Source organism: Streptomyces spinoverrucosus, assembly GCF_015712165.1.
GTDB classification, from domain to species: Bacteria; Actinomycetota; Actinomycetes; order Streptomycetales; family Streptomycetaceae; genus Streptomyces; species Streptomyces spinoverrucosus_A.
This window is the reverse complement of record NZ_JADPZX010000001.1, coordinates 7602437-7660107: the sequence shown is the minus strand read 5'-3', so window position 1 is coordinate 7660107 and position 57671 is coordinate 7602437. Positions and strand designations below refer to the sequence as shown.

At 68.8% G+C, this 57671-nt stretch carries 36 protein-coding genes, 3 rRNA genes, 7 pseudogenes and 1 riboswitch (1 of these 47 cut by a window edge); of the genes and pseudogenes, 16 read left to right on the top strand and 30 right to left on the bottom strand.

Annotation, left to right across the window (positions count from 1 at the left end; translation table 11 throughout):
• Positions 1 to 246: 246 nt before the first annotated feature.
• Positions 247 to 453 carry a DUF5999 family protein gene (locus I2W78_RS34760; protein ID WP_141311624.1) on the top strand — a complete coding sequence of 69 codons (207 nt, stop codon included), beginning with the start codon at positions 247 to 249 and terminating at the stop codon, positions 451 to 453.
• A gap of 234 nt (positions 454 to 687) precedes the next feature.
• Here the strand turns inward: I2W78_RS34760 and I2W78_RS41775 are convergent.
• From I2W78_RS41775 to I2W78_RS34720, 9 genes and pseudogenes are all read right to left on the bottom strand, one after another.
• Positions 688 to 732, bottom strand: a pseudogene (locus I2W78_RS41775) (hypothetical protein); the annotation flags it as partial.
• Between the two features lie 45 nt (positions 733 to 777).
• On the bottom strand, positions 778 to 1401 hold the full coding sequence (locus I2W78_RS34755) for a hypothetical protein (protein ID WP_374222736.1): 624 nt from the start codon (positions 1399 to 1401) through the stop codon (positions 778 to 780).
• 242 nt (positions 1402 to 1643) lie between these two features.
• Complete coding sequence (locus I2W78_RS34750; RefSeq protein WP_230885689.1) at positions 1644 to 4208, bottom strand: sensor histidine kinase; 2565 nt, start codon at positions 4206 to 4208, stop codon at positions 1644 to 1646.
• Positions 4209 to 4210: 2 nt separating this feature from the next.
• A complete protein-coding gene (locus I2W78_RS34745) occupies positions 4211 to 4894 on the bottom strand; it encodes a response regulator (protein ID WP_196464203.1) in 684 nt (227 codons plus the stop codon).
• A 46-nt stretch (positions 4895 to 4940) separates the two neighbouring features.
• Positions 4941 to 5576, bottom strand: a complete 636-nt coding sequence (locus I2W78_RS34740; protein ID WP_196464202.1) for a potassium-transporting ATPase subunit C — start codon at positions 5574 to 5576, stop codon at positions 4941 to 4943.
• Positions 5577 to 5582: 6 nt separating this feature from the next.
• Positions 5583 to 7706: a potassium-transporting ATPase subunit KdpB gene (kdpB, locus tag I2W78_RS34735; protein WP_196464201.1), complete on the bottom strand. Its 2124-nt coding sequence runs from the start codon at positions 7704 to 7706 to the stop codon at positions 5583 to 5585.
• On the bottom strand, positions 7703 to 9367 hold the full coding sequence (gene kdpA / locus I2W78_RS34730) for a potassium-transporting ATPase subunit KdpA (protein ID WP_196464200.1): 1665 nt from the start codon (positions 9365 to 9367) through the stop codon (positions 7703 to 7705). Before kdpA ends, kdpB begins: the two co-directional genes overlap by 4 nt.
• Positions 9368 to 9374: 7 nt before the next feature.
• Complete coding sequence (kdpF, locus tag I2W78_RS34725) at positions 9375 to 9464, bottom strand: K(+)-transporting ATPase subunit F (protein WP_009326374.1); 90 nt, start codon at positions 9462 to 9464, stop codon at positions 9375 to 9377.
• Positions 9465 to 9685: 221 nt separating this feature from the next.
• Positions 9686 to 11527: an APC family permease gene (locus I2W78_RS34720; RefSeq protein WP_196464199.1), complete on the bottom strand. Its 1842-nt coding sequence runs from the start codon at positions 11525 to 11527 to the stop codon at positions 9686 to 9688.
• A 304-nt stretch (positions 11528 to 11831) separates the two neighbouring features.
• Here I2W78_RS34720 and I2W78_RS34715 point away from each other — a divergent pair, with 304 nt between their 5' ends.
• Positions 11832 to 12371, top strand: a complete 540-nt coding sequence (locus I2W78_RS34715; RefSeq protein WP_307783911.1) for a hypothetical protein — start codon at positions 11832 to 11834, stop codon at positions 12369 to 12371.
• Positions 12372 to 12611: 240 nt separating this feature from the next.
• Entirely contained in the window at positions 12612 to 14567 is a 1956-nt protein-coding gene (locus I2W78_RS34710; protein WP_196464198.1) for an APC family permease, read from the top strand.
• Positions 14568 to 14997: 430 nt separating this feature from the next.
• Here I2W78_RS34710 and I2W78_RS34705 read toward each other — a convergent pair whose 3' ends face one another.
• Positions 14998 to 15591 (bottom strand): DUF1707 SHOCT-like domain-containing protein, encoded by a 594-nt coding sequence (locus I2W78_RS34705; RefSeq protein ID WP_230885688.1) that lies wholly within the window; start codon positions 15589 to 15591, stop codon positions 14998 to 15000.
• A gap of 96 nt (positions 15592 to 15687) precedes the next feature.
• Here I2W78_RS34705 and I2W78_RS34700 point away from each other — a divergent pair, with 96 nt between their 5' ends.
• From I2W78_RS34700 to I2W78_RS34685, 4 genes and pseudogenes are all read left to right on the top strand, one after another.
• Complete coding sequence (locus I2W78_RS34700; RefSeq protein ID WP_171118493.1) at positions 15688 to 16083, top strand: TOBE domain-containing protein; 396 nt, start codon at positions 15688 to 15690, stop codon at positions 16081 to 16083.
• 239 nt (positions 16084 to 16322) lie between these two features.
• Positions 16323 to 17165 (top strand): molybdate ABC transporter substrate-binding protein, encoded by an 843-nt coding sequence (gene modA / locus I2W78_RS34695; RefSeq protein ID WP_196464197.1) that lies wholly within the window; start codon positions 16323 to 16325, stop codon positions 17163 to 17165.
• Positions 17162 to 17989: an ABC transporter permease gene (locus I2W78_RS34690; RefSeq protein WP_196464196.1), complete on the top strand. Its 828-nt coding sequence runs from the start codon at positions 17162 to 17164 to the stop codon at positions 17987 to 17989. The genes modA and I2W78_RS34690 overlap by 4 nt, the downstream gene beginning before the upstream one ends.
• A 520-nt stretch (positions 17990 to 18509) precedes the next feature.
• Positions 18510 to 19597 (top strand): annotated as a pseudogene (locus I2W78_RS34685) (ABC transporter ATP-binding protein).
• Between the two features lie 62 nt (positions 19598 to 19659).
• Here I2W78_RS34685 and gcvP read toward each other — a convergent pair.
• Positions 19660 to 22545 carry an aminomethyl-transferring glycine dehydrogenase gene (gene gcvP / locus I2W78_RS34680; RefSeq protein ID WP_196464195.1) on the bottom strand — a complete coding sequence of 962 codons (2886 nt, stop codon included), beginning with the start codon at positions 22543 to 22545 and terminating at the stop codon, positions 19660 to 19662.
• Positions 22546 to 22720: 175 nt separating this feature from the next.
• Positions 22721 to 22816: riboswitch (glycine riboswitch) on the bottom strand.
• A 113-nt stretch (positions 22817 to 22929) separates the two neighbouring features.
• On the opposite strand from gcvP, the gene I2W78_RS34675 reads away from it, so the two are divergent.
• The gene (locus tag I2W78_RS34675) at positions 22930 to 23301 is read left to right on the top strand and encodes a PRC-barrel domain-containing protein (protein ID WP_196464194.1); all 372 of its coding nucleotides are present in this window, start codon (positions 22930 to 22932) and stop codon (positions 23299 to 23301) included.
• Here the strand turns inward: I2W78_RS34675 and I2W78_RS34670 are convergent.
• The 13 genes and pseudogenes from I2W78_RS34670 to I2W78_RS34610 form a co-directional block, all read right to left on the bottom strand.
• Positions 23223 to 24661: pseudogene (locus I2W78_RS34670) on the bottom strand (DNA polymerase IV). The gene I2W78_RS34675 and the pseudogene I2W78_RS34670 sit on opposite strands and share 79 nt — an antisense overlap.
• Before the next feature lie 66 nt (positions 24662 to 24727).
• Positions 24728 to 25411 carry a MerR family transcriptional regulator gene (locus I2W78_RS34665; RefSeq protein WP_196464192.1) on the bottom strand — a complete coding sequence of 228 codons (684 nt, stop codon included), beginning with the start codon at positions 25409 to 25411 and terminating at the stop codon, positions 24728 to 24730.
• Between the two features lie 261 nt (positions 25412 to 25672).
• A pseudogene (locus I2W78_RS34660) lies at positions 25673 to 26145 on the bottom strand (bifunctional nuclease family protein).
• Between the two features lie 296 nt (positions 26146 to 26441).
• Positions 26442 to 27185 (bottom strand): transcriptional regulator FtsR, encoded by a 744-nt coding sequence (ftsR, locus tag I2W78_RS34655; RefSeq protein WP_196464191.1) that lies wholly within the window; start codon positions 27183 to 27185, stop codon positions 26442 to 26444.
• 43 nt (positions 27186 to 27228) lie between these two features.
• Positions 27229 to 28187, bottom strand: a pseudogene (locus I2W78_RS41505) (FHA domain-containing protein).
• A 61-nt stretch (positions 28188 to 28248) separates the two neighbouring features.
• Positions 28249 to 29169, bottom strand: a complete 921-nt coding sequence (locus I2W78_RS34645; RefSeq protein ID WP_196464189.1) for a DUF881 domain-containing protein — start codon at positions 29167 to 29169, stop codon at positions 28249 to 28251.
• A gap of 5 nt (positions 29170 to 29174) precedes the next feature.
• Positions 29175 to 29507 carry a small basic family protein gene (locus tag I2W78_RS34640; protein ID WP_030808725.1) on the bottom strand — a complete coding sequence of 111 codons (333 nt, stop codon included), beginning with the start codon at positions 29505 to 29507 and terminating at the stop codon, positions 29175 to 29177.
• On the bottom strand, positions 29504 to 30421 hold the full coding sequence (locus I2W78_RS34635) for a DUF881 domain-containing protein (RefSeq protein ID WP_230885685.1): 918 nt from the start codon (positions 30419 to 30421) through the stop codon (positions 29504 to 29506). Before I2W78_RS34635 ends, I2W78_RS34640 begins: the two co-directional genes overlap by 4 nt.
• Before the next feature lie 106 nt (positions 30422 to 30527).
• Positions 30528 to 33023, bottom strand: coding sequence for a mannose-1-phosphate guanyltransferase (locus I2W78_RS34630; RefSeq protein WP_196464187.1), 2496 nt, complete (start codon positions 33021 to 33023; stop codon positions 30528 to 30530).
• Between the two features lie 115 nt (positions 33024 to 33138).
• A complete protein-coding gene (locus I2W78_RS34625; RefSeq protein WP_196464186.1) occupies positions 33139 to 33747 on the bottom strand; it encodes a CDP-alcohol phosphatidyltransferase family protein in 609 nt (202 codons plus the stop codon).
• Positions 33748 to 33856: 109 nt separating this feature from the next.
• Positions 33857 to 33973 (bottom strand): 5S ribosomal RNA (gene rrf / locus I2W78_RS34620).
• Between the two features lie 70 nt (positions 33974 to 34043).
• A 23S ribosomal RNA gene (locus tag I2W78_RS34615) occupies positions 34044 to 37163 on the bottom strand.
• Positions 37164 to 37469: 306 nt separating this feature from the next.
• A 16S ribosomal RNA gene (locus I2W78_RS34610) occupies positions 37470 to 38994 on the bottom strand.
• Together the 16S, 23S and 5S rRNA genes form the textbook arrangement of a ribosomal RNA operon.
• Positions 38995 to 39560: 566 nt before the next feature.
• Here I2W78_RS34610 and I2W78_RS34605 point away from each other — a divergent pair.
• Positions 39561 to 40010, top strand: coding sequence for a PTS sugar transporter subunit IIA (locus I2W78_RS34605; protein ID WP_196464185.1), 450 nt, complete (start codon positions 39561 to 39563; stop codon positions 40008 to 40010).
• A gap of 78 nt (positions 40011 to 40088) precedes the next feature.
• Positions 40089 to 41759: a phosphoenolpyruvate--protein phosphotransferase gene (ptsP, locus tag I2W78_RS34600; protein WP_196464184.1), complete on the top strand. Its 1671-nt coding sequence runs from the start codon at positions 40089 to 40091 to the stop codon at positions 41757 to 41759.
• 82 nt (positions 41760 to 41841) lie between these two features.
• On the opposite strand, the gene I2W78_RS34595 is transcribed toward ptsP, so the two are convergent.
• The gene (locus I2W78_RS34595; RefSeq protein WP_196464183.1) at positions 41842 to 42768 is read right to left on the bottom strand and encodes a hypothetical protein; all 927 of its coding nucleotides are present in this window, start codon (positions 42766 to 42768) and stop codon (positions 41842 to 41844) included.
• 115 nt (positions 42769 to 42883) lie between these two features.
• On the bottom strand, positions 42884 to 44851 hold the full coding sequence (locus tag I2W78_RS34590; protein WP_196464182.1) for an acetoacetate--CoA ligase: 1968 nt from the start codon (positions 44849 to 44851) through the stop codon (positions 42884 to 42886).
• Between the two features lie 212 nt (positions 44852 to 45063).
• On the opposite strand from I2W78_RS34590, the pseudogene I2W78_RS34585 reads away from it, so the two are divergent.
• Positions 45064 to 47420 (top strand): annotated as a pseudogene (locus tag I2W78_RS34585) (glycoside hydrolase family 31 protein).
• Between the two features lies 1 nt (position 47421).
• On the opposite strand, the gene I2W78_RS34580 reads toward I2W78_RS34585, so the two are convergent.
• Together I2W78_RS34580 and I2W78_RS34575 are read right to left on the bottom strand one after the other, a co-directional pair.
• A complete protein-coding gene (locus I2W78_RS34580; RefSeq protein ID WP_196464181.1) occupies positions 47422 to 47958 on the bottom strand; it encodes an NUDIX domain-containing protein in 537 nt (178 codons plus the stop codon).
• Positions 47959 to 48008: 50 nt separating this feature from the next.
• Positions 48009 to 48815: a M15 family metallopeptidase gene (locus tag I2W78_RS34575; RefSeq protein WP_196464180.1), complete on the bottom strand. Its 807-nt coding sequence runs from the start codon at positions 48813 to 48815 to the stop codon at positions 48009 to 48011.
• Positions 48816 to 48964: 149 nt separating this feature from the next.
• Between I2W78_RS34575 and I2W78_RS34570 the strand changes: the two genes are divergently transcribed.
• The 5 genes and pseudogenes from I2W78_RS34570 (at position 48965) to glpK (ending at position 54979) form a co-directional block, all read left to right on the top strand.
• Entirely contained in the window at positions 48965 to 49390 is a 426-nt protein-coding gene (locus tag I2W78_RS34570; protein WP_196464820.1) for a Zn-ribbon domain-containing OB-fold protein, read from the top strand.
• Positions 49387 to 50577 carry a lipid-transfer protein gene (locus I2W78_RS34565; RefSeq protein ID WP_196464179.1) on the top strand — a complete coding sequence of 397 codons (1191 nt, stop codon included), beginning with the start codon at positions 49387 to 49389 and terminating at the stop codon, positions 50575 to 50577. The genes I2W78_RS34570 and I2W78_RS34565 overlap by 4 nt, the downstream gene beginning before the upstream one ends.
• A 210-nt stretch (positions 50578 to 50787) precedes the next feature.
• Positions 50788 to 52449: a GGDEF domain-containing protein gene (locus I2W78_RS34560; RefSeq protein ID WP_196464178.1), complete on the top strand. Its 1662-nt coding sequence runs from the start codon at positions 50788 to 50790 to the stop codon at positions 52447 to 52449.
• Positions 52450 to 52850: 401 nt separating this feature from the next.
• Positions 52851 to 53438 (top strand): annotated as a pseudogene (locus tag I2W78_RS34555) (MIP/aquaporin family protein).
• Positions 53439 to 53458: 20 nt separating this feature from the next.
• Entirely contained in the window at positions 53459 to 54979 is a 1521-nt protein-coding gene (glpK, locus tag I2W78_RS34550) for a glycerol kinase GlpK (protein ID WP_196464177.1), read from the top strand.
• A gap of 84 nt (positions 54980 to 55063) precedes the next feature.
• Here the strand turns inward: glpK and I2W78_RS34545 are convergent, their stop codons facing one another.
• Together I2W78_RS34545 and I2W78_RS34540 are read right to left on the bottom strand one after the other, a co-directional pair.
• The gene (locus I2W78_RS34545) at positions 55064 to 55669 is read right to left on the bottom strand and encodes a GTP-binding protein (protein ID WP_196464176.1); all 606 of its coding nucleotides are present in this window, start codon (positions 55667 to 55669) and stop codon (positions 55064 to 55066) included.
• A protein-coding gene (locus tag I2W78_RS34540; RefSeq protein ID WP_196464175.1) for a hydantoinase B/oxoprolinase family protein crosses the window boundary here: on the bottom strand, positions 55650 to 57671 show its 3' portion. It continues 1662 nt past the right edge of the window; 2022 of the gene's 3684 nt are visible here — the last part of the coding sequence; the start codon falls outside the window, past its right edge — the gene reads right to left on this strand; its stop codon occupies positions 55650 to 55652. Before I2W78_RS34540 ends, I2W78_RS34545 begins: the two co-directional genes overlap by 20 nt.

Sequence of the window (57671 nt, the reverse complement as noted above, 5' to 3'; positions counted from 1 at the left end):
TCGCTCGTAGGAGCCGGAAAACGCGTTCCGCCCCGTCCGGACTAGCCCCATCCGGCCACCCCGAACCACCCGAAGGGACAGTGGAGTTGGGATGAACCGTCCGCGCGGGTGATGCGTCATCAACCTGTGAAGAAGCGGTGCAGCGAAATCCCTGCGGAATGTCGTCCGTGGGGCAACACTGGGTTCGACCGACTTATCGCAACGGGGGCGGCCATGAACGACACAACAGAGCGAGAGATCCCTTCCATGTGCCAGCACCAGCCACCGTGCCCGACCGCCGACTCCGCCGACCGGGAATCCGCCCGACTCGTGGCGCACCACCCGGAGCAGGGTTGGAGCCTGCTGTGCAACGGCGTCGTGCTCTTCGAGGACACCGGTGAGCTCCTGCCGGACGGCCAGATCATCGCCCCGCACCGGCTGCCGGCCGGCAGCCAGGTGATGACCGCCGCCTGAGCACCACCAGGGCGGCGCCCAGCGCACCGCCCGGACCATCTGGGGCCGGACGCGAACTCCACCGCGCACCGGCCCCGACGCGTGTCCGGATCCCGTCACTCCCCGTGGTCGCCCGCATCCGGCGAGGGAGACCCGAGGTTGTAGCCGGAGGCCATGGACAGGGGGTAGGCGCCGGCCACGTGGGACGGCGAGCAGATCTCCGGGGGGTGTGTCGGCGGGGACTTCGACGTCGGCGGCCAGGAGGTCGCCCGCCTCGCAGTGCCGGCCGACGACGGTCATCCGGGCCGTGGGTGCCGTGCTGGGGCGGCCGACGAGCCGCGGGGCTTACAGCACGCCGTACAGGGCGGGCCGGGAGTTGTCGCTCATACCGCCGTCGACGGCGACGAACAGGTGCGGGCCGGTGCGCTTGACGGCCAGGACGTGGTGCAGGGCGATGCCCGCGGGGCCCGCGATCGCCCGGCCCGGATCGACGAGCAGGCGCGGCACGGAAAGCCCCGCCGCCGTGCACGCCTCGGCCGGCACCGCGCGGATCCGGCGGGCCAAAGCCGCGAGATCCAGGGCCGGTTCGCCCCGTCGGTAGGCGATGGCGTGGCCGCCGCCGAGGTCGAGCTCGGACGGGATCAGACCGTGCTGGTCGTGCAGGCGAGCCATCAGGCCGACCATGCGGCGTACGGCGGCCAGGTACGGCTTGACGCTGGTGATCTGCGAGCCCAGGTGGCAGTGCAGGCCGGTCAGTTCGAGCTGCGGCTGGCCCACGAAGCGGGCGATGGCGTGCTGGGCGTAGCCGTCGCAGAGGGAGAGGCCGACCTTCTGGTCGCCGGTGCCGGTTCGGATCTTGTCGTGGCCGCCGGCGCCGATGCCGGGCGCCACACGGACCATGACCTTCTGGTGGCCGTCGGTCCCACCGCCGCCGGCCGGGCGATCTCCGAAAGGGCTGTCGATGACGATCCGGCCGACGCCGAGGCGCAGCGCGGTCGAAAGGTCGTGCGGCGACTTGGCGTTGCCGTGGCTCGGTGGTGGAGGCGGGCCACACCGACAGGTCGGCGGGTTCGTACAGGGTCGTCATCGCGCGGTCCCTGCTGCCGGGGCGTGATGGCCCCGGACGCGGGGAGGCGGGCCGGGGCTCGTCTTCGACGCTGTGCCCGGCAAGTGGGGCACCGGGCCACTTTGATACGTGATGCTGACGCCGGTCAGGCCGACGTTGACGGCGCGTTGACGCCATCGGTACGCCCCTGGGCCACCACAGCCGCGCCCCGGCCGGGCGCCATCCGCAGACTCAGCACCATCGTGAGCCCACCGCCGGGGGTGTCCTCGGCGTTGAGGGTGCCGCCCATGGCCTCGGCGAAGCCGCGGGCGACCGCCAGGCCGAGGCCGACTCCGGCACCGCGCGGGGCGTCGCCGTACCGCTGGAACGGCTCGAAGATCCGCTCCTTCGCCTCGTCGGGCACCCCCGGTCCCCGGTCCACGACCCGCACCTCGACGCGGTCGGCGATGGCGCTGGCGGCGACCAGCACGGGCGTACCGTCCGGGCTGTACTTGACCGCGTTCTCCACGACGTTGGCCACCGCCCGCTCCAGCAGGCCCTTGTCGACATGGACCATCGGCAGGGTCTCGGGGATGTCCAGCTCGACGCTGTCCTCGGGGACCCCGCCGAGCGCCATGGGCACGACCTCGTCGAGGTCGACCTCACGGATGATCGGCGTGACCGTGCCGGTCTGCAGGCGGGACATGTCGAGCAGGTTGCCGACCAGATGGTCGAGCCGGTCGGCGCCCTCCTCGATCGCCTCCAGGAGGTCGGCCCGGTCCTGCTCGGACCACTCGACGTCGTCCGAACGCAGCGAGGTGACCGACGCCTTGATACCGGCGAGCGGCGTACGGAGGTCATGGCTGACGGCGGCCAGCAGGGCCGTACGGATGCGGTTGCCCTCGGCCAGAGTGCGGGCCTGGTCGGCCTCCTCCTGGAGGCGGCGGCGGTCCAGTACGACCGCGGCCTGGGCGGCGAACGCGGCCAGCACCCGGCGGTCCTCGGCGGGCAGCACCCGGCCCGTCAGGGCCAGCGTCATGCGGTCGCTGACCGGCATGTCGACCTCCGCGTCCTCGGGGCACCCGGCCGGACGCGGGCCCACGCTGCCCGCGCACGTCCACGGCGCCACGTCGCTCTCGCGCTCCAGCAGCGCCACCGACTCCATGCCGAACGTCTCGCGCACCCGCTCCAGCAGGGCCTCCAGACTGGTCTCGCCGCGCAGCACGTTACCCGCGAGGAAGGACAGGATCTCGGCCTCGGCCCGCAGCCGGGCCGCCTGGTGGGTGCGCCGGGCGGCGACGTCGACCACCGACGCCACGGACACCGCGACGCCGATGAAGATCGCGATGGCGACGATGTTCTTGGGGTCGGCGATGGTCAGGGTGTGCACGGGCGGGGTGAAGTACCAGTTCAGCAGCAGTGAGCCGACGACCGCCGAGGCCAGCGCCGGAAGCAGCCCGCCGAGCAGGGCGGCTGCCACGGTCAGCGTCAGGAACAGCAGCATGTCGTTGGCGAGGCCGACGCCGGGAGCGACGCTCGTCAGCAGGAAGGTGAACAGGACGGGGCCGAGCACGCCGACGAGCCAGCCCCACACCAGGCGCAGTCCACCGAGGCGCGTGCCCCGGGCGACGGGCAGGCCCCGCCCCTTGCCCGCCTCGTCGTGCGTGATGAGGTGGACGTCGAGGTCGGGTCCCGACTCGCGGGCCACCGTCGCGCCGACGCCGGGCCCGAAGACGTACTGCCAGGTCTTGCGGCGGGAGACGCCGAGGACTATCTGGGTGGCGTTCACACCGCGCGCGAAGTCCAGCAGCGCGGCCGGTATGTCGTCGCCGATGACGTGGTGGAAGGTGCCGCCGAGGTCCTCGACCAGGGTGCGCTGGACGGCGAGTTCCTTCGGGGAGGCGGCGGTCAGTCCGTCACTGCGCGCTATGTAGACGGCGAGCACCTCACCACCGGCGCCCTTCTCCGCCAGGCGGGCCGCACGCCGGATCAGGGTGCGGCCCTCCGGGCCGCCGGTCAGACCCACCACGATCCGCTCCCGCGAGCCCCAGATCTTCGACACCCGGTGCTCGCTGCGGTACTGCTTCAGATACTCGTCGACCCGGTCGGCCACCCACAGCAGCGCCAACTCGCGCAGGGCGGTCAGGTTTCCCGGCCGGAAGTAGTTCGACAGGGCGGCATCCACCTTGTCCGGCTTGTAGATGTTGCCGTGCGCCATACGACGGCGCAGCGCCTCCGGCGACATGTCGACAAGCTCGATCTGGTCCGCCCGCCGGACGACTTCGTCCGGCACGGTCTCCCGCTGCCGGACCCCCGTGATCGACTCCACGACATCCCCCAGCGACTCCAGGTGCTGGATGTTGACGGTGGAGATCACGTCGATCCCGGCCGCCAGCAGTTCCTCGACGTCCTGCCAGCGCTTGGCGTTGCGCGAGCCGGGGACGTTGGTGTGGGCGAGTTCGTCGACGAGCGCGACCTTCGGCCGGCGGGCGAGCACCGCGTCGACGTCCATCTCCGTGAACGCCGTGTCGCGGTAGCGCAGTTCCCGGCGCGGGACCTGTTCCAGGCCGTGCAGCATCACCTCGGTGCGCGGCCGTGCGTGGTGTTCGACGAAGGCCACCACGCAGTCCGTGCCGCGCTCGATGCGCCGGTGCGCCTCGGACAACATCGCGTACGTCTTGCCCACGCCCGGCGCCGCGCCGAGGTAGATCCGCAGCTTGCCGCGTGCCATGTTCACCCTTCGAAGCGGTAACCCATGCCGGGTTCGGTGATGAGATAACGGGGGTGCGCGGGGTCCGCTTCCAGTTTGCGGCGCAGTTGGGCCATGTAGACCCGCAGGTAGTTGGTCTTGTTGCTCCGGGAGACTCCCCAGACCTCCTGGAGCAGGTGCTGCTGCGCGATCAGCCGGCCGGGGTTGGTGACCAGGATCTCCAGCAGATGCCATTCGGTCGGGGTGAGCCGTACGTCGTGCCCGTCCCGGACGACCTTCTTGGCGAGCAGGTCGATGGTGAACTCGTCCGTCTCCACCAGTGTGGTCTCGGGGGCGAGCGGGATCTCCTCGGTGCGGCGTACGGCGGCCCGGAGACGGGCCATCAACTCGTCCATGCTGAACGGTTTGGTGACGTAGTCGTCCGCGCCCGCGTCCAGCGCGGCGACCTTCTCGTCGGACCCCTGACGGGCCGACAGCACCAGGATCGGCACGCGGGTCCAGCCCCGTAGCGCCTTGATGACGTCGACGCCGTTCATGTCGGGCAGCCCGAGGTCGAGCATCACGACGTCGGGCCGGCGGGCGGCCGCCAGCCGCAGGGCGGTGGCGCCGTCGGGGGCGGCATCCACTCCGTACCGGCGGGCCTGCATGTTGATCACGAGGGCCCGGACGAGCTGCGGGTCGTCCTCCACCACGAGCACCCGGGTCATAATGCGCCTTTCCAGTCGTAGGAGCCGCCGGAGCCGGACAACGTCATCAGCCGCTCTTCGCCACGAGTTCCTTGAGCGCGATGTTGAGTTCGAGGACGTTCACCCGGGGCTCGCCGACGAAGCCGAGGGTGCGGCCCTGGATGTGCTCGTCGACCAGCTTCCGCACCTCGGCGACGGGGAGGCCGTTGCGCTCCGCGACCCGGTGGACCTGGAGGTCGGCGTACTGCGGGGAGATGTCCGGGTCCAGTCCGGACGCGGACGAAAGGACCGCGTCGGCGGGGACGTCGGACGGCTTCACCTTGTAGTCGGCCGTCGAGTTGTCCTTGATGACCTTGGCCTTGGCCTCCTTGACCCACTGGATGAGTTCGGCGTTGTCACCGGAGCGGTTCGTCGCGCCCGACAGGATCAGCTTGTACTGGGTGTTGACGCTGTTCTCACCCAGTCCGTTGGCGGGGCGGGACTGGAAGTAGTCCAGGCTGTAGCCCTGTTGGCCGATCAGGGAGGAGCCGACGACCCGGCCGTCCGCCCTGACCTCCGAGCCGTTCGCCTTGTTGTTGAACAGCGCCTGGGCCACGCCTGTGACGGCCAGCGGATAGAGGATGCCGGTGAGCACGGTCAACACGAGCAGCGCCCGCAGACCCGCCCCGAGCAACCGGCCGGTGTTCACAAAGGAGTTGTTCATGGTCCTTCACCCGATCCCGGGAATCAGCGAGATGAGCATGTCGATGATCTTGATGCCGATGAACGGGGCTATCAGCCCGCCCAGGCCGTAGATCCCGAGATTGCGGCGGAGCATCCGGTCGGCGCTGACCGGCCGGTACTGCACGCCCCTCAGGGCCAGCGGCACCAGCGCCACGATGATCAGCGCGTTGAAGATGACGGCCGAGAGGATCGCGGAGTCCGGCGAGGACAGCTGCATGATGTTCAGCTTGTCCAGGCCCGGGTAGACGGCCGCGAACAGCGCCGGGATGATCGCGAAGTACTTCGCGACGTCGTTGGCGATGGAGAACGTGGTCAGCGCACCGCGTGTGATCAGCAACTGCTTGCCGATCTCGACGATCTCGATGAGCTTGGTCGGGTTGGAGTCGAGGTCGACCATGTTGCCGGCCTCCTTGGCGGCCGACGTGCCCGTGTTCATCGCCACGCCGACGTCCGCCTGCGCCAGCGCGGGGGCGTCGTTCGTGCCGTCGCCGGTCATCGCGACCAGCTTGCCGCCGGCCTGCTCCCGCTTGATCAGCGCCATCTTGTCCTCGGGAGTCGCCTCCGCGAGGAAGTCGTCGACGCCGGCCTCCTCGGCGATCGCCTTGGCGGTGAGCGGGTTGTCGCCGGTGATCATGACGGTCTTGATGCCCATGCGGCGCAGCTCGTCGAACCGTTCGCGCATGCCGTCCTTGACGACGTCCTTCAGGTGGATGACGCCCAGGATCCGGGCCCCGGCGCCGTCCTCGACGGCGACCAGGAGCGGCGTACCGCCCGCCTCGGAGATCCGGTTGGCGAGCCGGTCCGCGTCCTCGGCGATCTCGCCGCCGCGCTCCTCGACCCAGGCGATCACGGAACCGGCCGCGCCCTTGCGGATCCGTCGTCCGTCGACGTCCACGCCCGACATCCGGGTCTGGGCGGTGAACTCGATCCACTCGGCGCCCGTGAGCTCGCCCTGGTGCCGCTCGCGCAGTCCGTACTTCTCCTTCGCCAGTACGACGACGGAGCGGCCCTCGGGCGTCTCGTCGGCCAGCGACGACAGCTGGGCGGCGTCCGCGACCTCGGCCTCGGTGGTGCCGCGCACCGGCACGAACTCCGACGCCTGCCGGTTGCCCAGCGTGATGGTGCCGGTCTTGTCGAGCAGCAGCGTGGAGACGTCACCGGCGGCCTCGACCGCGCGGCCCGACATGGCGAGCACGTTGCGCTGCACCAGCCGGTCCATGCCGGCGATGCCGATCGCGGAGAGCAGGGCGCCGATGGTGGTCGGGATGAGGCAGACCAGCAGGGCGACCAGCACGACCATCGTCAGGTGGGTGCCCGCGTAGTCCGCGAACGGCGGCAGGGTCGCCACCGCGAGCAGGAAGACGATCGTCAGCGAGGCGAGCAGGATGTTCAGCGCGATCTCGTTCGGCGTCTTCTGCCGTGCCGCGCCCTCGACCAGGCCGATCATCCGGTCGATGAAGGTCTCGCCCGGCTTCGTCGTGATCTTGATGACGATCCGGTCGGAGAGCACCTTCGTACCGCCGGTGACCGCGCTGCGGTCGCCGCCGGACTCACGGATGACCGGCGCCGACTCGCCGGTGATGGCCGACTCGTCGACCGAGGCGACACCCTCGACGACGTCACCGTCACCGGGGATGACGTCCCCGGCCTCGCAGACGACCAGGTCGCCGATCTTCAGCTCGGTGCCCGGCACCACGGTCCCGTCGACCTTGCGCGCCACGGAGTCCGTCTTGGCCTTGCGCAGGGTGTCCGCCTGCGCCTTGCCGCGGCCCTCGGCGACCGCCTCCGCCAGATTGGCGAAGATCACGGTCAGCCAGAGCCAGGCGCTGATCGTCCAGCCGAACCAGTCGGTCGGGTCCGTGAAGGCGAACACGGTGGTCAGCACGGACCCGACCAGCACGACGAACATCACGGGCGACTTGACCATCACCCGCGGGTCCAGCTTGCGAAACGCGTCCGGCAACGACCTGACCAGCTGCTTGGGATCGAACAGGCCCGCGCCGACTCGGCTTTCGGGGGTCTTGTGCCCGGTGGGTACGTCGCTGTGCGGCGCCCGGGTCGGAGTGGCTGTGGACATGGAGTCCTCTTGGTTCGCGGTACGAGTGGTCATGACGCCAGCCCTTCGGCCAGCGGCCCGAGCGCGAGCGCCGGGAAGTACGTCAGACCGGTGATGATCAGGATGGCGCCCACCAGCAGTCCGGTGAACAGCGGCTTCTCGGTGCGCAGGGTGCCCGCGGTGACCGGCACCGGCTTCTGCTCGCCGAGCGAGCCGGCCAGCGCCAGCACGAACACCATCGGCACGAACCGGCCGAGCAGCATCGCGATGCCGAGGGTGCTGTTGAACCACTGCGTGTCCGCGTTCAGGCCGGCGAAGGCCGAGCCGTTGTTGTTCGAGGCGGAGGTGTAGGCGTAAAGGATCTCGGAGAACCCGTGCGCCCCGCTGTTGGTCATGGAGTTCGCCGGGGTCGGCAGCGCCATCGCGAAGGCGGTGAGGACGAGGACCAGGGCCGGGGTGACGAGGATGTAGCAGGCCGCCAGTTTGATCTCGCGGGTGCCGATCTTCTTGCCCAGGTACTCGGGCGTCCGGCCGACCATCAGACCGGCGATGAACACCGCGATGATCGCCATGATCAGGATGCCGTAGAGGCCGGAGCCGACACCGCCGGGCGCGATCTCGCCCAGCATCATGCCGAGCATGGTGATGCCGCCGCCGAGGCCGGTGTAGGAGGAGTGGAAGGAGTCCACGGCTCCGGTGGAGGTCAGGGTGGTCGACACCGCGAAGATCGACGAGGCGCCGATGCCGAAGCGGACCTCCTTGCCCTCCATCGAGGCCCCGGCGATCTCATAGGCCGGGGCGCGGTGCGCGAACTCGGTCCACCACATCAGGCCGATGAAGGCGACCCAGATGGTGGCCATGGTCGCGAGGATCGCGTAGCCCTGCTTCACCGAGCCGACCATCACACCGAAGGTGCGGGTCAGCGAGAACGGAATCACCAGAAGCAGGAAGATCTCGAACAGGTTGGTGAACGGCGTCGGGTTCTCGAAGGGGTGGGAGGAGTTGGCGTTGAAGTAGCCGCCACCGTTGGTGCCCAGCTCCTTGATGGCCTCCTGCGAGGCGACCGCACCGCCGTTCCACTGCTGCGAACCGCCCATGAACTGACCGACCTCGTGGATGCCGGAGAAGTTCTGGATGGCGCCGGCGGAGACCAGCACGATCGCGGCGACGAACGCCAAGGGCAGCAGGACACGGGTGACACCGCGGACCATGTCCGCCCAGAAGTTGCCCAGTTCGCCGCTGCGGGACCGGGCGAACCCCCGTACGAGCGCGACCGCGACCGCCATGCCGACGGCGGCGGAGACGAAGTTCTGCACCGCCAGACCGGCCGTCTGCACGATGTGGCCCATGGCCTGCTCGCCGTAGTACGACTGCCAGTTGGTGTTGGTGACGAAGGACACGGCGGTGTTGAACGCCTGGTCCGGGTCGATCGAGGCGAAGCCGAGCGAGCCGGGCAGCACGCCCTGGAGCCGCTGGAGCAGGTAGAGGAAGAGGACGCCGACCGCCGAGAAGGCGAGGACGCCGCGCAGATACGCGGTCCAGCGCATCTCGGTGTCGGGGTTGGCGCCGATGCCCTTGTAGATCCACCGCTCGACACGCCAGTGCCGTTCGGAGGAGTAGACCTTGGCCATGTAGTTGCCAAGGGGGACGTAGGCGATCGCCAGCGCGCCCATGAGGGCGATCAGCTGGAGGACGCCTGCCAGTACGGGACCCATGCTGTGCTCAGAACCTCTCCGGGAAGATCAGGGCGAGGACGAGATAGCCCAGCAGGGCGACGGCCACGACCAGGCCGACGACGTTTTCGGCGGTCACAGCTTCGTCACCCCCTTGGCGACGAGGGCCACCAGCGCGAAGAGCGCGATCGTGGTGACGACGAAGGCCAGATCGGCCATCGTGAGCTCCTGGAGTCGAGGTTCGGTTGGACAAGGACGGTTAGAGGAAACCGCGTCTGTGGCCGGATTCGACCGTCGTTGACGGCTCCCTTACGGGGCACTGCGCGGCTTTGACGGGTCTCTTACGGCGACCCTCGGACGTCAGCTCAGTCGGAACCGCAGGCGGCAGATCACCGCGTCGGTCTGCCGCCGCACGGCGTGCGCGACGACGGCACCCCGCTGGTTCTGCAGCAGCCGCTGCCAGAGCCGCTCCGGTTCGGCCTCCGGGATGAGCACGGTGATCTGCGTGCCCGGCTCCGCGGCCGTGACCCGGCGGACGTACGCGGCGATCGGACGGCCCAGCGTGCGGCGCTCGGAGGTCAGCGTGACCAGCGGCACCCCGGGGTCCCACTCGGCCCAGGCGCGCTCCAGGGCGTGCAGCTGGGCCCGGTCCTCGGGATCGGGGTAGCAGACGGTGACCGCGCGGACCTCGTCGCCGAGGGAGGTTGCGGCCGTCAGCGCCTGGGAGGTGAGCCGGGACAGGGAGGAGACCGGCACGATCACGACCGAGCGGTCGCGGTGCGGTGCCTCGGGTACGCGGCCGAGGCCGAGCCGCTCGCCGATCCGGACGTAGGCGCGGTGCACGGTCCGGAACGCCACGACCAGCAGCGGCAGGGCGACCACGATCAGCCAGGCGCCCTCTTCGAACTTGGTCGCGGTGACCACGACGGCCGAGACGCCGGTCAGCACTCCGCCGAAGCCGTTGAGCACCGCCTTGGACCGCCGGCGAGGAGCCTTTGAGAGCCGCCAGTGCCTGACCATGCCGACCTGGGCGATGGTGAAGCCGACGCAGACACCGATCGCGAACAGCGGCACGAGCGTGTTGGTTTCACCGCCGGAGAAGACCAGCAGCGCGGCGGAGACCAGGGCGAGGGCGAGGACGCCGTGCCGGTGGACCTGGCGGTCGGCCTTGAGGGCGAAGACGTGCGGCAGGTAGTCGTCGCGGGCGAGCAGCTTCAGCAGGACGGGAAGGCCGCCGAAGGAGGTGTTCGCGGAGAGGGCCAGCAGGATCATCGTCGCGAACTGGATGACGTAGAACGCCCAGTTGTGGCCGAGGGACGCGTCCGCGAGCTGGGCGAGGACGGTGACGCCGTCGACCGGCTGGAGGTGGAAGCGGGAGATCAGCACCGACAGGCCGATCAGCATCACACCGAGCACGGCGCCCAGGGCGACCTCGGCGCGCTGGGCGCGCCTGACGCGCGGGACCCGGAAGGAGGGGACGGCGTTGGCGATGGCCTCGACACCGGTCAGCGCGCTGCATCCGGAGGCGAAGGCCTTGAGGAGCAGTAGGGCGCCCACGGTGGTGGCGTTGTCGGCCAGCACCGAGACGTGGCCCTGCGCGGTCACCGTGCTCACCGGCTCGGACCGGAACAGGCCCACGCCGATCAGCACGAAGATCGACCCGACGAACACGACGGTCGGCACGATGAACGCCTTCGCCGACTCCACGATCCCGCGCAGGTTCACCGCCGTGATCAGCACGAGCACGGCCAGACACAGCCACAACCGGTCGTCGTAGAGCGCGGGGAAGGCGGAGGTCAGGGCGGCGACACCGGCGGTGACGGCGACGGCGACGTTGAGGACGTAGTCCAGGACGAGGGAGGCCGCGGCCACCAGGCTGGTGCGCGCGCCCAGGTGCCGCTTGGCGACGGCGTACGAACCACCGCCGTCCGGGAAGGCCGCGATCACCTGGCGGTACGAGGCGACCAGCACCGCCAGCAGACCCGCGATGGCCAGCGTGACCGGCAGGGTGAAGCCGAGGTCGTGCGCACCGGCGGCGGCCAGGACGAGCACGATCGCCTCGGGCCCGTACGCCACCGACGCCATCGCGTCCAGCGACAGCGCGGCCAGGCCGGTGACGGCGGTGAGGCGATGCCGCTCACCGGTATCGGGCGGCTCCTCACCGGAGGGTGCGGCACCCGGTTCGGCGGTCAGTACGGACATGGGTGGGCGCTCCTTCGTACGGTGTGACAGGCCGCGTGGGGCGGGGCCCACGCGGTGCACCCTGGTTGTGTCCGGATCCGGCCGTCCTCGACGGTTCCTTGCGCCTTCTTCGCACGGAACCGGCCGGTCCTGGCGCGGTTTTGAGGCGGGTACGGCGCTTTTGAGGCGGGTTGCGAAGGACACCTCCGGGCCGCCGTGCTGTGCGTGCGTCAAGAAACAACCGAGCGCTCGTATGGGTCCCGTCAAGCGGGGTCGTCCCCCCTCGGTCCGTCCCTAGCGTCGACGGCATGGAACCCCCGACGACGTGCGACACGGACTCTCCCGCGCACCCGAACGGCACTTCGACACCGAGGCGTACGACCGCCGCTGGGCACGGGACCTGTACAGCGCGGTCCGCTGCGCGGCCGTACTCCTCGCCCTGCTCCTCGTCATCGACTGGGCCGCCGGCACGCTCGCGCCGTGGCGGGCCGGCCTCTGGTGCACCCTCGCGGCGCTGCTCTTCGCGGTGCTCAGCCCGCCCCGCGTCTCGGCGGGCACGGGCTGGCTGGAGTCGCGCTCGCTGCTGCGCACCCGGACCGTGCGCACCGACCTGCTCGTCTCGGTGCGCTGCCTGGACGGCGTCGCCCAACGGCTGGTGTTGCGCGACGCGTTCGGCGAGCGCGTCGAGATCGACCCACGGGTCCTCATCGACAACCCCGCACTGTGGCACCGTCTCGACGAGGACGCCCACCGCTCGGAGGCGTGCGGGTCACTGCTGTGCGGGGCGACCGCGCTACGGCGCGTGTCGAAGCGGATCGACTGCGAGACGGCACGGACGGTGTTCAAGGTGTCGGGGCTGGAGTAGGCAGACCATGGAGCGGGCGGCTCCGCTTCCCTGATCCCCATACAGCCCATCTGCGTCGGAGTCGATCCGGCAACTGCGCTCTCGATGCGCGGCCCACGTTTCACCGGCCACTCTTAACGCAAGCTTGACGCCGCACGCCCCCGCGACCGCGGGCCCAAGCGTCACTCTCCGCTTACGCTGAGGGCTCCGTCCGCGTGATGGCCGGAAACGCACGCCGATCCGTACATCAGGAGCACGCCGATGGCCCCGACCGAACAGTCCGCGCCCAGTCGCCTGCGCGCCTGGATGCTGGAGGGGCTGTCCGACATGGGCAAGGCCGGCGGCCTCCCTGGGCCGCACGCCGCACCGGCGCCCGCACATCAGGGCCAGCCCTGGTACCGCGTGATGTGCCTGACCGGCGTCGACTACTTCTCCACCCTCGGCTACCAGCCCGGCATCGCCGCCCTCGCCGCCGGTCTGCTCTCGCCCGTCGCGACCGTCGTGCTCGTGATCGTCACCCTGGCGGGCGCCCTGCCCGTCTACCGCAGAGTCGCCGAGGAGAGCCCGCACGGCCAGGGCTCGATCGCGATGCTGGAACGTTTGCTCACCTTCTGGAAGGGCAAGCTGTTCGTCCTCACCCTGCTCGGCTTCGCCGCCACCGACTTCCTCATCACCATCACGCTCTCGGCCGCGGACGCCTCCACCCACCTGGTCGAGAACCCGCACCTGAACGAGGCCCTGCACGACCAGCAACTGCTGATCACCATGGTGCTCATCGCCCTGCTCGGCGCGGTGTTCCTCAAGGGCTTCCTGGAGGCGATCGGCGTCGCGGTGGCCCTCGTGGCGAGCTACCTCGCCCTGAACGCCGTAGTGGTCGCGGTCGGCCTCTGGCACATCGCCACCGAGGGCCACGTCGTCACCGACTGGTCCCACGCCCTGACCACCGACCACGGCAACATCTTCGTGATGATCGGCGTGGCCCTGATCGTGTTTCCGAAACTCGCCCTCGGCCTCTCCGGCTTCGAGACCGGCGTCGCCGTGATGCCCCACGTCAAGGGAGAGCTCGGTGACACCGAGGAGCACCCCAAGGGCCGGATCCTCGGCGCCAAGAAGCTGCTCACCACCGCGGCCCTGATCATGAGCTGCTTCCTGATCAGCACCAGCTTCATCACCACCCTGCTCATCCCGGCGGACGAGTTCGAGGAGGGCGGCCAGGCCAACGGCCGCGCGCTGGCGTATCTGGCGCACGAGTACCTCGGCAACGCCTTCGGCACGGTGTACGACGTCTCGACCATCGCCATCCTGTGGTTCGCCGGCGCCTCCGCGATGGCGGGCCTGCTCAACCTGATGCCCCGATACCTGCCGCGCTACGGCATGGCCCCGCACTGGGCGCGGGCGGTCCGCCCGATGGTCGTCGTCTTCACCCTGGTCGCCTTCCTGGTCACCTGGATCTTCGACGCCGACGTCAACGCGCAGGGCGGCGCGTACGCCACCGGTGTGCTGGTGCTGATCAGCTCCGCCGCGATCGCGGTGACCATCGCCGCGCGCAAGGCCGGACAGCGGAACTGGACCGTCGCCTTCGGGGTGATCTCGGCGGTCTTCGTCTACACCACGGTCGCGAACGTCATCGAGCGCCCCGACGGTGTGAAGATCGGCGCCTGCTTCATCGCGGGCATCATGATCCTCTCCCTGGCGTCCCGGCTGGCGCGCGCCTTCGAACTCCGGGTCACCAGCGTGACGCTGGACCCCATGGCGGAACGGTTCGTCCGGGACATCGCCAGCCGCAAGATCCGGTTCATCGCGAACGAGCCCGACAGCCGCGACATCGCCGAGTACCGCGACAAGATCGAGCAGATCCGCCAGGACAATGAGGTCGCCGGCTCGGAGGACTTCGTGTTCGTCGAGGTGACGGTGACCGACCCGTCCGAGTTCGAGGCCGGCGTGACGGTCCACGGCGAGGTCCTGCACAACCGCTACCGCGTCCTGACCCTGGAGTCCTCCTCGATCCCCAACGCCCTGGCCGCCCTGCTCCTGCACGTCCGCGACACCACCGACCGCATTCCGCACATCTACTTCGAGTGGACCGAGGGCGACCCCTTCGCCAACTTCCTGCGCTTCTTCCTCTTCGGCCAGGGCGAGATCGCCCCGGTCACCCGAGAGGTGCTCCGCTCGGCCGAACCTGACGTGACCCGCCGGCCGCGGGTGCACACGGGGTGAGGTCGACGCCCAGGACTGACGGGGTACGTCACCGCCGTATGCCCTGTCGCGCAGCCCGACGGTGCACGTCAGCGCCCTATGCCCCGCGGCGCAGCCCGACGGTGCACGTCAGCGCCCTATGCCCCGCCGCGCAGCCCGACGGTGCACGTCAGCGCCCCATGCCCCGCCGCGCAGCCCGACGGTGCACGTCAGCGCCCCATGCCCCGCCCCGCAGCCCGACGGTGCACGTCAGCGCCCCATGCCCCGCCCCGCAGCCCGACGGTGCACGTCAGCGCCCCATGCCCCGCCCCGCAGCCCGACGGTGCACGTCAGCGCCCCATGCCCCGCCCCGCAGCCCGACGGTGCACGTCAGCGCCCCATGCCCCGCCCCGCAGCCCGACAGTCCACGCCACCGCCCCATGCCCCCGCCGCCGCAGCCCGACGGTGCACGTCACCGCCGCATGCCCCGCCGCGGAGCCCGCGTCAGCACCCGACCGAAGCTGAGCCGGCCGCCCACCTCCACTCGCAGCCGCACCGGGGTGTCGGGCTCCCCCGAACCGCGTGTCTTGACCTTGGCGTAGTCGGTGGCCAGGGAGTCCGTGTCCACCACGACCCCCGGCCGGGTCACCAGCCGCAGCGTGCCGCCTTGCATGTCGAGGTCGACGCGCAGAGTGTCGTACGAGATCACCGCCCGCGTGAAGTCGAGCGTCACGTCACCCCACGACGACTCGATCCGCAGCCGCCGCGGCACGGCCCATTCGCCTTCCCGCACGACCGAACCACCCTGCTGTTCGATGCGAACGACGTCCTTCGCCTGGGCCGCGACGGGCAGATCGCCGGTCAGCGCGGCCAGCTCCCCCATCGTCCGCGCGGTCAACGCGGCCTCCACCCGCTCATCGAGCTCGTCGGCGGTCAGCCGCCCGTCCCCGGCGGCAGCGGTCAGCATCTCCACCACCCGGTCCCGATCCGCATGCGAGGCCCTCAACGCGGACGACGTACCCTCACGCACCAGCTCGGCCGACACGCCCTCACCCCGATCACCCATCAGCCACCACCCGTCAGGAACTAACGCTATATCGCGTTATACCCAACGGCCAACCACACGTCCACCACCACCCGTTGCCGCCCTATCGTGACCGGCATGCACTCCTACACGATCGGCCAGGCCGCACGACTGCTCGGCGTGAGCCCCGACACCGCACGTCGCTGGGCGGACGCGGGCCGGGTGGCCACCCACCGCGACGAGAGCGGGAGGCGGCTCATCGACGGCCGGGACCTGGCGGCGTTCTCCGTCGAACTCGCCAGGACGGGCAGCGGCGAGGAGGAGCCTCCGTACACCTCGGCCCGCAACGCCTTCCCCGGCATCGTGACCGCGATCAAGCTCGGCGATGTCGCGGCCCAGGTCGAGATTCAGGCCGGCCCGCACCGCCTGGTCTCCCTCCTGACCCGCGAGGCCGTCGAGGAACTGGGCCTGGAGGTCGGCATGGAGGCCACGGCCCGAGTGAAGTCGACGAACGTACACATCGACCGCGTCTGACAACCGCCAGGCTCGCACATACAATCATCCACCCCTCCCATGCCCCGCTCATGCGATGCCACAGCAGACTTCCGGCTGGCATCTGCGTCAGTATGATCGACGCACTGGAAGAGCCCGAGCGGCCACTTCGGCCGCTTGCTCCGCAAGGCCGTCCGACCGCCTCCCCGCGAGGCCGTTCGGGCTCCTCCCCGAGTTTCGGGCTCGTCCCCGAGCAGCGAGTAGACGAGGAGTCGATCGTGATGACCCGATCCGCACGCCGGACCCACAACCCCCTTCGGGCGGCCGGCGCAGGAGCCGCGCTGCTCCTCGCCCTGACCGCCTGCTCCTCCTCGTCCGACACGTCCGCCACGTCCGCCACGGAGTCCTCCGCGCAGTCCGGCTCCTCCGCCTCGGCCGCCTCGAAGGTCTCCGGCACGGTCACCGTCTTCGCCGCCGCCTCCCTCAAGGAGAGCTTCACGAAGCTGGGCGACCAGTTCGAGCAGCAGCACCCGGGCACCGAGGTCACCTTCAGCTTCGGCGGCAGCGACTCCCTCGCCGCGAGCATCACGGGCGGGGCTCCGGCGGACGTCTTCGCGGCGGCCAGCCCCAGGACGATGAAGATCGTCACCGACGCCGGCGGCACGTCCGGCGCTCCGACCACCTTCGTCCGCAACCAGCTGGAGATCGCCACCCTGCCGGGCAACCCCGACAAGATCACCTCCCTCAAGGACCTCACCAAGTCCGGTCTGAAGGTCGTCCTCTGCGACGAGTCCGTGCCGTGCGGCGCCGCCGCGAAGAAGGCGCTGGACGCGAGCGAGCTCAAGCTCACGCCGGTGTCGTACGAGCAGGACGTGAAGAGCGCCCTGACGAAGGTCGAGCTGCAGGAGGCCGACGCCGCGGTCGTCTACAAGACCGATGTGCGGGCCGCCGGTGACAAGGTGGCGGGCGTGGACTTCCCCGAGTCGGCCGACGCCATCAACGACTACCCGATCGCCGTGCTCAAGGACGCACCCAACGCCGAGGCGGCGCAGGCCTTCATCGACCTGGTGAAGTCGGCCGACGGCCAGAAGGTGCTGACCGAGGCCGGGTTCCTGAACCCGTGAGCAGGCCTGCCGACACCTTGAAGGGCGGGCGCACGGGTCCGCGCCCACGCACGGTACCGCTGCCGTTGCTGCTCCCCGCCCTGCTGGGCCTGGCGTTCCTGCTCCTCCCGCTCATAGCCCTGCTCATTCGCACGCCGTGGAGCACCCTGCCCGACCAGCTCACGAGCCCGGGGGTCTGGCAGGCCCTCCGGCTCTCGCTGGTCTGCGCCACGGCGGCGACGGCGCTGAGCCTGGTCATCGGCGTCCCGCTGGCCTGGCTGCTGGCCCGCACGGACTTCCCCGGACGCGGCCTGGTCCGCGCCTTGGTCACCCTGCCGCTGGTCCTGCCGCCGGTGGTCGGCGGCGTGGCCCTGCTCCTCGCGTTCGGCCGCAACGGGGTGGTCGGGCAGTGGCTGGACTCGTGGTTCGGCGTCACCCTGCCGTTCACCACGACGGGCGTCGTGATCGCGGAGACGTTCGTGGCGATGCCGTTCCTCGTCATCAGCGTCGAGGGCACGCTGCGCGCCGCCGACCCCCGCTACGAGGAGGCGGCGACCACCTTGGGCGCCTCCCGCTTCACGGCGTTCCGCCGCGTCACCCTCCCGCTGATCGCCCCCGGCATCGCAGCGGGCTCGGTCCTGGCCTGGGCCCGCGCCCTCGGCGAATTCGGCGCGACGATCACCTTCGCGGGCAACTTCCCCGACCGCACCCAAACCATGCCCCTGGCGGTCTACCTGGCCCTCCAGAACGACCCAGCGGCGGCGATCGCCCTGAGCCTGGTCCTCCTCACGGTCTCGATCGCAGTCCTGGCAGCCCTACGAGACCGCTGGATGACCGCGTCATGACCCCCGATCGCAGGTGCGGGCAGTCCTGGTACCGCTGCAGCGGCAGGGGTGGGCGCAGCCACCACACCCCCGCAGCCGCGGGCAATCATCCCGCTGCGGCAACACAGACGGCCGCACCGGCACCCCGCCAACGCGGCGCCCCCACCACCCAGCCCCAGCCCCAGCCCCAGCCCCAGCCACCCCACCTGCCCCAGCCCGGAGCCGCCGCACCACGCAGCCGCAGGCAATCGTCCCGCTGCGGCAGCAGGGACGGACGCACCAGCGCCCCGGCGGCACGGCCAAGCCCCAACCGCCCAGCACCACCCCACAGCCGCCCGCGCTCGCCTCAACCACCCCACAGCCACCACACCCACGCAGCCGCGGCCAGTCGTCCCGCTACGGCAACACGGACGCACGCACCAGCACCCCGCCAACACGGCCAAGCGCCCCAACCCGCCGTCAGCACCACCCCCGGCCCACCCCCAAACCGGCCTCAGCACCACCGGCCCCACCCCACGCCCACCCCCAGGACACCCACCCCATGACCAACGTCGACGCCTCAACGCCCCCGCACCCCACCCGCCCCCACCCCGAAGGCCTGCACGCCCACCTGGTCGTCGACCACACTCCCTTCCGCCTGGACATCACCCTCACCGCCACCCCCGGCGAAGTAGTCGCCCTCCTGGGCCCCAATGGCGCAGGCAAAACCACCGCCCTCCGCGCCCTCGCCGGCCTCACCCCCCTCACCGCCGGCCACCTCCACCTCGACGGCACCGACCTGCACCACACACCCCCCGAATCCCGCCCCGTAGGCGTCGTGTTCCAGGACTACCTCCTCTTCCCCCACCTCACCGCCCTGGACAACGTCGCCTTCGGCCCCCGCTGCCACGGCGCCACCAAGCCCCAGGCCCGCGCCCAGGCAGCCGAGTGGCTGGCCCGCATGGGCCTGACCGACCACGCCACCGCCAAACCCCGCCAACTCTCCGGCGGACAGGCCCAACGCGTAGCCCTGGCGCGTGCCCTGGCCACCCATCCCCGCCTCCTCCTCCTGGACGAGCCACTCGCCGCCCTCGACGCCCGCACCCGCCTGGAGGTCCGCGCCCAACTCCGCCGCCACCTGGCCGACTTCGAGGCGGTGGCCGTACTCGTCACCCACGACCCCCTGGACGCCATGGTCCTGGCCGACCGCCTGGTCGTCATCGAGCACGGCAGCGTCGTCCAGGAAGGCACCCCCGCCGAGATCGCCCGCCGCCCCCGCACCGACTACGTGGCCCAACTCGTCGGCCTCAACCTCTACAAGGGCACCGCCGAAGGCCACACCGTCCACCTCGAAGCCGGCCCCGCCCTCACCACCACCGAGGACCTCAAAGGCCCGGTCTTCGTCGCCTTCCCCCGAGCGCGGTCACCCTCTACCGCGACCGCCCCACCACCTCCAGCGCACGCAACCTCTGGCGCTGCGAGGTCACCGGCCTGGAAACCCACGGCGACCAGATCCGCGCCGCCCTCACCGGCGAACTCCCACTCACCGCCGACCTCACCACAGTCGCCGCCGCCGAACTCGACCTGCACCCCGGCGCCCCCGTCTGGGCCACGGTCAAGGCCACCCAGACACACGCCTACCCCGCCTGAAACCCAACGAGGGCCCCCACAAAGGGAGCCCTCGTCCACTACGGCCGGCCTACGCCGCCGCCTCAGTCCTCGTACGCGTCCAACGGCGGGCAGGAGCACACCAGGTTCCGGTCACCGAACGCCTGGTCGATCCGCCGCACCGGCGGCCAGTACTTGTCGGCAACCGACACCCCGTCCGGGAACACGGCCTCCTCACGCGAGTACACGTGCTTCCACTCACCACCCAGCACGGCGGCGGTGTGCGGAGCATTCCGCAGCGGGTTGTCGTCGGCCGGCCACTCCCCCGCCCCGACCTTCTCGATCTCCGCCCGAATCGCGATCATCGCCTCGCAGAACCGGTCGAGTTCGGTCAGGTCCTCGGACTCGGTCGGCTCGATCATCAGCGTCCCGGCCACCGGGAACGACATCGTCGGCGCATGGAAGCCGTAGTCGATCAGCCGCTTGGCCACGTCGTCGACGCTCACCCCCGTCGCCTTGGTCAGCGGCCGCAGATCGATGATGCACTCGTGCGCGACCAGCCCGCCCGGACCGGTGTACAGCACGGGGTAGTGCGGCTCCAGCCGCTTGGCGATGTAGTTGGCGCTCAGCACGGCCACCTGCGTGGCCCGCTTCAGCCCCTCGCCGCCCATGAGCCGCACATAGGCCCACGAGATCGGCAGAATCCCCGCCGAACCCCACGGCGCGGCCGAGATAGGCCCGACCCCGGTCTCCGGCCCGGCCGCGGGCTGCAGGGGGTGGTTCGGCAGATACGGCGCCAGGTGCGACCGTACGGCCACCGGACCGACGCCCGGGCCACCGCCGCCGTGCGGGATACAGAACGTCTTGTGCAGGTTGAGGTGGGACACATCGCCACCGAAGTGCCCCGGCTTCGCGAGCCCGACCAGGGCGTTGAGGTTGGCCCCGTCGACGTACACCTGCCCACCGGCGTCGTGCACCTGCGCGCAGATGTCGGCGACATGCTCCTCGAACACACCATGCGTGGAGGGGTACGTGATCATCAGCACCGCCAGCTCGTCACGGTACTGCTCGATCTTCGCCCGCAGGTCCCGGACGTCGATCTCCCCGTCCTCGGCGGTCTTCACCACGACGACCCTCATGCCGGCCATGACGGCGCTCGCGGCGTTCGTGCCGTGCGCGGACGACGGGATCAGGCACACGGTCCGCTGCTCGTCGCCGTTCGCCCGGTGGTACCCGCGCACGGCGAGCAGCCCGGCCAGCTCACCCTGCGACCCGGCGTTGGGCTGCAGCGACACCTTGTCGTAGCCGGTGACCTCCGCGAGACGTTCCTCCAGCTCCCGAATGAGCGTCAGGTACCCCTGGGCCTGCTCGGCGGGCGCGAAGGGGTGCAGTTGCCCGAACTCCGGCCAGGTGACCGGCTCCATCTCCGTGGTCGCGTTGAGCTTCATGGTGCAGGAGCCCAGCGGGATCATGCCCCGGTCGAGCGCGTAGTCGCGGTCGGCGAGCCGACGCAGGTAGCGCAGCATCGCGGTCTCGGAGCGGTGCTGATGGAAGACCGGGTGGGTCAGGTAGTCGTCGGTGCGCAGCAGTCCGCCGGGCAGCGACTCCGCCGTGACATCGTCCAGCGCCTCGATGTCCCCCTCGACACCGAACGCCGTCCATACGGCGGCCAGTTGGGCCCGGTTGGTGGTCTCGTCGCAGGCCATGGAGACGTGGTCGGCGTCGACGAGCCGCAGGTTGACACCGTTCTGGCGCGCGGCGGCGACGACCTCGGCCGCCCGCCCCGGCACCCGCGCGGTGACGGTGTCGAAGTAGGCGTCGTGGACGATCTCGACGCCGCCGTTGCGCAGACCCGCGGCGAGGATCGTGGCGTACCGGTGCGTGCGCCGCGCGATGGCCTTCAGCCCCTCGGGCCCGTGGTACACGGCGTACATCCCGGCCATCACGGCGAGCAGCACCTGCGCGGTGCAGATGTTGCTGGTCGCCCTCTCCCGCCGGATGTGCTGCTCACGCGTCTGCAACGCCAGCCGGTACGCCTTGTTGCCGTCGGCGTCGACGGACACGCCCACGAGCCGCCCGGGCAGGCTGCGCGCGAACTTCTCCTGCACCGCCATGTAACCGGCGTGCGGCCCACCGAAGCCCATCGGCACACCGAACCGCTGCGTCGTACCGACCGCGATGTCCGCGCCCAGCTCACCCGGCGACTTCAGCAGCGCCAGCGCCAGCAGATCGGCGGCGACGGTGACGAGCGCGCCCAGTTCGTGCGCCTGGTCGATGACCGCCTTGATGTCGCGTACGGCCCCGGAGGCGCCCGGGTACTGGATCAGCACGCCGTTGATCTCACGCCCGGCGACCTCGGCCGGGATGCCCTCGCCGAGGTCGGCGACGACGACCTCGACGCCGGTCGGCTCGGCGCGGGTCTGGATCACGGCGATGGTCTGCGGCAGCACGTCCGCGTCGACCAGGAACAGGCCCTTCTTGTTCTTGCCCATGCGCCGGGACAGCGCCATCGCCTCGGCCGCGGCCGTGCCCTCGTCCAGCAGGGAGGCACCGGAGGTCGGCAACCCGGTGAGGTCGGCGACCACGGTCTGGAAGTTCAGCAGCGCCTCCAGCCGGCCCTGCGAGATCTCCGGCTGGTACGGGGTGTACGCCGTGTACCAGGCCGGGTTCTCCATGACGTTGCGCAGGATGACGGGCGGGGTGAACGTCCCGTAGTACCCGAGCCCGATCATGGAGCCCAGGACCTGGTTGCCGTCGGCCAGGGAGCGCAGCTCGCGCAGCACCTCGGCCTCGGTGCGCGCGCCCGGCAGGTCCAGGGCGTCGGCGTTCTTGATCACATCCGGTACCGCCGCGGCGGTGAGCTCGTCGAGCGAGCCGTAGCCGACCTGCGCGAGCATCTTCGCCCGCGCCTCCTGGTCGGGCCCGATGTGGCGCTGCTCGAAGGGTGTGCCCTGTTCGAGCTCGGAGAGCGGAATGCGCTGGGCGGTCATTGCGGAGGCCTCCTGGTCTGACGCGACCTTCGAGGGGCACCACGGCACGGGTGCCCCGACGGCCTCCCCCTCTGTCATCTCAACCTGAGAGCTTCACCGGCCGCCCTGCGGACGCCCGGCTTGCACCGTCGGTGAGAGCGGAAGCCGTGACACCCGCTCTGCTTTCCAGAGTGACCTCGTCCGTGCGGTACGTGGGCCTGAGAGATTCCGGGGAGGATTTGCTCCTTCGGCGCCTCCGGTGATCTCCGGAGGACTCTCCCGCACGGGGTCAGCAGCCGTTGCCAGACTACCAGCGAGGTCAACGCCAGGACCTTCGAGTGGCCGCGTTCCCCATTGTGCTCTTTCGTAGTGCTTACGAATGTGGTGCGAGCAAGTGGAGGGCCCGTGCAGACCGACATCGATCCGCGCAACCTGATCGGCCGCAAGGCCTTCGACCGCAACGGCACCAAAATAGGCACCATCGACGAGGTCTACCTCGACGACGCGACCGGCGTTCCGGAGTGGGCCGCCATACGTACCGGCCTGTTCAGCAGGGACGCCTTCGTCCCATTGGAGCCGAGCCGACTGGTCGAAGGCAGCCTGCACGTCCCCTTCGACCGGGCCCTGATCAAGGACGCCCCCGACTTCGGCGTCGGCCGCCACCTCTCCCCGGAACAGGAACTGCAGCTCTACCACCACTACGGCCTCGACGTGGCCGCCCCGCCCAGGTTCCCGGACCGCGACTTCGGCAAGCTGGCGGGCTCGGACGAGACGTGACCCCGAAGGCTCAACCCTGGAGCTCGGGTCTTCGCGCCACCAGTGGCAGCGGATCCGCAGGCTCCAGCGCGGGATCGTCGATCAGGAAGGTCCGCACCCGCCCGGGCTCCGAGTCGGGCGTCTCGAACCGCACGGTCACTCTGCCCAGCCCGCTGCCCTGCACCCACCCGTGCCCGTACTCGGCGTGCCGCACATCGTGCCCGGCAGCCCACCGCCGCTCGACGGGCTCGACCTCCTCCGGCACTGGCTCGTCCGCCACGTCCTCCGTCGCCCCCTCGGCCCGCTCCCCCGCCGCCTGCGCGAACAGGTCCTCCTGCGTGTAGTCGGCCAGCCCGCTCACCCCCACCCCCAGCAGCCGCACACCCCCTGTCGTGTCCACGGACTCCAGCAGCCGCGCCGCGGCCTCCCGCACCACCGCCGGATCGTCCGTGGGCCCACGGAGCGTCTCGGACCGGGTCAGCGTCGAGAAGTCGTACCGCCGCACCTTCAGTACGATCGTCCGCCCCGACAGCCCGGCCCCGCGCAGCCGCCGCACGCACCGGTCCGCGAGCCGCTGCACCTCCAGCCCGACCCGGACCCGGTCGTGGATGTCCACGTCATACGTGTCCTCGACCGACACGGACTTCGCCTCCCGCTCGGCGACCACCGGCCGGTCGTCGCGGGCCAGCGCCATGGCATACAGGGCGTGCCCGTGGGCCTTCCCCAGCAGCCGTACGAGCTCGTCCTCGCCCGCCTCGGCGATCTCGTCGACCGTGGTGATCCCGGCCCGCCGCAGATGGTCGCCCGTCGCGGGCCCCACCCCCGGCAGCGTCCGCACCGGCATCGGCCCCAGCAGTGCCCGCTCGGTGCCCGGCTCGATCAGCACCAGCCCGTCCGGTTTGGCCTGCTCGGAGGCGATCTTCGCGAGCATCTTGGAGGCGGCGAGCCCGACGGACCCGGTGAGCCTGGTGACGGCCCGGATGTCGGCCCGCAGCTTGACGCCCGCCAGCCGCGCCGACTCCTGGTCCCAGGCCGCCCCACCGGCCTCCAGATCCACGAACGCTTCGTCCAGGCTCAGGGGCTCCACCAGCGGCGACAGCGCCCGCAGCAGGCTCATCACCTGCTCACTGATCGTCCGGTAGAACCCGAAGCGCGGCACGAGATACGCGGCGTTGGGCGCGAGCCGGCGCGCCTGGCCCATGGGCATCGCCGAATGCACCCCGAACACCCGGGCCTCGTACGAGCAGGTCGCCACCACCCCGCGCGGCCCGAGCCCACCCACGATCACGGCTTTCCCGCGCAGGCTCGGCTTGGATGCCTGCTCCACCGAGGCGAAGAAGGCATCCATGTCGAGATGCAGGATCGTGGGCGCTGTTCTCACATGTCCGATGCTGCCTCACGCCACTGACAATGCCCCCAGGCCTGCGGAACAGCCGTGCGAAGGACTTCAGACGGCCCGGTTGCGCCGTCGCGCCAGTTCGTCCGCCGGATTGTTCCCGACAAGCGTCTCACCGGTGTCGATGCGCTCTCCGTGCAGCTGCGACAGGGCACTCTCGACGTCCCGCCACACCACACCGACGGCGATCCCGAAGATCCCCTGACCGCCCTGAAGCAGCGCGTGGACCTCGTCGGGCGAGGTGCACTCGTAGACGGTGGCACCATCACTCATCAGCGTCATCCGCTCAAGGTCCCGGAAGCCACGTTCCCGCAGATGCTGGACGGCGGTGCGGATGTTCTGCAGCGACACCCCGGTGTCGAGGAACCGCTTGACGATCTTCAGGACGACGACGTCACGGAAGCTGTACAGACGCTGCGTCCCGGACCCGTAGGCGGGCCGCACGCTCGGCTCGACGAGTCCGGTGCGGGCCCAGTAGTCCAGTTGCCGATAGGTGATGCCGGCGGCCGCGCAGGCCGTCGGACCGCGATAGCCGATCTCCTCGGACGCCATGGACGCCGCCCCTCCGCCGCTGGGAACGGCCGTCGGTCGCTGTGGAGCCTGATCGCTCAGCCTCCCGTGCGGCGCGTACCCCCCACTCGGACGGAGCCGAGAGCTCGGGGGAGGGTACGGACCGCTTTCCCCGAAACTGCGTCCGGGGGCACCCCCAGCCGTACCGTCGCCGCTGCTTCTCACGCCGACCTCCGTCCTTGACCTGCCTTCTCGACGGTAGGCAGTCACCAAGGGTGCGTCAACGATCGCCACACTCGGCACGCCGAGTGATAATCACCCTAAGAGTGGTTTCCCGCACCCAACCGCGGGGAAAGGCTAGCCGAATGCTCTGACGGGAAGCCGCAGGACGCTCTCACTGGCCACTGGCACGTGCCGGGGCGAGAGGCGCCGCCCCGCACACACCGACCCGCCACGGACCGTACGTCCGCCCGGGTCGGCCACTTCTCACTGGCTGCTGGTGCCGAAGTCCTCGGGGAGATCTGGTCGAGGAACTCCCGGAACTTCTCCACCTCGTCCTCCTGCTCGTCGGGGATCGCAATGCCGGCGTCGTCGAGCACCCCGTCACTGCCGTAGATCGGCGTGCCGGTGCGCAGGGCGAGCGCTATGGCATCGGACGGACGGGCGCTCACCTCGACGCCGCTGGCGAAGACCAGCTCGGCGTAGAAGACGCCTTCACGCAGGTCCGTGATGCGCACTTCGGTGAGCTCCTGGCCGACGGCCTCCAGCACGTCCTTGAACAGGTCGTGGGTCAGCGGTCGCGCGGGGGCCATACCCTGCTGGGCGAAGGCGATCGCCGTCGCCTCCCCCGGCCCGATCCAGATGGGGAGGTAACGGTCGCCTCCCACTTCGCGCAGGAGCACGATCGGTTGGTTGGAGGGCATTTCGACCCGGACACCTACGACATCGAGCTCGTTCACACAGCAACCCTAGGCCGTGCCCGGGACGTTTGGGTAGTCGGGCCACGATCGACCACGGGATCCGGCCGCTGCGGGCCCCCTCCGCCGCCATTCTTGAGAAGCCGACTGCCGCACACCTAGGGCTACCCCCAACCCCCAAGCCAAGCCCACGGACGCCCTCGGCCTCCCACTCACCCGCTCCCCTCACACCGGAGCCGACGGATATGCCGGAGCCGGAAGCCCGGCGCAGGACGCAGGCCGACGGAGAAGCCAGACCGGCGCAGAACCCGGGCCGCCAGCCCAGGTGCACCCCCCGCTCAGGGCAGCCGCACCCCAAGCGCACTCTGCACCAACGCCGCATGCAGCTTCACCGTGAGCCCGGCCAGCTCCTTCGCCCGAGCCTCCGCATGGGCCCTCGTCTGCGGATTCCGGTGCCGCCTCAGGGGGGCCACCACCTGATCCACGAGCCCGGCCTCACGATCAGCCGCAGCCTTCATCGCCCGCAGATGCCGCGGCTCGATCCCGAACCGCCCCAGCTCGACGATCAGCGCCGCCACGGTGACCGCCTCGGCGTCGTACGCACCGTCCGCCACCGGGGTGACCAGCCCGTACGACTCCCACTCGGCAAGCTCCTGCTCGCCGATCCCGGCCGCCGCCAGCAACTCCGCCCGCCCGATCCGCGCCGCCGTCGGCCCATCGGACACCTCGACGGCCGGTACAGCCTCACCGTGACGCTGTCGGCCCAGCGCGGGCAGCCGCACCTGTTCCCCGCGCTCCATGGCCTCAAGATGCTCACGGATCACCTTGAGCGGCAGATAGTGGTCCCGCTGCATCCGCAGCACATGCCCGAGCCGCTCGACATCCCCCGCGCTGAACTTCCGGTACCCCGAAGGCGTCCGCTGCGGCTCGATCAGCCCCTCCGACTCCAGGAACCGGATCTTGGAGATCGTGACCTCGGGAAACTCCTCGCGCAGCACGTTCAACACGGTGCCAATACTCATCAGCCCGCTGCCCGTGGCGGCGGCACCATACCCGGCACCGCCGCTCGGTGTGTGACGCATGGACCTTCCCTCGGAGTCCCTCCGGACGGATTCCGGAGGAGGGTCAGATGCCCTGCCGGCTCGCGTAGAAGACCAGCCGGTACTTGCCGATCTGCACCTCGTCACCGTTCGACAGAGCGACCTGGTCGATCCGCTCCCGGTTCACATACGTGCCGTTCAGACTGCCCACGTCGGCCACCGTGAACGACCCGTCCGGGCTGCGCCGGAACTCCACATGGCGGCGCGAGACCGTCACGTCGTCCAGGAAGATGTCGCTCTGCGGATGACGCCCGGCCGTGGTCAGGTCGCTGTCCAGCAGGAAGCGGCTGCCCGAGTTCGGCCCCCGGCGCACCACCAGCAGCGCGGACCCCAGCGGCAGCGCATCCACCGCGGCCTGCGCCTCGGGGGACAGCGTCGGCAGCGGCGTCTGACCGGTGACCTCGGCGTCGTACGCCTCGAGCCCGCTGATGGAGATCGTGGAGGTCGTCTCGGAGGGACGCTCGGGAACCGCCCCGGCCCGCAGCGGCGCACCGCAGTTGGAACAGAAGCGGCTGCTCTCCGCGTTGCGGTTACCGCACCTCGTACAAACCAGGGCCGACATGGATGGATCCTCCTGCCGCGGCTGCCCCGCAGGGGCGTGGGACGCGTACGGGTCGGCGGAGAACCCTCCACCCGCACTTGAGGTTGACGGTTGCCCGAAACCTATGCCGCCGGCCTGGGCAGGGTCAACCGACGGCGCGCCCTGACCACCGGAAATGTCACCACCCGGACCAGCCACCTGGTCCCGGAACAGCGGACGCTGGCCCTCCGCGTCAGGCTGTGCGCGATGACGAGCGGTCGCGTTGTCGCTGCCCTCTCGCGCGCTCTTGCCGAACAACTTCGCAAACAACTTCACGGGCGATTCCCCTTGACCGAAACAGACCCGCCCGTGGGCAGGACGAACCCTGATTGCACACTCTGGCCGACCCGGACATCCTCACAACGTCCGTATCCACCAGACAGTTTCCACCACGCACCACCCATTCGGTGCGTCGACCCCCCGCAACCTCATGCCCTCCCCGGACGTCCCCCATGCACCCCCGGTTCACTGGGAGGACGACCGAGCGTAGTCAGGTCGCTTCGCCGCTCGCAAGGCGTCCACGACGATCTTGTCCGACCGCTCGACCGTCACGGTGGCCTGCTCCTTCTCAAGCGTCTGCACCACGCCTCCTGGGATGTTGAGCGCCGGTTCGAGGTCCTGCGGCTTGCCGATGACCTTGAAACGAAAGGGAGCGTTGATCTTGTTCCCGTCGACACTCACACTTTCCCCGGAGTCCGTCAGGTAGGTGCTCGCGACGACCCGCACGCCGTTCACCTGGATCGCCTCCGCGCCGGCCGCGCGCAGCTCCTGGATCGCGTCGAGCAGCATGTCCGCCTCGACCGTCCCCTTCGTGTCGTCGATGGTCATCGTGATGCCGGGCCCCTGTGCCGCCACCGTGCCCGCCAGCACGCCGAGTTGCCGTTCCTTCTCGATCGTCTGCCGCCGGGCCTCCTCGGCCTGGTTCGAGCTGTTCTCCAGCTCGTCCCGCTGCTTTTCGAGACCCTGCTTCTCGTCCTCAAGACGCTGAGTACGGTCGTCCAGTTCATCGAGGATCCGCACAAGATCCTCCTGCCGGGCCCCGCGCAGGGCGCTGTCGCCGTCGCTGTTCGAGGCGACCTGCACGGCCAGGCCGAAGCCCAGCCCGAACAGCAGCAGCGCGACGATGAGTTGGGCCCGGGTCACGCGCGGCGGCCACAGCCCGTTGATCAGCCGCTGCCGCCCGGTGATCTCCGGCTGGGGCTTCTCCTCGGCGACCTCCGCGTTCGCCCCGGCAGGCGTGCTCGCCCCGGCAGGCGTGCCGGCCGCGATAGGCGTGCTCTCTGCGGCCGGATCGGCGTCAGCGGTCGGCGTGGCCTGGGCCGGCACCTCGTCCGGCAGCTCCTTGCGCAGCCGGTTCGTGCCCGTCTTCTCGTCCTGCTCGCTCATCTGCCTCACGCCCGGAACACGTGCCGACGGATCGCCGCGGCGTTGGAGAAGATCCGGATGCCGAGGACAACGACGACACCGGTGGACAGCTGGGCACCGACGCCCAACTCGTCGCCCAGGAACACGATCAGCGCGGCGACGACCACGTTCGACAGGAACGACACCACGAAGACCTTGTCGTCGAAGATGCCGTCGAGCATGGCCCGCAGACCCCCGAAGACGGCGTCGAGGGCCGCCACCACGGCGATGGGAAGATAAGGCTCGACGACCGCCGGAACCTCGGGCCGGACCAACAGGCCGGCCACGACTCCCACGACGAGGCCCAGTACGGCGATCACGATGTGCCTTTCTCAGTTCTCTGCTGTGCTGACTCGGTTATCGGCTGTGCTGTGCGAACAATCACACTCGGCGCGGCCGGCAACCGTAGGTCCCCCTCCACGGAGATGCTCGTCCGAATACCGAAGTTCTCCTGCAGGGCGTGCAGATAGAGTCCGTCCGCGCTGTTCTGGAACTTCGTGCTCAACCCTTCCCCGTCCCCCACCGCCAGCACCGTGTACGGCGGCACCAGCGGCCTGTTGTCGACCAGTATCGCGTCGCCGGCGGCCCTGATCGCGGACAACGCGGTCAGCCGCTGCCCGTTGATCGAGACGGCCTCGGCGCCCGACTCCCACATCCCGTTCACCACGCGCTGCATGTCCCGGTCACGTACCCGCCCCGTGTCGGAGAAGCCGCTCGTCCCGCGCGGGTCGCTGTCCGCGCCGGCGGCGGCCTCCTTGGCGTCGTTCACGACCAACTTCACACCGGGTCCGTGCACTTCGGAGGCACCGGACAGAATGCCGACCAGCTCGGTCTGGTCACCGCCGCCGCTCTGCTTGAGCGCCTCCCGCTGCCGGGCGCTCACATCGTCCCGCAGCCTGTCGACGGTGCTCTCCAGCTCGTCGGCCGCCGCGGTCTCCCGGTCGATCCGGTCGATGAGCTCCTCGCGCTCCTTGGCCACGACCGGCGCCGCCACGCGCGCCTGTGCCGCGCCGACGGTCACCACCAGAGCCGCGAGCACCAAGCCCGCCGCGAGACCGAGCTTCGCCCTGAGGGTCTTGGGCATGCCCCCGGCGCCCGCCGCCTTCTTCCGGGCGGCCGCCTCCGCGTAGCCGTCGTCGAGGCTGTGATCCATGACGTTGGTCAGCAGCGACATGGAGGCGTCCGGGCGCGAGGCGCGGGCGGGAGTGCTCCGAACGGGGGGCTGCTGCGGCATGCCGCACATCGTCGCACGTCGTGGCCGCTACCTCCGAATGGCCCCACCGGCGTGCCGGACAGGCCCCCTTGGGGACAGTTGTCCGGCACGCGCGCGTGCTGCCGCCTTACCGGCCGGCGCTGTCCACCACCGCCGACCACTCGTCGAGCAGGGCCTGTGCGGAGGCATCGTCCGGCCCCTCGGCCCACAGGTGGGTGACCGCCTCGGCCGGATCGGGCAGCACCATCACCCAGCGCCCGTCGGCCTCCACCACGCGCACCCCGTCCGTGGTGTCCACATCGCGATCTCCGGCCGCCTCGACGACCCGCCGCATCACCAGTCCCTTGACGGCCCAGGGCGTCGCCAGATCCCGCTTCAGGACGTGCGCACGCGGAATGCGCGCGTCGATCTGGCTCAGCGTGAGCTGCGTCCGCGCCACCAGCCCGATCAGCCGTACGAAGGCCGCCGCACCGTCGAAGACACTGCTGAACTCCGGGACGATGAAGCCGCCCTTGCCGTCACCTCCGAAGATGGTCGACTCGTCGCCGCCGACCCGGGTCAGATCGTCGGGCGACGTGGTCGTCCACTCGACCTGAGTCCCGTGGTACGCCGCGACCTGCTCGGCGATCCTCGTCGTGGTCACGGGCAGGGCAACCCGCCCACTGCGGCGCTCCGCGGCGACCAGGTCGAGCATCACGAGCAGCGCCCGGTCGTCCTCGACGATCCGCCCCTTCTCGTCGACCAGCGACAGCCGCTCGCCGACGGGATCGAACCGCACCCCGAACGCGGCCCGCGCCGACGCCACGATCTCTCCCAGCCGCACGAGCCCCGACCGCCGCGCATCCGCCGACTCCGTCGGCCTGGACTCGTCCAGACCGGGATTGATCGTCAGCGAGTCCACGCCCAGCTTGCCGAGCAGGCTGGGCAACACCAGTCCCGCGCTTCCGTTCGACGCGTCGACGACGACCTTCAGCCCCGACTCGGCGATCCCGGTGGTGTCGACATTGCGCAACAGCGATCCGGTGTAGGAGTCGAACACGCTGGCCGGGAAATGCAGATCCCCGATCTCGCCGGGGAACGCCCGCCGATACTCCTGACGCGCGAACACCCGGTCCAACTTCCGCTGACTAGCCTGCGAAAGATCGGCACCCTGCCCGTCGAAGAACATGATGTCCACGGAATCCGGCACCCCGGGCGTGGTCCGGATCATGATCCCACCGGCACTGCCCCGAGCGGTCTGCTGTCGCGCAACCGGCAGCGGTACGTTCTCCAGGTCGCGTACGTCGATGGCGCTGGCCTGCAGCGCGGAGATCACGGCCCGCTTCAGCGCACGGGCACCACGGGAGTGGTCGCGGGCCGTCGTGACGGTCGAGCCCTTCTTCAACGTCGTCGCGTAGGCGCCGGCCAGCCGCACGGCCAGCTCCGGCGTGATCTCGACGTTCAGGATTCCGGAGACCCCGCGGGCACCGAAGAGGTGCGCCTGGCCCCGCGATTCCCATATGACCGAGGTATTGACGAAGGCACCGGCCTCGATGGTCTTGAACGGGTAGACCCGCACATTGCCCTGCACGATCGATTCTTCGCCGATGAGGCACTCATCACCGATGACGGCGCCGTCCTCGATGCGGGCCGCCCGCATGATGTCGGTGTTCTTCCCGACGACACAGCCCCGCAGATTGCTGTGCTGCCCGACATACACGTTGTCGTGCACGACGGCCTTGTGCAGGAAGGCCCCACTCTTGACGACGACGTTGGAGCCCACAACGGTGTGCTCACGGATTTCCGCGCCGGCCTCCACCTTCGCGTAGTCGCCGATGTACAGCGGTCCTCGAAGCACCGCATCGGGATGTACTTCGGCGCCTTCGGCCACCCACACACCCGGGGAGATCTCGAAGCCGTCGATCTCGACGTCGACCTTGCCCTCCAGGACATCGGCCTGCGCCTTCACATAGCTCTCGTGCGTGCCGACGTCCTCCCAGTAGCCCTCGGCGACATAGCCGTAGACCAGCTTTCCCTCCTTCATGAGCTGCGGGAAGACATCGCCGGACCAGTCGACGGGCACATCGGCCTCGACATAGTCGAAGACCTCGGGCTCCATGACGTAGATACCGGTGTTCACGGTGTCCGAGAAGACCTGGCCCCAGGTCGGCTTCTCCAGGAACCGCTCGACCTTGCCCTCTTCGTCGACGATCGTGATGCCGAATTCCAAAGGGTTCGGGACACGGGTCAAGCAGACGGTGACCAGCGCACCCTTTTCCTTGTGGAAGTTGATCAGTTCGGTGAGGTCGAAGTCGGTCAGGGCATCACCGGAGATGACCAGGAACGTGTCGTCCTTCAACGCCTCTTCAGCGTTCTTGACACTTCCGGCGGTACCGAGTGGCTTCTCCTCGTTGGCATAGGTGAGCTCCATTCCGAGCTCTTCACCGTCACCGAAGTAGTTCTTGACCAGCGAGGCAAGGAACTGGACAGTTACGACGGTCTCGTTGAGCCCATGCCTTTTGAGCAGCCGCAGAACATGCTCCATGATCGGCCGGTTGGCCACCGGCAGGAGCGGCTTGGGCATGCTTGAGGTCATGGGACGAAGGCGTGTGCCTTCGCCACCGGCCATCACGACGGCCTTCATGTCGGAAGCGTCCTCCTCGAAGAGACGACGGTCTAGCCGACTTCACCCGTCCGAATTGTCCCGCACTTTTCCCTCGCGGGCCATCGCACCGCTACAGGCCGCTCAATCGGCGAGCTCAATCGGCCATGGTGTCCGCTCGAACCAGACGGCGGACCTGTACCACGTAGAGGACTCCTGCCCACCAGTAGAGGGTTGTACCCCACCCGGCGAACGCCCATCCGAAAATAGCAGCGAGTGACGAGATCCATCCGCTTCCGTCACTGAGCAGCAACAACGGGAAGGCGTACATCAGGTTGAAGGTGGCGGCCTTGCCAAGGAAGTTCACCTGCGGCGGCGGATAGCCGTGGCGCCTGAGGATGCCCACCATCACCAGCAGAACCAGTTCTCGCGCCAGCAGTACGGCGGTCAACCAGATAGGCAGAATCTCGCGCCAGGTGAGCCCGACCAGGGTCGACAGTATGTAGAGCCGGTCCGCGGCGGGATCAAGGAGCCGGCCGAGGTTGCTGATCTGGTTCCAGCGCCGCGCGAGTTTGCCGTCCAGGTAGTCACTGATCCCGCTCAGAGCCAGCACCAGCAGCGCCCAGCCGTCACTCTTGGGCCCCCCGAACTCGGGCCTGAGGATCAGCCACAGGAAGAGGGGTACGCCGAGGAGCCGAGCCATGCTGAGGATGTTCGGGATCGTGAGGACCCGGTCCGTCTGAACGCGGGTCTCCTGGACCTCCAACCGGGGGCCTCCTGTCAAAAAACGAGCCAACGATGCCCCCGACCTTACCTCAACGCAAAAAAGCTCCGGCCCCTGGGTCAAGTGCCCAAGAACCGGAGCTACAAAGGTAGTTCGGCGGCGTCCTACTCTCCCACAGGGTCCCCCCTGCAGTACCATCGGCGCTGTAAGGCTTAGCTTCCGGGTTCGGAATGTAACCGGGCGTTTCCCTCACGCTATGACCACCGAAACACTATGAAACTGACAACCGGAAACGGCTGTTCGTGGTTTCAGAACCAACACAGTGGACGCGAGCAACTGAGGACAAGCCCTCGGCCTATTAGTACCGGTCAACTCCACACGTTACCGTGCTTCCATATCCGGCCTATCAACCCAGTCGTCTACTGGGAGCCTTACCCCATCAAGTGGGTGGGAGTCCTCATCTCGAAGCAGGCTTCCCGCTTAGATGCTTTCAGCGGTTATCCCTCCCGAACGTAGCCAACCAGCCATGCCCTTGGCAGAACAACTGGCACACCAGAGGTTCGTCCGTCCCGGTCCTCTCGTACTAGGGACAGCCCTTCTCAAGACTCCTACGCGCACAGCGGATAGGGACCGAACTGTCTCACGACGTTCTAAACCCAGCTCGCGTACCGCTTTAATGGGCGAACAGCCCAACCCTTGGGACCGACTCCAGCCCCAGGATGCGACGAGCCGACATCGAGGTGCCAAACCATCCCGTCGATATGGACTCTTGGGGAAGATCAGCCTGTTATCCCCGGGGTACCTTTTATCCGTTGAGCGACGGCGCTTCCACAAGCCACCGCCGGATCACTAGTCCCGACTTTCGTCCCTGCTCGACCCGTCGGTCTCACAGTCAAGCTCCCTTGTGCACTTACACTCAACACCTGATTGCCAACCAGGCTGAGGGAACCTTTGGGCGCCTCCGTTACCCTTTAGGAGGCAACCGCCCCAGTTAAACTACCCATCAGACACTGTCCCTGATCCGGATCACGGACCCAGGTTAGACATCCAGCACGACCAGACTGGTATTTCAACGACGACTCCACACGAACTGGCGTCCGCGTTTCAAAGTCTCCCAGCTATCCTACACAAGCCGAACCGAACACCAATATCAAACTGTAGTAAAGGTCCCGGGGTCTTTCCGTCCTGCTGCGCGAAACGAGCATCTTTACTCGTAGTGCAATTTCACCGGGCCTATGGTTGAGACAGTCGAGAAGTCGTTACGCCATTCGTGCAGGTCGGAACTTACCCGACAAGGAATTTCGCTACCTTAGGATGGTTATAGTTACCACCGCCGTTTACTGGCGCTTAAGTTCTCAGCTTCGCCCCACCGAAATGGAGCTAACCGGTCCCCTTAACGTTCCAGCACCGGGCAGGCGTCAGTCCGTATACATCGCCTTACGGCTTCGCACGGACCTGTGTTTTTAGTAAACAGTCGCTTCTCGCTGGTCTCTGCGGCCACCCCCAGCTCCGGCAGCAAGTGCCGTCACCGGATGTGGCCCCCCTTCTCCCGAAGTTACGGGGGCATTTTGCCGAGTTCCTTAACCATAGTTCACCCGAACGCCTCGGTATTCTCTACCTGACCACCTGAGTCGGTTTAGGGTACGGGCCGCCATGAAACTCGCTAGAGGCTTTTCTCGACAGCATAGGATCATCCACTTCACCACAATCGGCTCGGCATCAGGTCTCAGACACATGCCAGGCGGATTTACCTACCTGACGTCCTACACCCTTACCCCGGGACAACCACCGCCCGGGATGGACTACCTTCCTGCGTCACCCCATCACTCACCTACTACCAGCTCGGGTCACCGGCTCCACCACTCCCCCTCACTCCGAAGAGATCAGGGGCGGCTTCACGGGCTTAGCATCACTGGATTCAATGTTTGACGCTTCACAGCGGGTACCGGAATATCAACCGGTTATCCATCGACTACGCCTGTCGGCCTCGCCTTAGGTCCCGACTTACCCTGGGCAGATCAGCTTGACCCAGGAACCCTTAGTCAATCGGCGCAAACGTTTCTCACGTTTGTATCGCTACTCATGCCTGCATTCTCACTCGTCAACCGTCCACAACTCGCTTACGCGGCTGCTTCACCCGGCAGACGACGCTCCCCTACCCATCCATACACCCGTTGGGGCTACTGTATGAATGACACGACTTCGGCGGTACGCTTGAGCCCCGCTACATTGTCGGCGCGGAATCACTTGACCAGTGAGCTATTACGCACTCTTTCAAGGGTGGCTGCTTCTAAGCCAACCTCCTGGTTGTCTGTGCGACTCCACATCCTTTCCCACTTAGCGTACGCTTAGGGGCCTTAGTCGATGCTCTGGGCTGTTTCCCTCTCGACCATGGAGCTTATCCCCCACAGTCTCACTGCCGCGCTCTCACTTACCGGCATTCGGAGTTTGGCTAAGGTCAGTAACCCGGTAGGGCCCATCGCCTATCCAGTGCTCTACCTCCGGCAAGAAACACACGACGCTGCACCTAAATGCATTTCGGGGAGAACCAGCTATCACGGAGTTTGATTGGCCTTTCACCCCTAACCACAGGTCATCCCCCAGGTTTTCAACCCTGGTGGGTTCGGTCCTCCACGAAGTCTTACCTCCGCTTCAACCTGCCCATGGCTAGATCACTCCGCTTCGGGTCTTGAGCGCGCTACTGAAACGCCCTATTCGGACTCGCTTTCGCTACGGCTACCCCACCCGGGTTAACCTCGCAACACACCGCAAACTCGCAGGCTCATTCTTCAAAAGGCACGCAGTCACGAGATACAGCAAGCTGCATCCGACGCTCCCACGGCTTGTAGGCACACGGTTTCAGGTACTATTTCACTCCCCTCCCGGGGTACTTTTCACCATTCCCTCACGGTACTATCCGCTATCGGTCACCAGGGAATATTTAGGCTTAGCGGGTGGTCCCGCCAGATTCACACGGGATTTCTCGGGCCCCGTGCTACTTGGGTGTCTCTCAAACGAGCCGCTGACGTTTCGACTACGGGGGTCTTACCCTCTACGCCGGACCTTTCGCATGTCCTTCGCCTACATCAACGGTTTCTGACTCGTCCCACGGCCGGCAGACCGTGGAAGAGAGATCCCACAACCCCGCATACGCAACCCCTGCCGGGTCTCACACGCATACGGTTTGGCCTCATCCAGTTTCGCTCGCCACTACTCCCGGAATCACGGTTGTTTTCTCTTCCTGCGGGTACTGAGATGTTTCACTTCCCCGCGTTCCCTCCACTTGCCCTATGTGTTCAGGCAAGGGTGACAGCCCATGACGACTGCCGGGTTTCCCCATTCGGAAACCCCCGGATCAAAGCCTGGTTGACGACTCCCCGGGGACTATCGCGGCCTCCCACGTCCTTCATCGGTTCCTGGTGCCAAGGCATCCACCGTGCGCCCTTAAAAACTTGGCCACAGATGCTCGCGTCCACTGTGCAGTTCTCAAACAACGACCAGCCACCCATCACCCCGGACCAACAGACCCGAGTGCACTGGGACCGGCAACTGAGGAAAGTTCATTCCCTCAGACACCCAACAGCGTGCCCGACACAGTCAGCTGACCAGATCAGCGTTCCACGCCCCAAGGGGCAGTACTAGCGCCTGATCCATCCTGGACCGTGCCGAGTAGTCAACGTTCCACCCATGAGCAACCAGCATCAGACGTTCGCTGATGTACTGGCCTCTGAACCGGGCAAGCCCGGCTGAGAAGTGCTCCTTAGAAAGGAGGTGATCCAGCCGCACCTTCCGGTACGGCTACCTTGTTACGACTTCGTCCCAATCGCCAGTCCCACCTTCGACAGCTCCCTCCCACAAGGGGTTGGGCCACCGGCTTCGGGTGTTACCGACTTTCGTGACGTGACGGGCGGTGTGTACAAGGCCCGGGAACGTATTCACCGCAGCAATGCTGATCTGCGATTACTAGCGACTCCGACTTCATGGGGTCGAGTTGCAGACCCCAATCCGAACTGAGACCGGCTTTTTGAGATTCGCTCCACCTCGCGGTATCGCAGCTCATTGTACCGGCCATTGTAGCACGTGTGCAGCCCAAGACATAAGGGGCATGATGACTTGACGTCGTCCCCACCTTCCTCCGAGTTGACCCCGGCGGTCTCCCGTGAGTCCCCAGCACCACAAGGGCCTGCTGGCAACACGGGACAAGGGTTGCGCTCGTTGCGGGACTTAACCCAACATCTCACGACACGAGCTGACGACAGCCATGCACCACCTGTACACCGACCACAAGGGGGCGACCGTCTCCGGCCGTTTCCGGTGTATGTCAAGCCTTGGTAAGGTTCTTCGCGTTGCGTCGAATTAAGCCACATGCTCCGCCGCTTGTGCGGGCCCCCGTCAATTCCTTTGAGTTTTAGCCTTGCGGCCGTACTCCCCAGGCGGGGCACTTAATGCGTTAGCTGCGGCACGGACAACGTGGAATGTTGCCCACACCTAGTGCCCACCGTTTACGGCGTGGACTACCAGGGTATCTAATCCTGTTCGCTCCCCACGCTTTCGCTCCTCAGCGTCAGTATCGGCCCAGAGATCCGCCTTCGCCACCGGTGTTCCTCCTGATATCTGCGCATTTCACCGCTACACCAGGAATTCCGATCTCCCCTACCGAACTCTAGCCTGCCCGTATCGACTGCAGACCCGGGGTTAAGCCCCGGGCTTTCACAACCGACGCGACAAGCCGCCTACGAGCTCTTTACGCCCAATAATTCCGGACAACGCTTGCGCCCTACGTATTACCGCGGCTGCTGGCACGTAGTTAGCCGGCGCTTCTTCTGCAGGTACCGTCACTTTCGCTTCTTCCCTGCTGAAAGAGGTTTACAACCCGAAGGCCGTCATCCCTCACGCGGCGTCGCTGCATCAGGCTTTCGCCCATTGTGCAATATTCCCCACTGCTGCCTCCCGTAGGAGTCTGGGCCGTGTCTCAGTCCCAGTGTGGCCGGTCGCCCTCTCAGGCCGGCTACCCGTCGTCGCCTTGGTGAGCCATTACCTCACCAACAAGCTGATAGGCCGCGGGCTCATCCTGCACCGCCGGAGCTTTACAGAACCAAGGATGCCCAAGGTTCTCATATCCGGTATTAGACCCCGTTTCCAGGGCTTGTCCCAGAGTGCAGGGCAGATTGCCCACGTGTTACTCACCCGTTCGCCACTAATCCACCCCGAAGGGCTTCATCGTTCGACTTGCATGTGTTAAGCACGCCGCCAGCGTTCGTCCTGAGCCAGGATCAAACTCTCCGTGAATGCTTACCGGTAATCCGGTGACACACACGGGAGCGGAACGCCGGGAGGAATAATCCCGACGCTCACAGCGTCCTCGCTGTGTTTTTTCAAAGGAACCTCGCCTCAGTCATGATGACCGGAGACGGGGTATCAACATATCTGGCGTTGACTTTTGGCACGCTGTTGAGTTCTCAAGGAACGGTCGCTTCCTTTGTACTCACCCGAGATTCTCTCTCGCGGCTTTCCTCCGGGCGCTTCCCTTCGGTGCTCCAAACTCTATCAGTGTTTTTCCGTCTCTCTGACCACTCTCCTGCAGGCATGCAGAAGAAGACCCCGAGATAGGATCTGACAAGTTGGGTGCCGCCAGGCAACGATGCTTGTTCGCATCGCTCAGCCTCAAGCAGGGGTATGACTGTACACGGGGCCGCAGAGTGGGCGCAAATCGATTAAGGTAGGGGTGGTCTAGACCTCTAATGGGAGATCTCGTACAGAACCGGGACTTCCCATGGCATACCCTGCTGAACAGTGTGCCGTCGGGACAGGCAGTGACGGCCCATATATGAAGCTCCACCCCTGGGAGGCTCCCCATGACCACCGTGACGTCCCCGATCGCCGGACGCGCCGTCGGACTGGCCGCCGTGCCGGATCCGGTCTTCTCCGGGGCCATGGTCGGCCCGGGCACCGCCATCGACCCCGTGCGTGAGCCTGCTGAGGCCGTCGCCCCCGTGGACGGAGTCATCGTCTCCCTCCACCCGCACGCCTTCGTCGTCGTGGACGGGGACGGACACGGGGTGCTCACCCACCTCGGCATCGACACCGTGCAGCTCAATGGCGAGGGCTTCGAGCTGCTCGTGAACAAGGGCGACACCGTGACCCGCGGTCAGGGCATCGTGCGCTGGGACCCGACGGCTGTCGAGGCCGCCGGCAAGTCGCCGGTGTGCCCGATCGTGGCTCTGGAGGCCACGGCCGAGGCTCTCTCCGAACTCCGTGAGGACGGCGACGTCAAGGCAGGCGACAGCCTCTTCATCTGGAAGTGATGTCATGGCCGTCGTATGACGGCATACAGGCCAACCACTGCGGCGGCGGGACCCGCCGCACTATCGGAGACGGGTGAGATGGAGACAACGCTGCGAGGCGTCGGCGTGAGCCACGGAGTGGCGATCGGCGAGGTTCGGCACATGGGAACGGCGGTGCTCGAGCCGCCTGCCAAGCAGATCCCGGCCGAGGAGGCGGAGCGCGAACAGGGGCGCGCCCGCCAGGCTGTTGAAGCTGTGGCAGCCGACCTGATTGCGCGCGGCAATCTGGCGGGGGGCGAAGCCCAGGCGGTACTCGAGGCGCAGGCCATGATGGCCCAGGATCCCGAGCTGATGGCGGATGTGGAGCGGCGGATCGCCGTCGGCAGCACCGCCGAGCGCGCGGTCTACGACGCTTTCGCGGCGTACCGGGACCTGCTGGCCGGTGCCGGTGAGTACCTCGCCGGCCGCGTGGCGGACCTTGATGACGTGCGGAATCGTATCGTCGCACGCCTGCTCGGTGTGCCGATGCCGGGTGTGCCGGACAGTGACGAGCCATATGTCCTGGTCGCGCGGGATCTCGCGCCGGCGGACACGGCACTGCTGGATCCCACCCTGGTCCTCGGTTTCGTCACCGAGGAGGGCGGGCCGACAAGCCACAGCGCGATCCTGGCCCGGGCGCTCGGTGTACCGGCCGTGGTGGCACTGCCGGGTGCCGGTGAGTTGGCAGAGGGCACGATGATCGCGGTGGACGGCAGCACCGGCGAGATCTTCGTGAATCCCAGTGACGCGAAGAAGGCCCAGCTGGAAGCCGCGGCCGCCGAGCGCAAGGCGGCGCTGGCCGCGTCGACGGGGCCGGGGGCCACCTCCGACGGTCACAAGGTGCCGCTGCTCGCCAACATCGGCGGTCCCGCTGACGTGCCGGCCGCGGTCGACGCCGGCGCCGAGGGCGTCGGCCTGTTCCGGACCGAGTTCCTCTTCCTGGACGACAACAAGAAGGCTCCGGCCGAGGAGAAGCAGGTCGAGGCCTACCGGCAGGTGCTCGAGGCGTTCCCCGAAGGCCGTGTCGTCGTGCGGGTGCTGGACGCCGGTGCGGACAAGCCGCTCGACTTCCTGACGCCGGCCGACGAGCCGAACCCGGCCTTGGGCGTACGCGGTCTGCGGACGCTCCTGGACCACCCCGAGGTGCTGCGCACCCAGCTGAGCGCGCTGGCGAAGGCGGCCGAGGGTCTGCCGGTCTACCTCGAGGTGATGGCCCCGATGGTCGCGGACCGCCTTGACGCCAAGGCGTTCGCGGATGCGTGCCGGGAGGCTGGGCTGCAGGCGAAGTTCGGTGCGATGGTGGAGATCCCGTCGGCTGCGCTGCGGGCGCGTTCGATCCTGCAGGAGGTCGAGTTCCTGTCGCTGGGGACGAACGACCTGGCTCAGTACACGTTTGCCGCCGACCGTCAGGTGGGCGCGGTGTCCCGGCTTCAGGACCCGTGGCAGCCCGCGCTGCTCGACCTGGTCGCGCTGTCCGCCGAGGCGGCCAAGGCCGAGGGCAAGAGCTGTGGCGTCTGCGGTGAGGCCGCGTCCGATCCGCTGCTCGCGTGTGTGCTGACCGGGCTGGGTGTCACCTCCCTCTCCATGGGTGCGGCGTCGATTCCTTATGTCCGGGCGACGCTGGCGAAGTACACGCTTGCGCAGTGCGAGCGGGCCGCGGCGGCCGCGCGGGCGGCCGACACCGCCGAGGAGGCGCGCAGCGCGGCTCAGGCGGTGCTGTCCGGCGAGTAGGCGGAACGAGCCGACGGCGGTTCTTCTTCCGGGGCGCTCCACCTGCTGGTGGGGCGCCCCGTCCGTCTTTGTGGGCGGATGCTCAGTGGCGATGCTCCGCCGCTCCCTCACCTCCGTTCTCTCCGGTCTCTCCGTCTGCTGTGTCCTCCCCCAGGTCGGGCGGGACGCTGTAGTCGACCCCTGATTCCGGAGAGATGAGGTCGCCCGACTCGACGTCTGTGCAGTAGGCGTCGAAGACCTCGCCCGCGGTCAGGGGGTCGAGGCCGTTTCCGCGCAGGCGCCAACCGTAGATGCGGTCGGGGGTGCCGGGGGCGGTGGTCCGCATGACCAGTCCACCGGGGCTGCGGGTGGCGATGCCCAGGGCCAGGACGGTGGTGAATTCGAGTGCCTCGGCCTCATCGAGTTGTGTGGTCCCGTCGGTGTCCTGGTCCGCGTGGAGGGCGGCGACGAGGGTCTCCGGTGTGCCGGACACGCTGCAGACGAGATGCCGGTTGCCTGGCGGGGCCGTGTCGAGGATGCGGACGAGGAACTTCGAGGCGCGGGCGAAGGCCGTGCGGCCGATGTCCTCGCCGCAGGTCGCGCAGGCGCCGACGCGGGCCAGGAGTGTCGAGGCGTACTCCCAGGTCGCCTGCCGTACTGCTTCGTCCACTAGGGCCGGGACGAGGTCGGCCAGCTTCTGGCCGTCATAGGGAACGGTGGGGCCGGTGGCCGCCAGTTCGGCTGTGAAGCGTGCGCGGCTCGACGGGAGGTCGGGGTCGAGATCTCCGTCCTTGCAGAAGTCGGCGTACTCCTGTGGGTCGAAGAGTGCCACGGTGGTGTGGCTGCCCTCGGCGGCGCGTGTTTTGAGCAGTGCTTCCACCTGCTGCAGGTAGGTTTCGTGGTCGTCGAACGTGAAACTGCGGTAGCGCCGCATGGCCCGGAAGTCGTACTCGTCCGTGAGCAGGCCGATCGTGCCGGCGATTTCGCGGTGCAGGACGCGACGCATGGTCTGGTGGTCGGTGTGCGCCATGTTTCCCCCTGTGCGCAGTCGATCAGTGCTCACTCACAGTAACCGGGGGCACTGACAGTGAGGTCGGAGCCAGTCGACGGCACAGGAAAAGTGCAGGTCAGGGCAGCTGTGATGGTCAGTTTCGTTTGCGGGCGAGGTCCTCGTAGAAGTGGAGCAGGTCGAGGTTGTCGATGGAGCCGGGGTTGACCGCCTTTTCCAGTGGCGTGCCCTGGAGCAGGCGTTTGACCGGGACCTCGATGCGCTTTCCGGTGAGGGTGTGCGGGATTCCGGGCACTTCGATGATCTCGTCGGGGATGTGGCGCGGTGAGAGCTGTTCGCGGATGGTCTGCTTGATGCGGTTCAGGAGGGCGTCGTCGAGGACGGCTCCGGGGGCGAGGTGCACGAAGAGGGGCATCCAGTAGCCCCCGTCGGGCTGTTCGATGCCGATGACGAGGGATTCCCTGATCTCCGGAAGGCGCTCCACGGCTTCGTAGATGTCGGCCGATCCCATCCGCACGCCCTGCCGGTTGAGTGTGGAGTCGGAACGGCCGTGGATGATCACGGAACCTCGGGAGGTCACGGTGATCCAGTCGCCGTGACGCCATACGCCGGGGTAGGTGTCGAAGTAGCTGTCGTGGTAGCGGCTGCCGTCGGGGTCGTTCCAGAAGTGGATCGGCATGGACGGCATGGGGTTGGTGACCACGAGTTCGCCGACGTCGTCGGTCAGGGGTTTGCCGCTCGGGTCCCAGGACTGCAGGTCGGTGCCGAGTCCTGGGGCCTGGAGTTCGCCGATGTACACGGGGAGGGTCGGTACGGCACCCGCGAAGCAGGAGCACACGTCCGTGCCGCCGCTGACCGAGGCGATCCACAGGTCGTCGCGGACCTCGTCGTGGAGCCAGCGGAAGCCGTCGGGCGGGAGGGGGGAGCCAGTGGTGGCGACGCACTGGACGCTGGAGAGGTCGTAGTCCCGGCCCGGGTGGATGTCCGCCTTGCGGCAGGCCATGACGTACGCGGCGGAGGTGCCGTAGAGGGTGGCTCCCGTGCGTTCGGCGACCCGCCATTGGGCGCCGGTGTCGGGAAAGCCGGGGCTGCCGTCGTAGAGGACGATCGTGGTGCCGGTGAGGAGGCCGGAGACGAGGAAGTTCCACATCATCCAGCCAGTGGAGGTGTACCAGAAGAAGCGGTCCTCGGGACCCAGGTCACAGTGCAGGCCCAGTTGTTTGAGGTGTTCGACGAGGATGCCGCCCTGGGACTGGACGATGGCCTTGGGCAGGCCGGTCGTGCCGGAGGAGTAGAGCACCCACAGGGGGTGGTCGAAAGGCACCTGCTCGAATACGGGTTCTGTGTCCGCGCTGGTCAGGGCGGACCACTCCAGGGCGCCTTCGGGAGCCGCCGTGCCGAGGAGCGGGATGTGGACGACCGCGCGCAGGGTGGGCAGCTCGCGGCGCAGTTCGGCTACGGTGTCGCGGCGGTCGTGCTCCTTGCCGCCGTAGCGGTAACCGTCGACCGTGAACAGGACGACGGGTTCGACCTGCTGGAAGCGGTCGAGGACGCTGCGGGCGCCGAAGTCCGGGGCGCAGGAGGTCCAGACGCCGCCCACGGCGGCCGTGGCGAGGAGGGCGACGACGGCCTGGGGGATGTTGGGGAGGTAGCCGCTGACACGGTCTCCGGGGCGTACGCCGAGGGCGCGCAGTTCGGCGGCGAGGGAGCCGACCTGGCGGCGGAGTTCGGACCAGGTGACCGGGCGTGGTTCGTGGGTCTCGTCGACGCACAGGAGGGCCGGTTCGTCCGGTCGGGTCGCGGCCGCTCGCAGGGCGTGTTCGGCGTAGTTGAGGGTCGCTCCGGGGAACCACTGTGCGCCGGGCATCGATCGGTCGGCCAGCACGCGCGCGTAGGGCGTGCTGAACCGTACGTCGAACCACTCCGTGACGGCTTTCCAGAACGTGTCCAGTTCGTGGACGGACCAGCGGTGCAGCGCGGCGTAGCCGCCGTCGCTCGGGGCGCCGTGGCGCTCGGCCGCCCACGCCTGGAATTTGGTGATCTGCGCCTGGGCGATGCGTTCCGGATCTGGCTGCCAGAGCGGCTGGGGGTTCACGATCGACATGGGCGGCTCCCGGAATGTGCGCGTCGTGTGCGTCGCTCGCGCACGGGCTGGGGTGTGCGCGTGACGCGGCTGACACGGACGATGCCATGTGATCGACTTCTGCACCAGGGTGCCGCCCACATAGTCCGTGTCATGAAGATGTGGTCCCGGCACGGGTGAACGGCAGTTGAACGACACACGCGTGTACGCCGGTCAATGGCAGGGTGAGCAGCATGGACGGTCGTGACCTGGTGCATTCGGTGAGGACGGTCGGTTTCGTGGGGGCGGCTCAGGGATTGCGTACCGTACGTGCGGCGTGGCGCAGGCGCCGTGCGGACGCCGCCGGCCTGCCCCCGCGGGGCGCCGAGCGCGCCCGGGTGCCCGGACAGGTGCGCGAGGTGACGCCGGGCCCGGGTGGCGGGGTGCTGCGGTTCAGCCGTTCCGAGCTGCGGGTCACCGTCACGGTGAACGGGGCCGTCTTCTGGGGCTGGGACGGCGCGGGGCCTGAGCCGTCGTACGCGCTCGCAGGGCGCTGTCCGGAGCCCGATCCCCGGGCGGTGCTGGAGCCGGACAAGGACGGCGGCTGGCGCGTCGTGGCGGAGCGAGTGACGGTCGTCGTGTCACGGAACGGCGCCGTCGAGGTGCGCACCCCCGGTGGCGTGACTCTGCGCCGGGATCTGCCGCCCCGGTGGTGGGAGCCGGTCGGGGGCGGCCGGGCCCGATGGATGCAGCGCTCCGAGGTGTCCGCGGACGCGCGTTTCTTCGGGCTGGGCGGGCGCTCGTCGGGGCCCCGGCTGCGGGACGGCACGTACCGGCTGTGGAACACCGACCAGGGGCGTACGTTCGTGCCCGGCGACGATCCGCTGTACATCACCATGCCGGTGCAACTGGTGGTGGCCGACGCGGGCACGCATCTGGTGTTCCACGACACCTCGTGGGACGGCACCGTGGCGCTGCGGGAGGGTGAGGAGGGGGCCGGTTCCGGGCACGACCGTGCGGGGATGTGCGAGATGCGCATGGACGGTGGTCCGCTGCGGTGCTGGGTGATCGTCGGCAGCCCCGCGCGCGTGCTGCTCGCCTGGGCGGCGCTCACCGGAGCAGCGGCGCTGCCGCCGGCGTGGGCGCTCGGCCATCATCACGCGCGGTGGGGCTTCGGAAGTGAGCAGGAGGTACGGCGGATCGTCGCGGGGTATCGGGAGCACGGTCTGCCGCTCGACGCGGTGCACCTGGACATCGACCACTTCGACGCCCATCGAGTGTTCACCGTGGATCAGGAGCGGTTCCCGAAGCTGCCGGCGCTCGCCGAGGAGCTGCGACGGGACGGAATCCGGCTGGTGTCGATCGTCGACCCCGCGGTGAAGGCCGAGCCCGGCAACGAGGTGTACGACGGCGGGACGGCCCACGACGTCTTCGTGCGGGACGCTTCAGGACAGCCGGTACGCGGTGTGGTGTGGCCCGGGGAGGTGGTGTACCCGGACTTCACGCACGCGCGCGTGCGCAAGTGGTGGGGTGGCCTCTACGAGGAACGGCTCGCTCAGGGGTTCTCGGGGTTCTGGCATGACATGAACGAGCCGACGTCGTTCGCCGCGTTCGGGGAGTCCACGCTGCCGCGTTCGGCCCGGCATGACCTGGAGGGGCGGGGCGGCGACCATCGCGAGGCGCACAACGTGTACGCGTTGTGCATGGCCAGGGCGGGCTACGAGGGACTGCGCGAGCTGGCGCCGCGGCAGCGGCCGTTCCTGTTCTCGCGGTCCGGCTGGGTCGGGATGCAGCGCTACGGGGGCACCTGGTCCGGCGATGTCGCCACCGGCTGGCCAGGGTTGCGGGCCTCGCTGTCGCTGGTCATGGGACTGGGGCTGTGCGGGGTGCCGTACTCGGGGCCGGACGTGGGCGGATTCGACGGAAGTCCCTCGCCGGAGCTGTTTCTGCGCTGGTTCCAGCTCGGCGCGTATCTGCCGCTGTTTCGCACCCACGCGAGTCTGCGGGCGGGGCGCAGGGAGCCGTGGGAGTTCGGTGCCGAGGTGCTGGAGCACGCGCGCGTGGCGCTCGTCGAACGCGGGCGGCTGCTGCCGTACTTCCTGACGCTGGCGCATCTCGCCCGCCGTACCGGGGCGCCCTATGTGCGGCCGGTGTGGTGGGGCTCCCCGAGGACCGGGCGCTGCGTGACTGCGAGGACGTATTCCTGCTGGGCGACTGTCTCCTGGTGGCGCCCGTGCTCGACCCGGGCGCTGACCGGCGTGCGGTCCAGCTGCCGCGGGGGCTCTGGTACGACACGGCCACGGAGCAGCCGTACGAGGGGCCGGGGCAGGTCCTCGTCGACGCCCCCTTGTCACGGATTCCGGTGCTCGCGCGCGCGGGTGCCGTGATTCCCACGCGCGGGTCGGACGGCGGGCTGGAGCTGGAGGTGTGGGCTCCCGCGCGGGGACGGACCGGGGCCGGGCTGGTGGTGCCGGATGCCGGAGACGGATGGGAGGAACCCGAGATAGAGCGCTACGTCGCGCGTTGGGAGGGCTCCGGGATCGTCGTCGAGCGGGAGGGCGGCGGGGAGCCGCCCCACCCGGTGCGGGTACGCGGGCTCGGGGAGCGCTGACTCAGATGTAACGGCCCTCGAACCAGGCGCGCACGGCGAGCGTGTGCAGCGGGAAGGCGAGTTCGTCGGGCCTGCGCAGGAGGTGCCAGCCCTCCGTCTCGTCCGTGGCGGTGGGCTCGGGCAGGCGGTCGGCGGGGCGTTCCGGCAGAGCGCCGAACAGCAGCAGATGGCCGTCGGGAGAGCTCATCGCGTCGACGAGCCGCACGTCGCGGCTCGCCGCCTCGATGCCGGTCTCCTCCTTGAGCTCGCGCACGAGTGCCTGCCGCCAGTCCTCACGGTCGCCGATGTAACCGCCGGGCAGTGCGATGCCCCCGCGCGCGGGGGCGATGGTTCGGGTGATGACGACCAGGGCGGTGCCCTTGGTGTCGTACACGGGCTGGAGTGCGACCGCGACCGGCAGCGGATTGCGGTAGGCGACGGTGCCGCAGGCCGGGCAGGTGCGGGGCCAACCGGAGACGCCCTCTCCGTAGGGCGATCCGCAGCTCGAACAGTGGGAGTCCGGTGCGGAGTTGGGGGTGGAGTGCTGAGTTTCGGACACGCGGCGGACTGTATCCGATCATTGGAGGGGCGTCTTCCGGGGGTCCGTCACTACTGCCTTGTGAGGGATTTCGACGACACCGGGAAGTTGAAGTAGGTGTCGGGATAGGGCTCCGGCTTGTACGTGTAGTGCCACCATTCTTCGGCCAGGTTCACGAATCCAACGGCTTCCAGCGTGCTCTTGAGCAGCAACCTGTTGACGCGCTGCTCGCCCTGGATGCGCGGGTCGAGGGTGTGGGAGAGGGTGTCGAAGCAGTCGAATGCGGTGCCCATGTCCAGGGAGTTGTCGGGGAAGCGCTCGCTTTGGGGTGCGTAGCAGGGCACGAGGGGCTCTCCCGGGACGTACGGCCTGGTGGGCTTGGCCGGCAGCCTGACGATGGTCAGGTCCATGGTCGAGCCGCGGCTGTGGCCGGATTTCGCCGCGATGTAACCGTCCACGAACAGGCGTGTCTTGTCGACGTTCGGGTAGAACTCGGCCTTCATGGCCTGATCGTCGAGGTCTTCGGCCCAGCGCGCGAAGTGGTCGACGGCGCGCTGCGGCCGGTAGCAGTCGTACACCTTGAGCGTGTAGCCCTGGCGCAACAGCCGCTTCTGTGCCTTGTGGAGCGCTTCGGCGGCCGGGCGGGTGAGGATGCACAGGGGCTGTCGGTAGCCATCGATGCGCTCGCCGACGAAGTTGTGCGGAGTGAAGTACCGCATCTCCTGAATGATGGTGGGGTCCACGGTTCTCAGCGCCACGAAGTCCTTGGGCGCCTTCGGCTCGGTCTTCGCCTGGGCGGTGGTGGAGGCGGCGGTCAAGGCCAGCAGGGTGGCGAGTGTGGTGACCAGTCCCCGTACCGCGGTCGAGAGTCGTGTCATAACTCCTGCATCTATCAGGAGTGTGTTCCGCCGGGGAAGCGATCGGATGCAGTCGCTGCGGCTCTGCCTCTTTCCGGTTGACCGTGGCACACTTCTGACGTTCCGTCAGATCGGTGTCGGGAGGGGCTGTGCCACGCACGCGTACACCTGTGGTCATGGGGTGGTTCGCCGGTGACGGGGATGACTTTCGACTCCTCGGCACCCGCTGCTCGACATGCGCCTCGGTCTTTTTCCCGCGCGAGGACGTCCACTGCCGCCATCCCGGGTGCGCCGGCGGTGATCTGCAGGAAGTGGCGCTGTCGCGGCGGGGGCGTATCTGGTCGTACACGGACAGCCGGTACCGGCCTCCGTCACCCTACGTGACCGATTCGGAACTTCCGTGGGAGCCGTACGCGTTGATCGCTGTGGAGCTGGAGTCCGAGCGGATGGTGGTGCTGGGACAGGCGGCTCCCGGGGTCACCGTCGCTGATCTGGCGGTGGGCATGGAGGTGGAGGTCGTGCCCGGCGTGCTGCACGAGGACGCGGAGACGATCTGGACGACGTGGCACTGGCGGCCGACGGGGGTGGCGGTATGACAGGCGATGTGGCGGTGCTGGGGGCCGGTATGCATCCGTGGGGCAAATGGGGGCGGGGTTTCGTCGAGTACGGCGTCGCGGCTGCTCGCGCGGCGCTTGCCGACGCCGGACTGGAGTGGCGGCAGGTTGGCTCGATCGTCGGTGCGGACACGGTGCGCGGCGGCTACCCCGGGTATGTGGCCGGGGCGACCTTCGCCAAGGCGCTGGGCTGGCAGGGTGCACGGGTCACCAGCCTGTACGCGGCGTGCGCGTCAGGGGCGCAGGCCATCAGCACCGCGCGTGCACAGATCCTTTCGGGCCTCGCGGACGTGGTGCTCGTCGTGGGCGCGGATGCCGCGCCCAAGGGCTTCTTCCGGCCGGCGGGAGGTGACCGGCCGGACGATCCCGACTGGCTGCGGTTCAGGGTGCTCGGGGCAACCAATCCGACGTACTTCGGGCTGTACGCGCGGCGCAGGATGGCTGTCCATGGGGACACCCTGGAGGACTTCGCTCAGGTCAAGGTGAAGAACGCGGCGCTCGGCGCGCTGAACGCCAACGCGCGGTACCGCAAGCCGGTCACCGCTCAGGAGGTCGCCGCCTCGCCGGTGGTCGCCGATCCGCTGCGGCTGCTCGACATCTGCGCTACCTCGGACGGAGGGGCGGCCCTGGTGCTCTCCAGCATGGAGTTCGCCCGTCGGCACGGGGTGGCGGAGCCGGTGCGGGTCCGGGCGGTGTCCACGGTGACGCCGCGCTACCCCAATCCGGTGCTGGATCTGCCGGACATCGCGACGGACTCCGCGGTGGCGGTGAAGCCCGCGGCTGAGACGTTCCGGGCGTCGATCGCGCGGACGGCCTACGAGGAGGCGGGCATCGGGGCCGAGGACCTCTCCCTCGCGGAGGTGTACGACCTGTCCACGGCACTGGAGTTGCAGTGGTACGAGGATCTTGGGCTGTGCGGCGAGGGCGAGGGCGCCAAGCTGCTGCGGGACGGCGAGACGGCTCCGGGCGGGCGTATACCCGTGAACATGAGCGGCGGCCTGGCGTCCTTCGGGGAGGCGGTTCCGGCTCAGGCGGTCGCTCAGGTCTGCGAGGTGACATGGCAGTTGCGGGGGCAGGCCGGTGACCGGCAAGTCGCCGGGGCACGCGTGGGGATCACCGCCAACCAGGGGCTGTTCGGGCACGGGTCCGCGGTGATCGCGGTGCGGTGAGGACCGCGTCCACGTGGCGTGCGGCCGCCCGGCCGTACGCGCGGCGGTGACGCTTCATGCGAGTTTCGACGCCACCGTTGTATCTCTGGTGATGCCTCGTCACACGGCTTCTGTGCGGGCAGTTCGTACGCTGTGTGATCGCCCCGGAATCCTGCGTGAACGTCTCATGAACTGGGCCTCAGTGCTCTCGAAGGGCGCCATTATGCTCCCGTGCGCTCCTGGTCGGATACTCTCCGCTTTGCTTTCCAACCGGTGGTCAACTTGTCCACCGGCGGGATCGCGGCACTGGAGATCCTCGCCCGCCCAGAGGCCGGCGACATTCTGGCCGAGGCGCGTCGCGACCCCGAACTCGACAGTCGGCTCGCCGTGTTGGCGGTCCGCGCGGCGATTCGCAAAGAGTCGCTGCTGCCACTGCACGTCAACGTGTTCGCCGGGACGCTCGCGGACCTCGGTGGACTGGCCTCGCTGCACGCAGCAGTGCGCGCGGCCGGACGTATGCCGTGGGAGGTGACGATCGACGTCGGCCCGCCGTACACGCACGTGCCGCAGAAGGCGCTGCTGGAGGCGGTGACCGCGCTGCGCGAACAGGGCTTCCGGATCAGCGCCGACGGCGTCGGGGACGGAGACATACCGCTGCGGCTGCTCACGGACATCGAGCCGGATCTGGTGAAGCTCGACGCGTCGCTGCTGGCGCGGCCGGCAGCGGTGCGGGCGATGCGGACGCTGTGCGACGAGCTGCGGGCGCTGCTGTGCGTGGAGGGCGTGGAGACCGAACTGCAGTTCGCGGCAGCGTTGTCGGCCGGTGCGCAGCTGGCGCAGGGTGAGTTGTTCGCGCCACCGGCGAGGCTGCCGGCGGCGGAGGTGTACGTTCCGCCCCGTTCCCCCGACGTCGAGGCGCCGTCGCCGTCGGGACCGCTGGTGCGGGAGTTCGTGCGGCCGGCCGCGCTGCTGCCCGCGAACGCGTCCGCGGCCCAGGTACGGGCGCTGCTGACCGGGTCGCCGGACGTGTCCGGGGTGCTGCTCGTGGACCGGGACGGGGTGCCCGTGCGGTCCGTGCACCGGTCGCGCTTCCTGCTGTCCATGTCAGGCCGCTACGGCCACGCGCTGTACGCCGACCGGCCCGCCGCCAAGCTGGGCGATCCGCCGCGCACCGTGGGCATCGACGCCACCGCGTGGGAGGTGCTGGAGGTGGTCGCGGACGGCGGCCGGGACCGTACGTCGGACGATGTGGCCGTAGTCGACGCATACGGGCGGTGCGTGGGCGTCGTGCGGCTGGCGGACCTCGTACGGGCGCTGGCAGAGACACGCGTCGAGGAGGCGGCCGGGCTCAACCCGCTGACGCGGCTGCCCGGGTCGGACGCAATCACCGGTGAGGTGGACCGGCGGATCGCGGACGGCCGGCCGTTCGCACTGAGCTGGCTGGATGTCGACCACTTCAAGCAGGTGAACGACGGGGCCGGGTTCGCGGCGGGCGACGAGCTGATCCGCTCGGTGGGGCGGGCGCTGCAGCTCGCGGCGTCCGGGACGACGCGCGTGGGGCACATCGGCGGGGACGACTTCCTGGTACTCGCGGATCCGGAGGGACTGAATCCGCTCGCGGTCTCGGTTCTGGACATGCCGTGGTCGGCGGGGGGACTGCCGGTGACGCTGTCCCTGGCCACCGTGCTGTGCCCGCCGGGCAGCGTGACGGACCACCGAGAGGCAGCGGCCTGCCTGGCACCCCTGAAGAAGGCAGCCAAGTCGCTGAGCGGGGCGAGCTGGGTGTTGGGGCACGCCGGGCTGCCCGGGCATGAGATCCGGCGTGGCGCGGAGCCGACGCCGAGCGAGGCCGGATGTGCGGTGGGGGACCTGGCAGGGGGTGAGGGGCGCTGAGAGCCGGTGCGGCATGGCCTCGCGGACCCGTGTGGGGCGGCGTCGCACTGCTGCGGTCCGGCGTGGCGGCCTCCTGCGGTCGCGGTCTCGCACGCGGGGGCGGACACTGCGTTGTGAACGGGTGTCGTCCGCGACCTTGACGCCCCCTTAGCGCCGGTGAACACTTCCCGTTGTCAGCCGACATCGCCGTACATTCTCGGCGTATTCCGGCACTGCGCCGTAGGGGCTTCTGGGCCGAGGCCCACTCCCCAGGCCGGTCGGCTGCGACGGCACGCTCGTCACGGACGCCGGGCGGGGCGCGGGACTCTCCCTGGCTCCGGCTGATCGGCACGGGAGCAATGCGACGCACCCTGCACGGAGGACCGGGGCCGAGCACCCCGTCCACGGCCTAGGAGCCGCCCATGAGCAACGGAGACATCCTCGTCGGCGAGATCATCGGTACCGCGACCCTGATCCTGTTCGGTGCTGGTGTCTGCGCAACGGTCACGCTCAGATATTCGAAGGCGCGGGCTTCGGGGTGGATCGTCACCGCGTTCTGTTGGGGCTTCGGCGTGACGGGGGGGCGCCTACCAGGCGAGTGTCCGTACGACGGGCACGACCGAGGGCACGGTGGACGAGCCGACGCCGACGCTCGGCATCTTCTCCACCAGCCCGGAGATCCGGAATCCGGCCGCCAACCTCGTCACGGAGATCATCGCGACGATCTCCCTGGTCCTGCCGATCCTCGCCTTCGGGCCGACCGAGAGGCTCGGCGCATCCGGAACGACCGTGCTGATCGTCTCGCTGCTGGTCTTCGGTATCAGCCTCTCCCTCGGCGGACCCACCGGCTGTGCGATCAACCCGGCGCGCGATCGCGGCCCGCGCATGGTGCACACCTTCCTGCCGATACCGACCCAGGCACCTCCGACTCGGGCTACGCCTGGGTTCCGGTGGTCCAGCCACTCGCCGGAGGAACGCTCGCCGGCCTCATCTACAACGTAGCTTTCTGAACCGAGCCCAAGGGGTAGCCATGACGGACAACGCCGAGAAGTACGTGGCCGCGATCGACCAGGGCACCACGTCAAGCCGCTGCATCGTCTTCGACCGGAACGGCGCGATCGTCGCCGTCGACCAGCGTGAGCACCGGCAGATCTTCCCCAAACCCGGCTGGGTCGAGCACGACGCGACCGAGATCTGGTCGAAGGTGCAGGCGGTGGTCGCCGGGGCGATCGCCAAGGCCGGACTGCGTGCCGAGCAGCTCAGCGCGCTCGGCATCACCAACCAGCGCGAGACGACGGTGCTCTGGGACCTCTCGACGGGCAAGCCCGTCCACAACGCCATCGTGTGGCAGGACACCCGCACCGCCGCGCTGTGCAACGAACTGGGCGGTTCGGACGGCCAGGACCGGTTCCGCGAGCAGACGGGACTGCCGCTGGCGAGCTATTTCTCCGGGCCCAAGGCGGCCTGGCTGCTCGACAACGTGCCCGGCCTCAGGACCCGTGCCGAGCGGGGCGAGATCGCCTTCGGGACGATCGACTCCTGGCTGATCTGGAACCTCACCGGCGGCACCGACGGCGGCCGGCACGTCACCGACGTCACCAATGCCGGGCGCACCATGCTGATGAACCTGGACACCCTCCAATGGGACTCCTCCATCCTCTCCGCGATGAATGTGCCCGAGTCCGTGCTGCCCGAGATCCGGTCCTCGGCCGAGGTGTACGGGACAGCCGTGGGCCAGCTCGCAGGGGTGCCCGTGGCGTCCGCGCTGGGCGACCAGCAGGCGGCCGTGTTCGGGCAGGCGTGCTACGACGTGGGGTCGGCGAAGAACACGTACGGCACCGGCAGTTTCCTGTTGCTCAACACCGGGAACCGGCCGGTGCCGTCCAAGAGCGGGCTGCTGACGACGATGGGCTACAAGATCGGCAGTGAGGCACCGGTCTACTGCCTGGAGGGGTCGATCGCCATAACGGGCGCGCTCGTGCAGTGGTTCCGCGATCAGCTCGGCATCATCCGTACCGCCGACGAGATCGAGACACTGGCGGCGAGCGTCGAGGACAACGGCGGCGCGTACATCGTGCCCGCCTTCTCGGGCCTGTTCGCGCCGTACTGGCGTTCCGACGCGCGCGGGGTCGTCGCAGGGCTGACCCGGTACGTCACGAAGGGGCACCTCGCGCGTGCGGTGCTGGAGGCGACGAGCTGGCAGACCCGTGAGGTCGTCGACGCCATGTACCAGGACTCGGGCGTGCACATCACCACCCTGAAGGTGGACGGCGGCATGACCAAGAACAACCTCCTGATGCAGCACCAGGCGGACGTCCTCGACGTACCCGTGATCCGGCCCAAGGTGTCCGAGACGACCTGCCTGGGTGCCGCCTACGCGGCGGGGCTGGCCACGGGCGTGTGGAACGACCTCGACGAGCTCAAGGCGCACTGGGAGAAGGACGCGGAGTGGACGCCGACGATGGAGGCGTCGGTGCGGGACCGCGAGTACCACAACTGGCGCAAGGCGGTGGAGAAGAGCTTCGGTTGGCTGGAGGACGGCGTCGACTAGGCACACGCGCGCGTGCGGTGTCCTCGGAGTGCCTGGACTGCGGCCCGTACCCCAGTCGGCGGGGGTACGGGCCGTACGCGTGAGTCAGGTCGTCACGGCCTGGCGGCGGTCCGCCGCGTGCGCCATGGCGTGCTGGACGACACCGATGAGGACCTCCTTGACCGACTCCCGGTCACGCGCGTCGCACAGCAGCAGCGGGACCTCCTCGTCGAGGTCGAGGGCCTGGCGCACCTCCTCCGCCGGGTAACGGGCGGCGCCCTCGAAGCAGTTGACGCCGACAACGAACGGTATGGAGCGCCGCTCGAAGTAGTCGACGGCGGCAAAGCAGTCCTCCAGGCGGCGGGTGTCGGCCAGCACGACGGCGCCGAGCGCGCCCTCGGAGAGCTCGTCCCACATGAACCAGAACCGCTCCTGGCCGGGTGTGCCGAAGAGGTACAGCACGAGATCCTCGCGCAGCGTGATGCGGCCGAAGTCCATGGCCACCGTGGTGGTGTGCTTACCTTCCACGCCGCTGGTGTCGTCGACCGGGCGCCCGGCCTCGGTGAGCAGTTCCTCGGTGCGCAACGGCCTGATCTCGCTGACCGCGCCGACGAGGGTCGTCTTGCCCACCCCGAAGCCGCCGGCCACCAGGATCTTGAGCGTGACGGGCTCGACCGGGGGCTTGCCGCGCTCAGAACGCCCGAAGATCATCGATCTCTTCTCCTGCTTGATGGGGGTCGGGTGGCGGCGGCCCGTAACCTCCGCCACCGGGGGTTTCGATGACGAGTACGTCGCCGGGGCCGACGTCCGTCGCGTCGCTGCCGCCGAGTTCGGTGATCGTGCCGTCCGCCCGCTCCACGCGGTTGGCGCCCAGGGCGCCGGGCTCGCCGCCCGCCATGCCGTACGGGGGCACCCTGCGGTGCTGGGAGAGCGTGGAGACGGTCATCGGCTCAAGGAAGCGGATGCGGCGAACTGCGCCGTCCCCGCCGCGCCACCGCCCCGCGCCTCCGCTGCCGCGCCGGACGGAGAACTCCTCCAGTCGCACGGGCAGGCGCCACTCCAGGACCTCTGGGTCGGTGAGCCGGGAGTTGGTCATGTGGGTCTGGACGACGCTCGCGCCGGGGAAGCCGTCCCCGGCACCGGAGCCCGAGGCGACGGTCTCGTAGTACTGGTGGCGTTCGTTGCCGAAGGTGACGTTGTTCATCGTTCCGGAACCCTCGGCCTGCACGCCGAGCGCGGCGTAGAGGGCTCCGGTGATGGCCTGGGAGGTCTCCACGTTGCCGGCGACCACTGCGGCGGGTGGCTCCGGGGACAGCATCGAGCCGGACGGCACGATGATGTGGATCGGTCGCAGGCAGCCGTCGTTCAGGGGGATGTCGTCGGCGACCAGGGTGCGGAACACGTAGAGCACGGCCGCGTTGACCACCGAGTAGGGGGCGTTGAAGTTGGTGGCCAGCTGGGGTGACGTGCCGGTGAAGTCGACTGTGGCGGAGCGGTTGTCGCGGTCCACGCGCACGCGTACGCGGATGACGGCGCCCGAGTCGGTCTCGTAGGCGTACTCGCCGTCGTCGAGGGCGTCGATGACCCGGCGTACCGCCTCTTCGGCGTTGTCCTGGACGTGCCGCATGTACGCCTGGACGACGTCGAGGCCGAAGTCGTCGATCATGCGGGTGACTTCGTCGACGCCCTTCTGGTTGGCGGCGATCTGGGCACGCAGGTCGGCGAGGTTGGTCCTCGGGTTGCGCGAGGGGTGGGGCGCCTCGGTGAGCAGGCGGTGGGTCTCCTCCTCGCGGAAGCGACCGTTCTCGGCGAGCAGCCAGTTGTCGAAGAGGACGCCTTCCTCCTCGATGGTGCGGCTGCCCGCGGGCATGGAGCCGGGGGCGATGCCGCCGATTTCCGCGTGGTGGCCGCGGGAGGCGACGTAGAAGAGGATTCGGTCACTGTCCGTGTCTGCCGTGCCGCCCGTGCCGAAGACAGGGGTGATCACGGTGACGTCCGGGAGGTGGGTCCCACCGTGGTAGGGGTCGTTGACGGCGTACGTGTCCCCCGGCCGCATGCCGGTGCCGCGGCGCTGGATGACCTCCTTGACGCTGGTGCCCATCGAGCCCAGGTGGACGGGGATGTGGGGGGCGTTGGCCACCAGGTTTCCGTCCGGGTCGAACAGGGCGCAGGAGAAGTCCAGGCGCTCCTTGATGTTGACGGACTGGGCCGTGGATTCGAGTCGGGCGCCCATCTGTTCGGCGATGGACATGAACAGATTGTTGAAGACCTCGAGAAGAACCGGGTCCGCTTTCGTGTCGAGATCGGAACTCTGCGTAACCGCCGCGCGTTCCATGACCAGATGCCCGTCGTCGGTCGCCGCGGCCCGCCAGCCGTCGTCGACGACGGTCGTCGCGCCGGACTCGGTGATGATCGCGGGTCCGGTGACGGTTTCGCCCGGGGGCAGGTCCTCGCGGCGGTGGAGGGGTACGTCGCGCCAGGTGCCGCCGGTGTGGAGGCGGACGGTGTGCGGGGCGGTGGGGCGGTCCGGACGGGCTGCCTCATAGGGGGCAAGAGCGGAGAGATCAGGGGGTTCGGTGATGCCGGTGGCTTCCACGGAGAGGGCTTCGACGACGATCGGGCGGTCGAGCGTGAAGGAGTACGTGGCGCGATGACGTTCTTCGAAGTCCTGCTTCATGGTGTCGGGCTCAGTGAGCTCGACGGTGAGCGTGGT

Bases quoted from the DNA above. Each gene is read 5' to 3' on its own strand.
- I2W78_RS34760 (WP_141311624.1), top strand. From the start codon at position 247: ATGTGCCAGCACCAGCCACCGTGCCCGACCGCCGACTCCGCCGACCGG.
- I2W78_RS34750 (WP_230885689.1), bottom strand. From the start codon at position 4,208: ATGGCACGCGGCAAGCTGCGGATCTACCTCGGCGCGGCGCCGGGCGTG.
- I2W78_RS34745 (WP_196464203.1), bottom strand. From the start codon at position 4,894: ATGACCCGGGTGCTCGTGGTGGAGGACGACCCGCAGCTCGTCCGGGCC.
- I2W78_RS34740 (WP_196464202.1), bottom strand. From the start codon at position 5,576: ATGAACAACTCCTTTGTGAACACCGGCCGGTTGCTCGGGGCGGGTCTG.
- kdpB (WP_196464201.1), bottom strand. From the start codon at position 7,706: ATGACCACTCGTACCGCGAACCAAGAGGACTCCATGTCCACAGCCACT.
- kdpA (WP_196464200.1), bottom strand. From the start codon at position 9,367: ATGGGTCCCGTACTGGCAGGCGTCCTCCAGCTGATCGCCCTCATGGGC.
- I2W78_RS34720 (WP_196464199.1), bottom strand. From the start codon at position 11,527: ATGTCCGTACTGACCGCCGAACCGGGTGCCGCACCCTCCGGTGAGGAG.
- I2W78_RS34710 (WP_196464198.1), top strand. From the start codon at position 12,612: ATGGCCCCGACCGAACAGTCCGCGCCCAGTCGCCTGCGCGCCTGGATG.
- I2W78_RS34705 (WP_230885688.1), bottom strand. From the start codon at position 15,591: ATGGGTGATCGGGGTGAGGGCGTGTCGGCCGAGCTGGTGCGTGAGGGT.
- I2W78_RS34700 (WP_171118493.1), top strand. From the start codon at position 15,688: ATGCACTCCTACACGATCGGCCAGGCCGCACGACTGCTCGGCGTGAGC.
- modA (WP_196464197.1), top strand. From the start codon at position 16,323: ATGACCCGATCCGCACGCCGGACCCACAACCCCCTTCGGGCGGCCGGC.
- gcvP (WP_196464195.1), bottom strand. From the start codon at position 22,545: ATGACCGCCCAGCGCATTCCGCTCTCCGAGCTCGAACAGGGCACACCC.
- ftsR (WP_196464191.1), bottom strand. From the start codon at position 27,185: ATGCGTCACACACCGAGCGGCGGTGCCGGGTATGGTGCCGCCGCCACG.
- I2W78_RS34645 (WP_196464189.1), bottom strand. From the start codon at position 29,169: ATGAGCGAGCAGGACGAGAAGACGGGCACGAACCGGCTGCGCAAGGAG.
- I2W78_RS34635 (WP_230885685.1), bottom strand. From the start codon at position 30,421: ATGCCGCAGCAGCCCCCCGTTCGGAGCACTCCCGCCCGCGCCTCGCGC.
- I2W78_RS34630 (WP_196464187.1), bottom strand. From the start codon at position 33,023: ATGAAGGCCGTCGTGATGGCCGGTGGCGAAGGCACACGCCTTCGTCCC.
- I2W78_RS34605 (WP_196464185.1), top strand. From the start codon at position 39,561: ATGACCACCGTGACGTCCCCGATCGCCGGACGCGCCGTCGGACTGGCC.
- ptsP (WP_196464184.1), top strand. From the start codon at position 40,089: ATGGAGACAACGCTGCGAGGCGTCGGCGTGAGCCACGGAGTGGCGATC.
- I2W78_RS34595 (WP_196464183.1), bottom strand. From the start codon at position 42,768: ATGGCGCACACCGACCACCAGACCATGCGTCGCGTCCTGCACCGCGAA.
- I2W78_RS34590 (WP_196464182.1), bottom strand. From the start codon at position 44,851: ATGTCGATCGTGAACCCCCAGCCGCTCTGGCAGCCAGATCCGGAACGC.
- I2W78_RS34575 (WP_196464180.1), bottom strand. From the start codon at position 48,815: ATGACACGACTCTCGACCGCGGTACGGGGACTGGTCACCACACTCGCC.
- I2W78_RS34565 (WP_196464179.1), top strand. From the start codon at position 49,387: ATGACAGGCGATGTGGCGGTGCTGGGGGCCGGTATGCATCCGTGGGGC.
- glpK (WP_196464177.1), top strand. From the start codon at position 53,459: ATGACGGACAACGCCGAGAAGTACGTGGCCGCGATCGACCAGGGCACC.
- I2W78_RS34545 (WP_196464176.1), bottom strand. From the start codon at position 55,669: ATGATCTTCGGGCGTTCTGAGCGCGGCAAGCCCCCGGTCGAGCCCGTC.